The sequence below is a fragment of the Vibrio sp. 10N.222.55.A1 genome, from assembly GCF_041473835.1.
Classification (GTDB): Bacteria; Pseudomonadota; Gammaproteobacteria; order Enterobacterales; family Vibrionaceae; genus Vibrio; species Vibrio crassostreae_C.
This window is the reverse complement of record NZ_JBFRSX010000048.1, coordinates 1-51,516: the sequence shown is the minus strand read 5'-3', so window position 1 is coordinate 51,516 and position 51,516 is coordinate 1. Positions and strand designations below refer to the sequence as shown.

Genomic DNA, 51,516 nt, shown 5'->3' with positions numbered 1-51,516 from the left:
ACGTGGATTCCATATACGGTTTGGGGCAAAGACGTGTTTGCCGAGATCGACGCCAGCACGTCTTTGGACATAAGTTTTCTACACACCCTTTCTTTAAGGGTCACACAGAATGGTAGTTTTCCATCCACGAATGCAACTGCTTGGCTTTGTTTAGAGCAATACTGATTTCTTCTAATACAGAGTCAAAACTCTGTTCTGCGATTAATATTTCAGGCAATGGTGTTTCTATATTTACTGATTTTCCCGACTTTATGATTCGATATCCACTGGATTCCAAACCTTCAAAGTGACTTTTGATATCGTCAAAGTTGTCTGCTTGGCCTAGAAACTGCAACTTAATGACTTTGCCGTAGATCTGGTGAATGATTCGTACTTTTTTATTTACTGGATCGGGATAGAAATGAATCCAATCGTGCCCATTAGCTCGAGGTTTTGATTGCTCAGGATTCAATTGAGGAAAATGTTCTGAGACATAAGCTAAGTATTGCTGTGCAAATTCTGTTGTTTTGGGGCAAACAGTAGCAACGTAACCTCTTCTATTTTTTTTAATAGCATCTCTTAATGTCTGTGCCTTATAGAGTCCTCGCTTATCACCTTGGGCAGCAAGGTAAACCATTATTTCTTCATATGAAATGGCAGCGTCGTACGGCTCAGAATTTCGAGCGATATATGCTTTTGGGGCAATAATACATGTTCTAAAATCTTGCCAAAAACCATCTTCTAGACCTCTGTTACCCCTAAGCCTGTATCTATCTCCTTGTTGGGCCTGAGCTGAAGCATCAATCTTGTTTTCAATAAGTATTGCTTGGGAAGATAAGTCATCTGATTGATAGATATAAACTAAGTCTGACTCACCTAGATTAGTATCTATGACAGAGTGCCAAGCACCGAGCGTTTTAACTGAGGTTATTTCTTCTCGAACACGACAAACAAACCATTGAGCAAATGAGTCGGAAACATTGAGCTCCTCTAGCACTAATAGATCAACATCACGCTCATTAATACTCTGAAATGTATTTAGTTCTTTCATTAGCCATAGCTTTCCTATCGTTGTTATCTGGTAAACGTCTACTAACCTAGACATTACATAGATAAGAAAAAGTAGGTCAAATCACCTCACTATGATTTGTGAGGTTGAGCTCGGCTAGCAAGGTAAGAGGCAAAACCGTTTCAGTTCGTAAAACCCGAACCGCACTTTACAAACCACTCCTCAGACACGACTCACCCGAATTGAGAGTAATTAAAGCGACTAAGGACGCGATCCATGAGCGAAGCTCATGAACCAATCGATGTGCTTCAAAGCGACGCCTTGGGAGGCCACTTTGTCATTTTTTTAATAAAATAGAGAAAGTGGCTTTTTTGTTGAAAAAAATCCTTGGTATAAACCATTGATTACACGTCAAATCCTGAAGATGCACCACTAATTCATTGATTTTATTAGTAGTAGCGAATGGAAACTATATTATCTGGCATGTATGATTCGCTCAAATCAACGAAACGTAATCATGAAAAATTTTTTCAGGAACACAACAAAAAACACACTATTGACAGTCTTATCAAGAGAGAGCAATCGTTCAACCAAATCAAGCTCCCCCATTTTTAGGCGTAGTTCGTTCACGCTAAACAAATGGTTTAACTTTAAGTGCATACGCCGCCTACAGAGCCACATCGAACAATTCAAAACGAAGTTTTGGGTTAGCTGGTATCAAGGTGACTTGCTGCTACTCAATGCAATGCTCTCAAACAGGTTCAACAGTTTGATGGGCACAGCGATGCTTACCTAGCAGACCTAGTTCAATCAATATCCAATCCCTTGTTCTAACGTTCAGTTACTGTGATAACGCGTATCTGACGTCAGGCGAGGCTTACCCAAAAATCATAACAATAAGAAATTACACTATGAAAATTTTAAACGAATCAACAACTAGCGAACATGTCGGAATCAAAAATCTTCAGGAGAACAAAATCTCTATTCTCATATCCAATGGTATTAATTACGAATGTACTGACCGAAGAATCGTCGCTCCGATGTATGGAAAAAATAATTTTTTTGAGATCGGGAGATCTTACAAGCAAGCCAATATTCGTGACATTGAAATAGTAATCGATTCTAAGATGCACCCTGAACTTTCTGAAAAGGCACTAGCAGAGAACGTGGAAAATGCTCGTTTGCCAATTTTTGATTTAGCAACTGGAATCCATTTTGACAGGCTCAGTACAGTTCAAACACTGCTCGAAGGCTACAAACTTTTCAGAAGTACAACGCTTGCTGACTCAATCTCGAGGAATCTGATTCAGAAAATTCCACTCCATTTCGAAACTTCCGAATCTTGCCTATCGCACTACCTTGATGCTGGTTCGAATGGTTACCAGAAGCTCCTCAACGCCTTAAACAAAACAAAGGCCAATTATGAGTCGATGCTTAGTGATGCTACGAAAGTGACTGAATTCGACCGATTAGTTGAAGTTGAGTCATTCGACAATGTCAGCTACCTCATCGAAGACACTCAATTTGATACAACAGTATTGCTAGGAAAAACAGGCACAGGGAAAACAAAATTTGCATTGCAGCCACTGATAAGGTCAGCCACTGAAAACAAAAAGGTAGTTTATCTCTCGTACCTAATTCCCCTCGTAAAGCAGCTTTGTGAATCTGTTGGAGCAGTAAATTACAAGAATGACTCATTATTTGAGATCGAAAACGCAACGTCACTGGGTGTTGTCGTTAACAGTGCCTATAAAGATCATCTAGCTTCAGTCATCCTGAACTGCGACATACTCATTATTGATGAATTTGAAAAGGTTATGACTAATGTCTGTGGGCACAACGACACGATGCGTGACGAGGTATTTGACGTACTGACTCTAGCGATCCAGAAGGTTCCCAAGGTCGTTGTTGCCGATGCCGATATTACAGATACCACCCTACGCTGGTTGCGTAAGCATCGTAAAAGCATCCAAATCATCCGCGCGACGCAAAACCCATACAGAAACATCAACGTCACTATCGCAAATAAATTTGCCGCTTTTGGCAACACATCGAGCAAGCTCAAAGGGGAAAATGTCATTCTCTTCGACTCTCTAAGGTCAATGCGCATGACAATGATCGACATGGGATTGACTGATAAGAGTGGGCAAGCTTGTGAAAAAGTTGCACTTAAGAAACAGGTTTTGGTACTAACTGGCAGCAACAAGAACATGGAAGCTCAAGCGAGTTTTCTGACATCACCTTCAGAAGAGTGCACCAAGTACGACATGATCATTGCATCACCGTGCCTAGCTTCTGGCTACTCATGCGAAGCAGAATTTACAGACAATGTTAACGTTGTCAGTGACCTCGTGCTGGGGATCGATGAATTGGTCAATTTCTCAAGGCGTTTCCGTGCAAGTAAAAATATTACGTTCTACTTGACTCTAAATGACCATTTTAATTATGTCCCTACTCTGCTTTGTGACACTGACTCCGACCGCGACATCCTTCGTAATGAGTTTGAAGACAAGAAAAAACTATTCAATGCGAATCAACCTCTTAGCATGATGTGGAACCTAAAGCGGCTTGGTTTCAATGTCCAAGTGCAACAATCAAGCAAAGAGCAGCTTGAAGAAGGTGTTTTCCGATTCAACCTCCTAAAGGCTAAGGATCTCGAAGCGCGAATTAAGGCTATTTTGGCGGCACGCCTGATCACGCGAGCCGAGGCTGAAAGTCTACTCATGAGCAACCAAGTCGGTTTTGATGAACTGGCAATGCTCAAGAAGTTCGAGATTATGCGCGACTATCAGCTAGAGGAGATCACCAAACAGGATATTCTCTTCGATGAGGCATTTCGGAACAAACCGCTATATAAACAAATTTGGAGCCCCAATGGGGCTACCCAAAACAAGTACCTTATTGAGCCAGCTAAGTTCATTAAGTCCCAAATTTTCCAAAATCCAGACTTCCAAGGTGAAAATGATACGTTGGTACTTTCTCGCCCCCAAGTTCATGGCATCGCCACAGAAATTTTCGACAATTGGGAGACATTTAAACACTTACTACCAGATAACGAACAGAAAGAAGATTGTACGCAGACGGCGGCAACCAGACTCTTCAAGGCCTTGATCTTGTCATTAGGGTATATCTGGCCAAAGGGGGGGTATCAAAGCGAGCCTAAAAAGGTAACAATTTCGTTGGACGCGAGGGCTCTAGCCTACAAAAACAGCCTTCTGTAACATGTAGCAGCAACCAGCGGGGGGAAATCGGGCGCACATGGGCCCGATTTTCACCTAGCTAGACCGTTTTGCAACCACTATTCAATATAGTATCAACGATAGCATCAACGCCCTGTGAGGCATCAACGAGGAGCCACTTCCCAACTGGTTGTGAATAACACATACCTTCGTATAGATCACGCAATTCACGATCGGCCTCAAGAGTTAATGTCTTTCTGTCTTCAAGCGTACAATTGTTTCTAGCGTTAATTCTTTCGTTACGCTCATCCATAGGCAAGTCTAGGTAAACGGTAAGATCTGGTCTCAAGAGTTCGCTTTCTATTTCATGAAGCTTGTAGTGTTGTCCATTGGACATCCAGCAATGATAGACCTGAGTTGACAACCAATAACGGTCTACCACGACGTGTTGGCCAGAATCTATCAAACGATGATCTTCACTTGCTACGTTGAGCACAGTAGCCATATAGAACAACTGCCTCGCTTTGGCATTATGTTCGAACACCGTATCAAGTTGTTTTCGTACTTCTTTAAAACCCGCTCCTGGTGTCGTTAATAACTTCGCATTTAACTTTTCTGCTAAGTGCTTTGACACTGTAGATTTGCCACTTCCATCAAGACCTTCGATTACGATAAACATGCTGACTCCTCTAGGCTTGTTAGTTTCATGGCTAAATCTCTCATTGCCTTCCACTCATCTTTTGTGAAACTGTCGCTTTCGATAACATGTGGAATCCCCGAGTCGTCGATATGACCTTCCTTGATACCGAATACCTCTTTATCAGCGGCCAAGTGCGTGCCTTCTAACAACATCAACGGAAATGCCTTTACATCTGAGACTCCCCTACGCTTAAGAAAATCAACGCTCTCAAAAAAACTTTCGAGCGTTTGCGTCGGTAACCCATAAATTAGACTGACCTCAAAAGACATGTTCTTGTCCTGAAGCATGGAGATAGCCGAAGATACTCTCGCAAGATTGTTGCGTCGATTGATTACTATAGATTCTGACTTGATGGCAGTCTGTAATCCAAACTCAAGATGAGTGTTAAGTTTAGAAAACAGATCTAACAGGCGTTCATTAATGTCCTCAAAACGCACTTGAAAGACGAGTTCTGCCTCTAAACCAATCCCAATTGCGTACTCCAATATCTCGTATGATCTACGCCCTTTTCGAAAGATTGGGTCTAACACATTAATTCGCTTAACGTTTTTCTCTTTGAATAAGTCCAGTTCCTTCTTTATTGTTTCCATCGAGAAATCATGTACTTTATTGCCTGCCACATCACGGTGAGCACAAAATGAACACGCATAATAACAACCACGTTGCGTTTCCCAGTGCGCCATTGACTGGTATTCATCAAGCTCAATCGAACCATTTAAATATGGTGAATGACGTGAAGCAAACTCAAACTTGTTGTTTAAAATAAGTTTTCGCATCAATTTGTCCTGCATAAACGCTTCTGGCAAAGAGGCTTCTGCATAGCTGGGCAAGTAGATATCGCCACCAGGATAAAGTGCTTCACAGCTCGACTCATGAACCTGGTATCCCCCAAGAATAATGTTTCCTTTAAAGCCTTTACCCTTAAGTTGCGTTATCAAAGGCTCAATTAGCTCGGTGTTCCATACGTAACAACCTAAAGCTAACCCATCAATCTCTTCCAGCTTATGTTGCCCATTGATTCTGTTTGCTATCTCCCCTGCTGACAGGTTAAGTGCCTTATTTTTATTCATATCAATTGACAGGTGCTCAGCAGTAAACTTCTGACCGTAGTCCTTGTGCTGCCTGCACTCGGATAGAAGCACTCCTGCTGCAAAACTAGTCGCACTTTTACCTTTTTGGGTGTAATCAAACGTAACTAGCACGCATTTTTTATTCTTACTCATAACTAAATCCATAGTCCTATCTATGCGACAACCACAAAGCTATAAAACTTACTTTTTCAAGCTTCGTACTCTCATAATCAATTAATAACAGTATTAAAAATGCTTAAAATGTTGCTCATAGCCTTGTCGTCGACAAAGCTTGAAAGTAAGCCGTTTGTTCCCTTTAGATAGGATTAAGCGAAAGCTACGCCCAATTCTGAATCGAATCAGGGATGGATTAGATTTAATGTTTTTGCCGCCAAGCAAAGTAAATGGCGTACCGTGAGCAATTAAGCTCACTACACTCAGTGTTTTTTTACGAGTCGAGTTTGGCAGATCGCGCCAGATTTTTTTGTCAACAAGACAGATGCAGTCAGGGTTTGAGCTGGTCAGCTCAAGACTACGTGGTTGGTATTTGAATACAATATTTTGCATTTAGACGTACCTTTTTTTGTGTTGGTACGTCTATACGCATAGAAAAATGATTTTTTTCGCTTTTTATTTCAACAAGGGCAACAAGACAATGTAACCTACTGATTTTGCATCATTTAAGATTTTAGTTAGATCATCATTTATCACATCACCATCTATAAATGTGAGCATTACAGCTCCTTCATCAGGTGAAAACTCCCACTTATCATCAGAAGTTATCCAGCCTTCTAAGTCCTCATATCTATAGTGTATTTGAACCTGTAATTCAGTTTTGAACGACACTATTTGCTCACCTTGCATCTCAATTAGCTGCTGATTTCCCCACTCGACGGTGATCAAAAGTGGTTCTTTTACCCCGTCCTTCTCATTTAATGATAAAGCTAAATCACCTAATAGATCCTCTTCGTTCATCAGAGATACTATTGGAGAACTGATAGTGTGTTTAACAAAGCGTTTTGCTTGCTGGTAATAACAAACAACCTGTGGCCACTTTGCGGCAAAATAACAAAACCGATCTAAGTTTTCTCTACGCTTAACCGCATCGCTCCAGACCCGTTCACGCTCTGGATCTCTAACCAGTTCTTTCCAGTCATCGGTATTGCTGTTTCGACCTTGAACCATCTCATCCAATGAAAGTTTATCTAACGCCATATCAAACCTCCTCCTTTCTTGAGGACTTCAATTCTGAGAGCTGATTCTTTAGCTTTTCACACAGAGCAAATTCATCATTAATCTCATACTGAGCTAGTAAGCTTTTTTTAGCAGCAGACTTAAGTAATTTTTGACATAAAACGGGGGGGACATCACTGTTAACTCGATGAAAGTAATCAATAATTTTTGCAACTGATTTGCGGACTTCAAACTTTTCTAGGTGTGATTCAGTTCCATCCGCTACATACTGGGGTTCATTCTTACCTCGTGTTAAGTACTTTCTTTTATACTTATCAAAATCGGAGACTTTCGAGTCAACACTAAGATAAAGACAAAGGTACCTGAACGATGCATCAGCTTTGTACTTGGATAATTTCGCGGGTGACCCCTTTAGCTCTTGGGCAACATTTGCGCCAACATTGATAAAGCCGCTCAGCTCATCTAATAATTTTTTGTTCGCTAGGAACCAATAACCAACCATGTCTGGTGCGACAGAATGACTGTACAAAGGTAAGCAGTTCGAGAGCTTTTCAATATCGTGCTCAATATCATTGTCTGTCAAACCATCATGATCTAAAAGATTGGAATCTAACGATATTTGTTGAATTCCTTTAACACTGATACCAGTTTTGTATTTACACCAGAAATCGATTTGATTGAAAAGTCCCAAATTACAAGGAATACTTCTTTTGTGCAGCTCTTTCTTATCAAGCCTCTCAGAGACAAACATATCTAGAATCTTATCTTTCGCTTTATCCTGACAACCAAAAACACTTGATAGCTTTGGCCCATAAAACTCTTCTAGAGCATTAGATAAAATTACCTCAATCGTTATTCTGTGCTCCTCAAGATACTGTTTTCGACCTTCTACGCTCCAATCGTTAATTTGTGACAAATCTGCATCACGCATACTTAATAAACCCAGACTTTAGTTGTTGTTGTGCTAAATGATTTTTTAGGGAATTCAATTCATCAGCTGTCAGCTCTACTTGTTCTTTACAAACAGCTCTGTTGATTTGATCTGCAACTCCACAAAACCTTAAACCAGCCCAAGAAGAAGGATGCAGGAATAATTTCTCAGCTTGTTTTAGTTCACCTTCATTCCGCGACTCTTTTGTCTTCATAGGCCCCAATAAACCATCAAGAGATTCATTACATCCCTGGGTATTGAGGTATGGTGACAACCCTAACTCTCTCATTTTGTTAAGTTCGGCTTTTGCTCCTTGTGAAACCCACCAGCTTTGAGCTGCAAGTAGAGCTTTTGATGGTGAAGTACCATTATTCACAAGTTGGTCATAGTGAGATTTGATATGTGCTGTAACAATATCAGGTAAAGCCCACAATGAACCAATTGAACTCGCTGTCCCCCACTCTATCATCCGCATATCAAAACCAAATGCTTCGTTTACAGGGATAGAGAAGACACTCAGGGGGATATTGCTGCCGCTTTGACAAGCCCAGAATTCAACACGCTCCATACCCGCAACCTGATTAACCAGTTCTAAGTCATTCATGTCGAAGTGTTCCGTTTTCAGACAAGGCCTATTTGGAAGTTCATGTGCACAATGGCCATAATAAGATATGACTTCACTGGTACGAACCACTTCAACAAAGTCATCTTTTTGAACATCAGTCATGAGACCTGAAGCGTGTTTGTTCGCTACATTGTGAAAACGTGTTTCACCGCCATTGATACATTTAGAACCATTACGCTTATTAAAGTGCGTCACATGGTTACAAAGATATAGGACTGTTGGAAGCCAATTAATCTCATCAACCAATGTATAAAGTTCTTCACCCTCAATTCCAGTAGCAGCCCACGGTATCTGTGATGCAAAAAATGAGGTTAAAAAACCAACACGTTTACAGTCATCAGGTAGAATTTTTCTCCAATCGACAAAATCTAAAGGCCAATGCTCATCTGCATGTGAATCACCCCTGATAAATTCAGCGATATGGTTCACTAGCCCATCAGGCATTTCAACTGTATGTCCCTTCGCGACAACTTCACCGTTGATAAGCTCTACAACTAAAATAAGCGCATCACTAAACCCCGACTCTATATCGATGCGCACAAGAGTCAGACCATCATTCGCTCGCAACGCCTTCTCAAAATGAGATAAGTTTATGGCAAAATCTCGACTTCGATATTCTGAAAAGTCAGGTTCCAATTGATAAATCAGGTTTTCTAATTTCTGGAAGTCTTCAAAACAATAGTTCGCCTGTATTCGTAAGTAATCGATTGGGTCGTTTTTATCTAAAGCACCAGAAACCACTTCAGCAAACTTACTCGCATTAGAAAAGACTGTATTTTGATTGAGTTCTTCTAACACTGACGGTAGTGTCGAGCTTTCATAACACGCTTGAATTATGGGACGTAGTTCTTCTTCTTTTACATGTTCTAGCATAAGCGCTAGTTCGTTTAAATTGTAATAAGAAGCACCTAACTGAAGAAAATCATTCCATAATGTGCCAGCAAGTTTTGTTGATGGTAGTTGCCAATGCTTATTGGCACTTTCACAGAAGCGTAATGCACTACAATTCTCAAGAAATGTTAATGCATCTTTAGTATCGTTCTGTAAAACTTGAATACGCGCTAGCCCTGAGCAAATCCTTTGTACCAAAGATGCCAAGTAGTCAGCTTCGGGATCGCTTTGACAGAAGCGACGATTATTCATTAGTTCAGCTTGCTTTCTCTTTAATGCCAATACATTTTCTTCACTTGGGTTATCGTTTGCCTTCTCAACAAGATATGTAACTTGTAATTCGGGATCGGAAAGATCACCTGTTGGGTTAATTGACATAATCTTTAGAGGATCAATTTCAAACTGCGGTGCAATATCTAAAATGGTTTTGCATAAATCTTTGTATTGTTGAGAGTCAGAGAAATGCATCAATCTTGCGTAACTCAGTCCTAAAGCTTGGTCTGGAGCCATGACATTCATAAACGATGGCAAATCGTAGTTCAGATAGGCTAAGTACAATTTCACAGAAATCGCTTGCGACTCACATGCCTTCTGATTAAGTCCTTGTTCAAAAAGCACATTCGCAAGATTGAAGTATATAACTGATAGTTGACCATCCTTAATTGCCTGAGGAATCTCACTACTCTTCAATAAATCAATTGCTTGAACATGCAGTGATTTAGCTTTTTCTAAGCAATTAATATCTTTATCAGGCCAAAGATATTCATGTGCAGCCCTACGATAAGCTACTGCTAATTGCGAGAGGCTAGAAGCGTACTTCTCAGGGATACGTTGCCTTTCAGGCGTATCTAACGCACGGTTAAAATATTGAATAGCCTTTTTTAAGTTATGGTAAGTCCCACCAGGTAATTCAGTGTGATATGAAAAGTATAAAACTCCTAAGTCATGACACGTTGAAGCTCTCGCCAATGGCTCCTTGTGAACTATTTTCAGGGCTTTAGAGAGTATTTTTTCTGCTTTAACGATAGATTTTGCATCTTTTGTCTTCAAAAGAGACATAGCAGATTCAGTCAGTTCGAACCATTTTCTTTTGACACGACTTCGAAGCAGCAAGTCTTGCAAAGCACTGTACTCTATAGCTTGCTCAGTTTGTATTGAGAAAGAACCCATTCGCTATCCTTATTAATATTCTTTCCATTTTCAGGTAACCCTTTCTTGTACACTTCTGAAATCTTTACCTGTTGAAAATTTAGGCTAAAAGTATGAATCAATTCAAAGTGTACTCTAACTCATAGCACCATAATAACTAACTTGCATAAGATGCCAACAAGGGTAACATCAAGACGGTCAAATAACTTCTGGGAAAGCATATGTATCAGTTACTTAAAGAGCGCCATCGTCAAGAGAGAGACTCTTACCCTCAAGCGCTGTCTCTGAGAGTCCACCGCGCTCTTAGTTGGCTAAAAAAGGCTGAGATGTGTGATGATGACCACGACTCGAAATACATCTTTCTTTGGATTGCCTTCAACGCAGCATATGCTCAGGATTTCGAGTACAAGGCCGATTTCGGTGAACGGGGCCTATACCAAGAGTTTCTTGCCAAGACCGTATCTTTAGATGGTGGAAATAAGCTGTCAGAACTAGTTTGGTCTCAATATTCATCTTCCATTAGATTGATTCTAGATAATGAATATATCCTCCAGTCCTTCTGGAAGTTTCACTCTGGTCTTATCATTGAGGAGCAATGGAAGAAAGAACGGTCTCAGGCTAAATCTATCGCAAACAAAGCTTTGTCAGGGGGTGACACCGCCACTGTATTGAGTGTCGTTTTCTCAAGGCTTTACACATTACGCAACCAGTTGATACACGGTGGGGCCACGTACAACAGCTCTGCTAATCGTGACCAAATTCGCGACTGCACTGCGTTACTTGAAAGTGTTGTTCCAACAATTATTGAGATTATGATGGATGGGGCTGATGAGCTTTGGGGTGATGCGGTTTATCCTTTAGTGTCAATCTAATAGGGTTAGTAAACAACTATATTCTATATTTTGTCGACTGATAATATACACGCTCTTCAAAACTTACCCCTATGGGTTTCCCATCACACATAGTGCCCTAGAGTCTTCCCAGTTAATCATCTAACTGTCTGTTTTTCATGCTTTTAATAGATGAAGATGACTAGTTCAACTTTAAGTAGGTAAGGTCTATCAACTTATTCTTTAGAAGATAGACCAAAGCGACTCAACCTAATCTTCACTGCCTTGGTGCGTGTTTTGCTGTTGAACCTTGTCTAAGATTAACTGCTTCTCTTCGTCACTCATTGTTTGAGAAAAGGTTTTAGCGAGGCTATCGATAAAGGCCATTCGTTTAGCATCATCACTTGCAAATTTTTCTGGTTCTTTAAATTGGATGTGACCTCTGTCTCGTTGGTCAAAATCTATCCCCTCTGCACCTAACTTCATAGCGGCCCTGACTCTTCGAGAACTTACACTCTTATCAACGGTAGCAGATACTACAAAATCTCCCCAAGCCCCAATGACCAACTTCACTCTAGGCTTATCGCTTGTCGATTCATGTCCAAGTACCGCTTTAACATCATAGTCCTTTAAGATCTGATTGAATAAGGCCTTGTTTTCATGTTTGGTTAAATCCAAATTCATTTCAGTAAGCCTTCCCGAACGTTCTGCTTTTGCATCTGCTATCAAATTATTCAGTTCGTAGACTTTTGCCTTCTGTTCCTCATAAATACCAACCCAACTGTTGTCGTTTGGGTAACGTATCATATAACTTTGAGCATTTGCTGCTTGCTCCTGAGCTGAAGCAAGCTCCATTTCAAGCTGGCCTATGTCTACTGTTATTTCTTCTCTATCATTCAATGTATGCAGAAGGTTGTAAACACACTGTTCTAGTGGTTCATACCTTATACTTTTCGCATCACACCCACCTGTTTTGGCTTTGTTGTTGCACTTAATATATGAGCGGATCTTACCTTTTGGTGATATGCTCTCCCCTCCAAATGCCATCTTCTTGCCACATTTCTCACAATATGCCAATCCACTCAAGACGTTCTTAATTTTAGTAACCTTACCTCCTTTTGATTTGCGTATTTTTTGCTGGCAAGCATGAAAGAGTTTTTCTTCAACTATGGGCTCACAGTAATAAACACCATCTCTATATCCAGTTACCGTTTGATCACGAAGATAACGGTTAACCGAAGATTCTGACAAAGGCCTGTTATAGCTTGAAGGTATAAGTACACCTTCTTCATTGTATGTGTATCTTGCTAATTTGATGGGGCCTAACTCATTAATGATTCTTTTGGCTCCAAAGCCTTGTTTTCTTAACTCAAAGATTCTCCTGATTACATCTGCATTTTTCCGTACAACTTTTAAATCTTTACGATCTTTTGTTCTATGCAGCCATATCGGGGTCTTGGCTGTTGTTTTTATACCTTGGTCAGCTAAGATTTTATTTGTTGCAAGAATACGCTCACTTTTGACTCGGCTCTCTTCATTTGCCAAGTGCAAACCCACTTCGAGCATAATTCTTGCGCTTAGGCCACTTGGGCCACTCATATTTGTTTCAAAGACGGTGTTCCATTTGGTGACCGCAACCTTGACTCCCGCCTTCATAATGTTCTCAAAATGACTGCGCACCACATTTGGTTCAGCGCGACTAAAACGATCTATCAGTTCAAAGACAATAATGTCACCAGGTACAATAATCCCTTTTTCTATATCAGCGAATAGCTTCCCTAGTTGACCCTTTCGTATGTTTTCTTGCGTATATCCCGACCTACCTTTATCTTCATATCGACGACCAAAAGTGTAAGGTTCTTTACCCTCTTTAACTCTCAGTTCATTATGGATATCAATCCACTGTTGCGTTGCTTCTACTTGGCGCTCAACTCCCTGCCCTTCAATTGATTGAATCTTTTTAGATACACGGTGATATAAAAAATAGCGTCCCACATTACCTCCACACGTTTCTCGTCCAAATGATAACAGCTGAGTTGTTTATTATACAGTTGTCATTTGCCAACTGTGGATTGCCATACCACATAGGTGGCGATATCGAGGATAGAAGCAAGCTTCTGTTACAAACACCTGAAAGCTTCTTAGCTCGCTTCAACGTTGACGCACGAGTGATGAACGAAGTTACCTCTATTGATCGCACCAATAAAACCGTTACAGTCAAAAATCTTGTTGATGGTAATCACTACAGCGAGAGTTACGACTTCTTATTACTCAGCCCTGGAGCCGGTGCCGTCGTTCCTCCCATCTCAGGAATCGATAACCCCCTCACCCATTCACTACGCAATATTCCAGATATGGATCGCATCATCGAAACAATCCAAGTGAATAAACCTGAGCACGCGACAGTTGTTGGCGGTGGCTTTATCGGCTTGGAAATGATGGAAGCGTTTCATCAGCTTGGGATCAAGACTTCGTTGATTGAGATGGCTGACCAAGTAATGACGCCAGTAGACCGGGAAATGGCCGGCTTTGCCCATGCGGAGATTCGTGACAAAGGCATCGACCTAAAACTCGGCGTCGCGCTTGAGTCTGTGAAATATATACCTAACGAACACATCGCAAGTTTTGATTCAGGCGAGAGCGAGAAGCACCAACACATAGAGGGTGAATTAGAATTAACACTTAATAATGGCGAGTCATTAACTACTGATATCTTAATCATGGCTATCGGTGTGCGTCCTGAGACTAAGTTAGCAAAAGAAGCAGGACTTCAAATTGGCGAACTAGGTGGTATCTACACCAATGAAATGATGCAGACTAGCGATCCTAGCATCTACGCTGTGGGTGATGTGGTCGAAGAAAAAGACTTTGTCACAGGTGCACAAACTCTAGTTCCGCTTGCTGGCCCTGCTAACCGTCAAGGTCGTATGGCTGCCGACAACATGCTCGGACGCAATGAAATCTATCAAGGTACACAGGGCACAGCTATCTGTAAGATTTTTGACCTAGCCGTTGCCTCAACAGGGAAAAACGAAAAACAGTTGAAGCGTGAAGGCGTCGACTATGAAAAAGTCTATGTGCATACCGCAAGCCACGCTAGCTACTATCCTGGCGCTGAGATTGTCTCGTTCAAGATGTTATTCGCCCCTAAGACAGGGAAAATACTAGGTGCGCAAGCCGTCGGTAAAGATGGCGTTGATAAACGCATTGATGTTATGGCAGTAGCTCAACGTGCAGGTATGACCGTTGATCAGCTTCAACACCTTGAATTAACCTATGCACCACCTTACGGGAGTGCCAAAGACGTGATTAACCAAGCCGCATTTGTTGCCAACAATATTATTAAAGGTGACGCGACACCTATTCATTTCGATGAGATTGCAACATTAAGCGACAACCAACTCCTACTCGATGTTCGTAACCCTAGCGAACTAGAAAATGGTGGCTTTATTGAAGGCGCAATCAACATTCCTGTCGACCAACTGCGTGATCGAATGAGTGAGCTCCCAGCAGACAAAGAGATTGTAATCTACTGCCAAGTCGGGTTACGTGGTAACGTGGCTTATCGCCAACTCGTCAACAACGGCTTTAAAGCACGCAACTTAATCGGTGGTTATAGAACACTCATGTATGCAAAAGCTTAAGGATTAATACTTAGTCGCCGGTAATGGTGCGCGGACACTTACGGGCTAGTTGCTAGTTGCTGAGAGAAAGTCGCTCATAAATAGATGCGAGTAGTTAATAGTAAACATTGAAAAACCGAGCTTGGCATTTAAGTAAGTGCCAAGCTCTTTTATTATTCGTAGGAGTCAATAAAAGCTTGCAGTGCTCGCTGATCGACAATTTCTAACCCTTGATCTCCTTTTCTGATGAAACCCTTGTCTAATAGGTCTTTAACCGCTCTTCGATACACTCTGCTCGATGTACCAAATCGTTCTGCTTCTTGATTCACTTTATCGAAACCGCCTAACACAGTGTTAGTCTCGCTTTGAACCAATAAATCATACGCAATATTGTAGGTAATTGAGTGTAAAAGACGGTTAGTGTAAATACCCATAGAGTCTTGATAATCTTCCGCTAATGCAGAGGCGAAAAAGAACATCATCCCCGGATTTTCAAGTAGTGCTTCTGCTAATCTCTGAATGCAAATAACATCAACTTGCATGTGTTCATCAGCCACTACGTTCCACTGACAAGGGGTCTGCGTGAAAAACTCCATCTCACCGAAGATATGGTAATCACAATTCACTTCGCCCAATTGAAAGCGTCGCCCATTAGCCGCCGAAATACTCATAGAGACTCTTCCAGCGGGCACTACATAAAGATACTGAAGCTGCTCACCTTGACGTAGGATTTCATCATTTTGATTGAAGTAACGAGAGTTAACTTGGTGTTGGTAGATGAGATCTCTAAATTCAGAGCTTTTTTTTTCTAAGTAGTTTTTAAAGCGTCCGCTTGAGTATGGTGCAATCTTCATACTTACTCTCTCATTGCATTACTGCTGTTTATATTCAAACGATTGTAACCACTTAAACCACAGGAGAGAACCCAATAAAAAAGCGACGGTCTCCCATCGCTTTCGTCTTGCATTTATTCAGGCTCTTATTGAGTAATTAATGCTTCCAGTGCCGCTAAAGATGCTAGCCGCTCTCCTTGCATCATTACCTCTGCCTCATCGACATATTGCCCAACGCCCTCTTTTACATCTTGTTCATACAAGACAACATTGTTCAAGATAGAAGCTACATTAAGCCCTCTCAAGCGTCCAACGGTAAACAACGCGGATGTTTCCATGTCTGCACCTAAAATGCTTTTGCCATTCCAGTACTGACAAAGCGCCTGTTCATCATCGGTATAAAAGCTATCGTGTGAGCGCACTGTTCCTAAATAGTAAGGTGTTGACTGCTGCTGCAAGAACCCATCTAGCTCTTTGAGCAGGGAGAAGCTTGCATAAGCGGGATACGACGGTTTAACGTAAGCCGCAGATCCCCCCTCATCACGAACCGCGCCCTCTGCAATAATTAGCTCACCAAGCCCGATATGTGACTGCATTGCGCCTGCAGACCCTACTCGGACAATATGAGTCACACCACAAAACTTAAGCTCTTCTACCGCAATGATCATTGAAGGTGCACCAATGCCCGTGCTGCAAACCGATATCGCTTTACCTTGATATTGACCAGTGAAGATTCGATATTCACGGTTTTCAGAGACCAGTTCAGCATGTTCAAGCAAGTTAGCGATTCGATTCGCTCTATCTGGCTCACCACAAACAATAACTAACGGAGCAATTTGCGTTTCATCAACGCAGATATGAGGTTGCTTTGCCATCTTCACTCCTAAGAAGCCGTTGCTTGAGTTAACGATTTATCACTGTTTCGTTTAGCTGTGCGTGCCCACTCACGAGTACCGTTTGCCGCAATAAACATTAAGATTGCGTATTGAACAGACATTGCGTACACACCCTGCGTCGCATAAATACCAACGCTGATAATGTTAATCACAATCCACAGTATCCAGTTTTCAACATACTTACGTGTCATAAGAACTTGAGCAACAATAGATAGAATGGTCATCGTGGCATCCCAGAATGGGAACGCATCCGGTTCAAGCACTGGCTCCGCTAAATCCGCACCAAATAGATTCAGGCTATCTACCGCGATGTTTGCTAGCGCAAAAAAGAATGGGTCGATGTACATAGTTAACAAAGCAATAGAAATCGCACACGCTACGGCCGTTGCTACTAGTTTATTTTGGCTCAACCAACGAACTTTTAGCGTTTCACCTTGCTCATTAGGACGTGTCCATGCGTACCAACCGTAAATGTTGGCGCAAAAGAAAAAGAGTTGTAGAAGTAACAGTCCGTATAACTGAATTTGGAAAAAGATAACCGCGAATAAGGTGACATTCAGCAATCCGAACAGGTAGTTAATGGTTTTTTCTTGGCTTGCAAACCAAATACACAACAAACCAAACACGGTGCCGAATGCTTCAATCCAGCTCATTGCGTAGCCATCCCCTATTGGGATATTGACTAAAGTATTGTTGATATCAAGTAAAGCGAATAGGTCCATAGATGTGTCCTTTATTATTTGTTTTAGTGGCACCTATTTTATTGCGCCTCTCCAAATAAAAAGGAGGACATTTGTCCCCCCTAGAATGCATGCGATCATAAATCAGAATATTAAATCCGGAAAATCAATTTCACGGGAAGATGTCATAGCCCTCCCACAGTCTCGAACTCGAAACTCCAGCACCAGAACAGCCCCCTTCCAAAAACGAAATTTTAGCTTACTGGCTTAACGCCGATATCGCATTGACGGTTACGTTTGAGAAGCGCATGATTTTATTTCGAGCAGAATCGTTGTCTGGCGTGTTAACCGTGTAATCGCCCCAAAACTCGTTCTGTGCAACGTACTCAATTGTATGGCAGGTCACATGAATAAAGTAATTATGTTAGTAATGGGGCTGCTTTTTACCAGTCGATTGTTTGCCAGTATTGTTCCTCATGTTGGTCAACTTGAGCATGATGCGCCTATTCTCCTTCGCTCGGCATTGATTGTAGGGGTTGCGGCTTACGCAGTTTGGAGTGCATTTAAATACTTCAAAAAGATCAAGGCCTCAGATTCAGATCAACTGTAACGGCGAAAGTCCAAAAGCTTTTGAATAAGCCTCTAATTTCGATTACTGATCTGCGAAATAATCGACCAAGATTTTACGCCACTTTCGTGACTCACGAATCTTCAACAGGGCGCGGTTAATCTCTTCTTCGTACACGTTATTTTCAGTGATTATGAAACCGTAGTTGGACTTTTATAACTGATAAAACAACACCGCTATACCAAGCTTAAGTTTGATAGCTAGAAACTGACATAAACTGACTTTGTGCCGACGAACATAACTTTCCGCACTGAGTAATTTGGCTTTCTAGGAAGTAGATATTACGTCTACTTTTCACCCATTGGGCACGAACTTCCAGTTCTTGACCAATCAAAATCGGATGATGAAAACGAGAGGTTAAACTCACCGTCATCGCCTTGATATCATTCTGAAATAGACAATGCAACATCGCGCTGTCATGCAGTGTAGTGACAATGCCACCTTGCATGATGCCATCGTAGCCCTCAGCTTTATCTGTTGGTACAATCTTGGCTCTGGTTTTATATTTAGCTACTGCCTCATGCTTAGTTAAAGTGTCATGCTCGCCAATAGCTTCAAAACAAATGGCGCTGTCGTTGAAAAAACCTTGGCTGCACACTTGGCAACGCCGATGATTGTGTGGAATGAAAACCTTCATACTTACCTTTACCCATAGATTGCTAGAGATTGATATGGCTCGACCAAAAAAACATCGCCAGTTGTGTACCCGTACGGCTTACTCTTGTTTTAAGCCCAATGGTGTTCCTATGGACGAGCTTCATAAAGAAGAATTGCTATTGGAAGAGCTCGAAGCCTTGCGCTTGGCTGATCAAGAAGGCCTGAGCCAGCTTGAAGCCGCTGAACAAATGCAGGTGTCTCGCCAAACGTTCGGCAACATTATCAAGCGTGCACGAGCTAAAGTCGCCAAGTGCATCGTCAATGGTCACGCGTTGGTGATTCAAAGTAGTTAATTAACGTGTTAGCCAGAAGTTATTTAACTCAGTGAGCGAGAACTCTGATGCTTACTTCGATACTTAGCTTGATGGCTCAGTAATCTGATACAGCTTTTTGCTTTGCCCTTCACACACATCCTTGCAATTGCATTCACGCTCAATATCTAACTGCGCCAATCCTCCACAGCTGCCTTTGATTGGCTTGCGCGAAAAAATCACGCCTATCGCCATCAATGTAACGACTCCGACAAACCCCAATAGCGTCAACAAAAAGGTCATTGTCGGAACCCTCGAATAGCACCTAGCTGATTAGGCTGTACCATTAGAATCGAAGCTTGTTTTTTGTGCCCGTTTTCGCCGCACGTTTTATTGCCACACCCACTATTTCTCGGCTCGCGACCATAATCGAGATCGGTCACTTCCCGTAGATTGTCGAAATCCAAAGCCCCGATTTCTGCCTTACCTGTCGATGCCAAGACTCGAATATCGTTATTGAACAAGTGCGCCAGCATCTTCTTACCAATATAACGAACCACCACAGATTTCACATCGTAAGAACGGAGAACCGAAATCCATTGCTTCTTTTTATTGCAAGAGGTGTCGGAGTCAATCAAAGGAACAATCTGTTTTATCTGTCGTTGTTCATCGACAATCGCGATCTGTGGGGAACGAGCAAAGTGGTTGCCAACATGAAGGTCGCGACAAGGTACTGCGTATAACATAGTAACTTCCTGTTATTGATGATCAGGAGTTCAGCATACGCCCCATTACTGGCATATGCCAATAACTATCATGTGAAAAATAAGATTTACTGGATCGATAACTAAGATCACAAGCACCCAAACTTACCGTCATCTTCAGCCTATCTCAGTTACCTTTCAAATAACCATATATACTAGGGGGTAGTATTTTTATTGGGGGTATTTTTTGCGTTGTTAATGCCTGTTATCAAGAGCCAAGCTCAAACCCATTACAAAAAGGCCTCGCACAACCGAGAGCTTAATCGACTATTCAACGTCACACACTAGTCTGAATAATGTCGAATTAGGGACCAATCAAAGATGTTTATAGGAAAAATAGGTTGGATTGAAAATCAAGAATTGCAGTCGGCTTCAATGTAAACAAGCTTATAATTTGAAGTGAACAACGCATCGAGTTGTTATAATATAACATCACACTAAATTACCATCATTTCTCATGAAACAGCCATTTATTCTAATCGATGTCATCAATCGCCTCTCCACACGCTATGTAAGCCGTTTCTCGACATGCTTTCGCTCTCTCAAGGGCTTGACTGTTGGCCTAGCATTATTGTGTTTTGCGCCAAATCTATATGCCCACCCTCACTCTTGGATAGAGATGAAAACTCATATTGAGGGAGAGAATGGCATGATCACCGGTCTCTCTATGGAGTGGTCTTTTGATGCAATGACCTCGATGTACATGTTGGATGGAGAAGACGTCTCTGCCGATACAGAAACTGAAACATTCAAAAAGCTCGCTGCGTCTGTAATCGAAAACATGATGTACGAGCACTACTTCACGTACTTTTATGATGGTGAAGAGCCCATCAAATATCAGATGGTTGAGAACGCAAAGTTTGAGCGTGATAAAGCCAAGATGGTTCTAACATTTGACCTACCACTTTCTAAACCTAAGCCTGTGACACGAAACTCGCTTCGCGTATTGATTTTTGACCCTAGTTACTTTGTCGACATGTCGTGGCTATCCAACAGCGACGTGACATTGTCACCTGAACTAGCAAGACAATGCCATTTAGAATTAATCGAGCCTAACCCGACGCCAGAGCAAATGAGTTATGCAATGTCTTTACCTGTCGATGCAGATCCAGAGAACACGCTAGGCCAACTGTTTACACAATCGGTTGAGCTTCATTGTGCGGCGGTTCCCGCTTCTTAGTCGCAGTGATTCGTTTCAGCCTTTAAGTCAGCGTCTAGCTGATTAAGCATGGCAACTAATTAACAGAAAGATTTCAGATATAGGTTCTTGTTAAATGAAGAAAAATCAATCCAAAATCAATCACTACCTCATTGGTGCTGGCGCGTTCGTGCTTATTGCTATTGGTGCGTATCAACTGTGGTCCATGTGGCCATCGTTAGTTATCTCTAGCATTCAATGGCAAAGAGAAGTCAATTCAGAACTTGCAGACCTGCTCTATGAAGCTAAATCCAACCCTTGGGGCGCAGGCAGTTACCTTATCGGGTTCAGCTTTATCTATGGCATGCTTCATTCTTTGGGGCCTGGGCACGGCAAAGTTATCGTGTCGACTTACTTAGCGACTCACCCAACCAAAGCCAAGGCGAGTTTAGTGCTTACGGTCGTCTCCGCTTTTTTACAAGCATTGGTCGCAATCTTACTAGTAAGCGTGTTGCTGTGGGGCTTTAGTGCTTCCATGCGAGTAGTGAATGACAAAGCGAATATGTTTGTTTCATTAAGCTTTGCCTTAGTCGCGGTCGTCGGCGCGCTTATATGTTGGAAGGCTTTGAAAAACATCTACACCGCTATGCGTAAGCCTAAGCTGAAAGTGAAAGCCATCACTACACTCGCAACAGACACAGCTGCGACAATTTCAGCGCGTTCGCCAATGGCACTTCGTTCATCAATATCAGCCCCTTCTCCGATAATCGACGCTACTAGCACAATGCAAGCCGCAGCTAACACTCATGCAGATCATTCTCATGCCGACTGTGGGTGCGGCCACCAGCATGTAGCCGATGCAGACGCAATCAACAAAGCCTCAACGCTCCGAGAATATGCTGGAATTATAGTGACGATTGGCGTAAGACCGTGCACCGGAGCCATCATGGTACTGCTTTTCGCAAACATGGTTGGCCTATATTGGATGGGTGTTGTCAGTGCTTTTGCCATGGCGATTGGTACTGCTTTCACAACCTCGACGATTGCTATAATGACACTAACAGGCAAGAACTTGGTAAAACGCTATTTGGATTTGGCAGCAGGTAACAAGAATAACAGTGCTTCACTAAAAGCCGCAGGTCATTATTTACAGCTATTCGGTGGTGTTTTACTTGTCTTAATTGGCTTGTTGCTAATGAGTGGACAAGACAGCGGTATGTCGCCTGTTTTCACTATGTAGCGAACGATGTAATAACAAACCTCAGTTTATTGCGACCTTTACCATTTTTACTAAAAAACACTAGCCCTTATCTCTCAAATCTGAATTAACAGCCACATAATTTCTACTAACCTAACTTTGCACAGCCAGTTAGGTTAGTAGTCAGCCATTCAGAACAGCGCGCTCTATGTAGTTCTGTAACAAACCTACATCCAACTTTGATTTTCCTATTCTTAGCTACTCTTTCATAAACTAACTTAGATTGTTCTAACAATATTAGAGCACTATCCCCCTCCTTTTGAAAATAAGGACATAACTTCCGCAATCCAGAAACTACGATCGCACTCTTCCTATTTTGAAAAAAAATAGAGCAGCAGTTTTATCAATTGAGTAACAAGCCGAAATTATACCCAATAAATTTCACATCAAACTCCAAGCCTTTACCTTACAACTACAGATAGAGCTTTCTTCAACCAAATTCTTGGATAACCTATACTCAAAGGTAAACAAATGAAACTATACATTCCGAGCGCCACGCTCAGTGTTTTGTTACTTTCTCCGAGTTTCGCGAGTGCCGAAGATATACCTGATTCACACGAATTGCGTAATTTCTCGATGCGTTCACAAAGCTCTGGGATAGCCCCACCGCAAGAAGTACTCGGCGTTTATGTTGTCAATTCTGGTCCTGGTCTGGATACCGGTTGTACCTATGCTTCTGGCGGACCTCTACTTATCTCTTTACCTGTTCCTATGGTTGTCAGCCCCAACGTTTTACAAAGTGACGGGAGAATTGCCCCAAGTAAACTGGGCGATATGCAGCAAAAAGGCGTTCTCGGTTCTAACGCAAGGATTAGCATGCCGGTCTTCGACATAGACTCCAATGCCAACGTCAGTAATATTGCTCCAGAAATAGATATCGTATCTTTTAACGGAAAGTCTTTAGGTACGCTGCAAGGCGCTGATAACCGTTGGACGGATACTAACCTTCAAGTCGATATCAGTGATGTCAAGTTCGGCCAAAACAATGAGATTCGCGTCGATATTGATACTGGCAATACGGGAGACAACTGGTGTATGTCTGTCGATTGGGTCTCAATCGAGTTTGATGTTGCCATTCCTGTGATTCTTGCTCATGGCATTGCTGCACAATCAGACACTTGGGATGATGATACGGCTCCAGGCGTGCTTTCTACACTTGATGACTATGGCATTCGTTATACTCGTTTCTCTGCTGACAAAAATGGAACCACAGCGACTAACGCTAATATCTTGAACAACAAAATTCAGGGTTTTCTCGATGAGTTGAAATCCGACAAAGTTCACGTCATTGCACACAGTAAAGGCGGGCTAGATACCCAAAACCTCAAAGCACTTAGCCCTTCCTTTGAGATAACCTCCCTTTCTACTTTCTCCACACCTCACCTTGGTAGCGTCGCAGCAGATTTGTCGGTGATAAAAATGGACCACTACGCCGATATCTACAGTAACGTCAGTACCGATCCAAATAATTACGCTGGCAAGTACATGCAACTCCCAAATATTCCGTTTGCGGGTCCTAAAATGCCTGGTATCCGTGATCTAACAACGGATACAGCATCAAACGCGATCCAAATGCGTACTCGCGGCAATATTGCAAATACATTTTCTATTGGGGCAAATGCCGATCTCAACCAAGACGGTGTTATTGAGAAAGATCCTGATATCGTTGGCCTATTCCCGTGGGGATCGCGTTGGGCAGGCGTTACCGCTTGGCAGGCGCTAAGAAGCTTTAGTTCTGCGGCCTACCTCGATACTCAAACTCAATCGGTCACAATGCCAAGTGTGCATGGACCACAAGCTCATCCAATCACCATAGTCAGTTACCAAGCCATTCAAACAGTACCGCAAGAAAATGATGTTGTTGTGACCTTGGCAAGCGCTAACCCAAGTTATACCAATGCATTGGGTAACGTATTGGCTAACCACTCAACAATGAAAACGGGACAAAACGTTGAACGCTTTCTACAACAAATTATTTCAATGCGCTAAGGAGTGGCCACAATGAAATTCATCAAGCAATTAGTGATGGTGTTCAGTCTTTTCTGTACCTTCATCACACCGGCTATCGCCAGTAATGCAATACCCGTTGGGATGAGTACAAGCACGACACTATCTCAACCAGTGACTAGTAACGATAACGAAGTCACAATGCTATTTACCATCGACAAAGCGGAAGCCCTAAAAGCAGAAATCATCGTGCCGTTGGATGATGCAACCGTATATTTAGTCAAGCCTAACGGGCAAGTCGCAACATCATCCAATGATGTGCAAGCGAACATACTTTCAGGTGACACACAAAGTCCGCCGCTACCGGGCAGCTATTTATTTTTGCCTGAAGTAACTAACCCTGAACCTGGCGAATGGAAGATCGTCGTTGATTTTCCAAACCCAAGTTACAACACAGTAATTATTGCTCAGGTTGCGATCCAATCCCCTATTGCGTTTGGCATGGCGATAGCTGCAAACCAATTTGTGGTCGGTGAACCAGTTCCCGTTTCTGCATTACTGACAAACAAAGGGAATCCAATCACAGGTGCCCAAACCAGCGCAGTGATCATTGATGAAGCTGGAATAAAAACACGCCTGACGCTTAAAGATGAGGGTGTCAATTTCGATGCTATTGCTAAAGATGGTGTCTACAGCAATATTTTCGTTCCACCCGCTGAAGGGGATTATCTAATTGAAGGCATAACGTCTTTTGAAGAATATGGAACAACTATCACTCGCCAGACAAGTAAAAAAATCCACGTACTACCCTCTGACATTGAATTTGTCAGCCTCTCACTCGCTCCACTGTTTTCCTCTGAAGGCTGTGTTATTGCCTTAGAGCAGCGCTTGGAACTTGATGTTAAATCCGCGGGGGATTTTGCCATTCATGGTTACCTCACCGATGGAATTGACGAGCTGAACACAAGCAAACGTCTGCAACTCAAACCTGCGAAGCAAATCGTCACTCTACAGTACTCAACTGAAGATATTTTTGGCGCGTTTGATTCAGCGTCTACTTTGACCTCCAACCCGACGATCATCTACGCAATCACTCAAGATGACATACGAATTTCAGCCCCTCGAATTCAGTTTGAAGAATTTATTGATTTAGCATCTTTTGAGCGTTGCCGCGAACCGATTGAAGTCACGGGGAGTTTAGTCACCACACCGACTATGTCGCAAAATGGAACCTACATTGATTCGCTGAGTTTTGAGTTTCCTATCCATGTTACGCGCAGTGGAACTTACACAGGTTCGGTAAATATCGTTGGTGCAGCCGGAGAGTATTTAGAGCTAGTGAGTTTCCAAGAACCGCTTGAGGCTGGCGAAAACACCATCAAGTTTACCGTTCCTGGTGACACGTTTAAGCAAGCCGATGGTCCTTATGAACTGAACGCACTGCTAATCTACAGTGGCGTTGACTCCTATCGACAAGGAGTTCTCGGTCAAACTCCACCATACCAAGCCTCTGATTTCAGTCCGCCAGTGAATGTGACCCTCCCCTCTAACCTATTCGGTTTGGAAAGAGAAAACTGGCAAGCAACCCCGGCAACACAAGTCACGCAACATCGTGTCGGTGGTTACTTGAGAGCGGGGGCTTCAATCCCATACGACTACGAAACACTAGCGAGTTTTGACTTAAGTGAGGTTCGAGGGAAAATCAAACAGGCTACGCTTATTGTTGACTTCGGAGATTCAACCCTTCAATTTCCATTCAACAATGTGACTGCGCATATCGTTAATCAAACTTGGTCTCCAAACACACTGGATTACGACACGTTCTGTGAGTCTTTTACAATATGTGCAGCATGGAGTAATCCACTTACTACATTCAACAACGTAGAAGCAGGTCAAACGCTTAGGTTTACCAACTCTAAACTATTAGAAGCATTAAATGAGAAGAGAGTGTCTGGGTTGAACAAACTAGATATTGCTCTTACCTCTTCTCCCTATGAAAGAAGTTTCTTCATTAACGTTAAGCAGGTGTCATTATTCATCGAGTACTGATCCTAAAACTGAAATAGAATAAGGCCATGCCCAAGGTATCGCTTTGGGTATGGCCTCTCAGAGTGAACGGTGATGAACTTTGCAAGCTTCATATATTTATTCTGTTAGAGCACCCTCAACAGCAGTGATAAAGCACACTAATCACTATAGACTCCATCAACCAACAAAATGAGATCGAAGTTTTATCCAAAAATGCCAGTAGTCCCAACAACCGGGTGACTCCACAGGTCTATCCATCCCATCACCAATTTTTTAGGTGACTTTAAAGATGCCCCTACACTAGTCTGATAGCTAAAGTTAGAATAGACCCGTTAAGTATCATCGATTTACAAAACAGAGCCAAAATATCTAAATAAAAACAGTGAGAAGCGATACAATAATCAAGTTGCAAAATTGCAGCGTGGGACACCTGCCCACTGACAGCCCATTCACAGAGAACCATAAAGTAGCCTCACATGTCTAAAGAACCCGGTTTCACTACAGAATACAAACTCGACAAGACGTTTTTCGCGGAGTGTTATGATCAAACTAGCCTTCCGACTCAATTTCCAAAAGCCTACTTAAAAGGAATACTGTTTCTTATTTTTGGTGTGGTTCTACTGGAATTTGAACTATTACCTAACGGCTATGTTGGCTGGTTCTTTATTGTTTTGAGTGTGATTGAAGCATTCAGTGTGTACTGCAAAAGAACCTGGTGGTTATGGCGACAAAAAATCAGCTCAGGCGCAGGCAGCAAAATTGTCTTTCAAGGTGACGCTAACGGAGTAAGTTACAAAAACCACAAAGCGACCAACACCATCGCGTGGAGTGACATCGACCAACTTGAGCAGACCGATCTTGGTTTTATCCTGCATATCGGTAAACAGCGCCAATATGTGAGTAAATCTTGTTTAAACGATGAAGCTATTGCCTTCATGATTGAACACCACGCCGCATCAAAAGCGAAATAACACCAATAAATGCCTGCTGATTTAGCAGGCATTTTTCTATCACTTTTAATTCTACGTATCGAATTACCGGACAATAACAATGAATACCGTGTACCAAATCAGTGATTGCCACCTTTCCGATGAATCCAGCTATGAGAACCTGCGCAGAGCACTGGAATACGTCAACAAAGACACGGCATGCAAGACCATCTTTCTGACTGGTGATATTTGTTGTAACCCAAAGTCTGGCGACTACGTTCGATTAGAGGCATTCATTAGGCAACACATTAGCGACCAATCCATTTACGTGATTGCGGGTAATCATGATGACTCTCGCTTAATGCGCACAGAGCTAAAAGGCTCGACGATTTATGTCACCGACAAAGCCACCATCGGTGAACGAGAGTTTGTGTTCCTAGACTCAAGCTTCAAGCCGCTAGACAGCCGCCACCCACTTGGTTCAGGGCGTATTGATAACCGCGGCATGGCTCAGCTAAAACAACAATTGAGAAAGGCCAATGATCCTATCGTGGTTGTTCACCACCCTGTCATTCCAGTCGGTGCAGATTGGATGAAAGCGATCCGCCTAGAGAACGATACTGATGTGATGAAAGTGCTTCGAAAATATCGCGTTCGTGACGTGTTCTGCGGTCATGGCCATGATGAAATAACAGCGACACAGCAAGGCATAACTCAATATATGGCCCCGTCGACAGCCTATGGCTTTGACCACTCGATCAAGGAATACAATCGCAGCGAGAAGATAGGATTAAGTCGAATCTCGTTCTGTACTGATTCCATCAACTACCAAGCTGTCTATTTTTGAACCCTATCTTACTGTCTTAAACCTCATAGATTAGCTTTCAAATAAACCAAACTATATAGAGCTATGCCAATAGAAGAGGCTTGCGGCGATTCAATTTATCAATCTGTGATTGAAGCCCACAACCCAACTTCCACAACGGGTCAACGTTCAGTAGAAGAAATTACCTGGTTAGCACTGATGACTGTAAAACAAATGCACGATTTAGTTCGGCGCAATCTCGAAAACGAAGAGCTCGAAAACTAAAAGTTTGAAAGCTGAATACGTAGGATTATCGCCCCACTCTCACAAGTGACCAGAGCCTTGCAAACGTTATTACCCTAAGGTTTGCTAGCAAGGTCTTTGTGATTGATAATAAAAGCAATATAGGCGCAAGTTAGCGCTTTTTTATCACCTAGGTTTATATTGAGGCTATATGGAAATCAAAGTACTAAAAAGCTTTGTGGCTGTCGCGACACATTGCAGTTTTTCAAAAGCTGCAAAAGAGTTAAATACCGTTCAACCTGCCATTAGCCGCCATATCACAAGCCTTGAACACGAACTTGGAGTGAGCCTATTTTTCCGTACATCTCGCGAAGTCGTCATTAGCGCCGCAGGGCAGCACTTACTTAAAGATGCGATTAGACTCATCGAACAAACGGAACAAGCAAAACAGTCCGCGATTCGAGCTTCTTCTGGTTGTATTGGTACTTTAACTATTGGTTATCTTGGAGGCGCAACTCTGAGCTTTTTGCCTCGTTTAGTTCGACAGTATATTGCTGAAAACCCCAATATTGATGTTGATCTTGTTGAGATGACGGCTTCTGAACAGATCGAAGCTCTGGACAAACGAGAGATCGATATTAGCTTCTCTCGCCCACTGCCGAACCTGCTTGTTGATGATTACACCTCGGTGACGATTTATACAGATAAGCTTGTTGCTGTTTTGCCCGTCACCCACGAGTTGGCTAAATACTCCACCATTCAAATGAAACAACTGCAGCAAGACCCTTTCATCTTATTTGAACGTGAACAAGCGGTAGGATTATTTGACTCCATCATTACTCAATGTGACCTATCTGGATTCTCTCCAAATATAAAAAAACAACCCAACAACATGCAAACCGTGTTAACCCAAGTCTCTTCTGGCTTAGGTGTATCTATCGCACCGCATGCAATTCGTGATTTACGCAGTGAGGGATGTGTATTTGTTAATCTTGAATCTGTGGACGTACAAATGCCATTAGTGATGACACACCATTCGCATACTCTATCCCCTACAGCCAGTGTCTTTGTTGCTGTCGTACAGAGTGAAATTGAGGCGATTCAACAAAACATGGCTTAGAAAGTTATCTATACCAGATTCGTATAGAATTTAAATCAAATGGTTATTTTTGTTATTCAATCGCTAACCTTAGACTTAGCTCATCGAAATCATTCATTAAAACGATGAACCAAAGTTAAGGTGTCACCATGTCAAAATTGACTACAGAAGTGTTGAGCACAGGACGTTTATTACTGATGTCGAGCGCAGTCTCGGCAACTGCTGCAAACCTTTATTATAACCAACCCATCTTACCTAAGATCGGCGCAGAGCTAGGGTTAACAAGCGAACAGCTAGGCGCAGTGCCAGCTGCCGGTCAGATTGGTTATGCCGTGGCATTGCTATTCTTATCGCCCTTAGGAGACACGTTACCCCGCAGACGCCTAATAGCGATCTTGTCTGTCATGTTGGTGTTGTCATCTTTTGTCGCGTTTACTGCATCTAGCTTAGTGGCTCTGGTTGTTGCGTGTTTTGCGATTGGTTTGAGTGCCAACATCACTCAGCAGCTGATTCCATTTGCAGCGTCACTAAGTACTCCAGAAACGAAAGGAAAAGTCATTGGCACATTAATGACAGGCCTAACTGTGGGCATCTTGCTTTCGCGTACACTCAGTGGGTTCATCGGTGAGCAGTTTGGGTGGCGCGCGGTATTTATGATGTCAGCAATTATTGCGATGGTCTTTGGTGTGTTGCTGTATGCCTTTTTACCGACGAACACGCCGACAACGAAAATACCTTACCTTAAACTGGTTGCGAGCATGGCCACGTTAATCAAGCAGCATGCGACACTGCGTACTTCCGCTTTAACTGGCGCGCTTTGGTTTGCTTCGTTCAATGCGCTGTGGGCGACGTTAGCTCTGCATGTCAGTGAATCTCCGTTTAACTACAATGCACAACAGGCAGGAATGTTTGGTGTTATTGCTCTTGCTGGAGTCATTGGAGCAAAAGTTTCAGGGTCACTGGTGAGCAAGTTTGGCTCTCGAAACATGATCAGTATGGCGTTAGTTATTATTACTGCTGGTTTTATTATATCGGGGCTTTTCGCTGACACATTGGCTGGATTGATCGTCGGTATCATTCTCATCGACCTTGGGGTATTTAGCGCTCAAGTATCGAACCAAGTACGCGTATTCTCAATTGACCCACAAGCTCAAAGTCGTATCAACGGAATCTATATGCTTGGCTACTATCTCGGTGGTGCGTTTGGTTCATTTGTGGGAATTCAGGTATTTGAACGTGCGGGTTGGATTGGTGTTGTGGGCTTTAGTATTGCAGTCGTGATATTGAGTTTTATCGTTAACCGTTCAAATAAGCAATAAGTCACCTCGTCTTAATTCTTGAACTTACCAATATGCACAACGGATATTCACTCTGTAATTGATAGCAAATTACCACCCAGTGATTTGCTATCGTTCTAGATCTAATAAGGCAGTAGTAACTCTACTCTCTCAAGTTTTGAATATCATGATTCTCAAACAAGCTTTCCCGCCTAGAGCGCTGTTATGCCTTTGCGAGATGATCTTGGTCTATTCTTATCATTTAGACGACTGAGTTCCGAGGCTTTGAGTATGAATAAACTGTTTTTAATCTTATTGGTTTTTCTTTTGTCCGGATGCGGAACAAGTGATAGTGCTTTGATTGAGAGTGGTCACAACACCTCTTACATACAAGGTTTTCATGACGGTAGGCATAGCGGCATGCAAGAAAGCGGCAATAGCTTCGAAAACTACATAAAAGATGGAAAGCGTTTTGAATCAGACAGTGACTACAAGCAAGGCTGGATCGCGGGTGAGTCTGAGGGGAAAAAGCTACAAGCAGAAGCAACAGCGATCGGTAAAGGTGCCGCTGCTAGTTATCCTCAAAAATCGACAACGACGGATTTAGATGAAGTAGCAAAAGACACCTTAAAAGGCGTCGATACATCGGGCTTAGAGAATTTAAAATAAAGGTATAACAAAGCTAAGGTTAGGCTCCTGAATAACTCGCACCTTGCCCTACGCTTACAAATGCACCTGAGCAAAAATTGATCTGCATCAGCATATAGTTTAATAATGATTAACTACTAAACATTCATAATACAAATTGCGCAATACTGAATTGAGAGAGTTCATTTTTACGTTGTTGGTGATTTCATGGATGTACACACCTTAGCTATATATACCTCTTTGTTAGCAGCTACGGTTGCGAGTGCTATGTTGTTAACGCATAAATATATACTCGCAGGCACCACGTTAGGGGTAAATTATATTGCTTATGCTGCTTTGCTGTTAGGAGCCAGTGTTACCCCGCTTTCGTTCGGCGTTATTCAATCTTCAGAATCCATTGTTTTTCTTTCCAATGGTGCATACGCAACGGCTTTTGGTTTGTTACTCGTCGGTATAACCGTGTTACGCGGAGCAAGTCGATCTTTTCTCGTAATATCAATCATCATTAGCTCCCTTGGCATTAGCTTCTTCCTTTATAGCGCCCTAATTGCGCCTTCTGTAACTTCTAGGATCGAGGCTCGAGGCTCGAAGTATTCTCGTTGTGACGATATGTATCTTAGCCCTCTGTGCAAACTATTCAGGGGAAAAGCACGATAACAGAGAAGCAAAGTGTCTGTTGAATCTGACCCTGTTTATCAACATTCTCTATATGGCAATTAGGGGCGTACTTGCTCATACCAAAGGAACGAATTCGAACTATTACCTGATATCAGATATTCATAAATTGTCTTTCGTTATCATGACAATCACAATTGTTAGCCTCGCATTTTCAGTGTTTTGGATCTTAACTGATCGTTTGTTGAAGCAGACCTATCGTTCATCGATCACTGATGAACAAACCGGCCTTTATAACCGTAGAGGCCTAGCAGAACTGATACCCAAGCTTGTTCAACCAGGCCGAGAGAGTGACATTTCTGTACTGATTGCCGACCTAGATCACTTCAAAAAAATTAATGATACCTATGGTCATGACAAGGGAGATGATGTGATTAAGCACTTTGGTCAAATTCTTGAAGATACATGCCGCACAAGCGATTTCTGTTTTCGCTATGGTGGAGAAGAGTTTGTTGTCATGTTACCTAGAGCGAATAAAGTTCAAGCAATGCAGATAGCTGAAAGAATAAGAAACCACGCAAAACACAACTCCAATCAAGAGCTCTCTTCTGGCACGTATACTGTCAGCATTGGAGTGACTCAAGCCCTCATAAACGATGACTGGAATTCATTAATTAAAAGAGCGGATAACGCCCTCTACGACGCAAAATCTCAAGGGCGCGATTGCATTGTTGAGCGTTAAGGCGAGTTGTAAAACAGTGTAAATACTCTTCCATCACAAAACATGTTGGCTAAGATTCAAGAGGTTAAACACACACAACCAGTAAGGTTAGCAAGGATGCGCTTTTTCGGTTTGTTTTAGCGATAGCATTATTGGCGTAACTCCCTTAAAGCAACTCTAGAATTTTCCGCCATTTACCCATTCTGCTTTTGGTGGCACGGGCTCTTGGTTTACCCATATCTCTTTAATTTGACCTCCCTCAACTCGGAATAGATCAAAACGCGCAACCTCGAGACCATTATCAATAACTCGGCTGTAAGCTGCTACGAAGTTACCTTGACCGACAATCTTGAACACTTGGTCATAGCCACCAATATAGCTATCTAAAGGGCTCACATCTGAGGCTTGATAAACGGCTAGCTCTTCGTGCTGGAGATACTTTGATAGCTTGTCTTTCTGCCCTAGTACCATGACATCACATAAAAAATCACGGATAAGGTTCTTATTCTCCTCTGTTTTATCTAAGTCAGTATGATTGATTGGCCCTTGCAGTCGACCTTCCCCTTCCGTCGGTTGAGCTTCGAAGGCAGAAATCACATCCCAATGTTCAATAATTTTATCGTCATTATCGGTATCGAATAGATCCGTAGTCACCCACTTATATTCGCCATTATTAATATCTTGGAATGCTTGAACAAACACGAATTGGCCATCGACGATTGAACGTATGATCTTTATGTCTCTAACAGGGCAGCGTTTTAAGAACGGTTCGAAGAACTCAACAAAACCATCAATACCGTTGCGAACCCCAGTGCTATGTTGAGTATAACGTTGACCGGTGTACTTCGTTACCGCCTCTAATGCATGACCATCTCGGATACCTTCCATATACAGATTAGTCGCATTCGCTAGCTTATTGCTCATAGATAGTTTCTCCAAACTTAATAGTGCCAAAGTACGTTATTTAGCTCGTACACTGAAACTCAGAACTAGATTGTCTCAGGTGTCCTTTTAACTGTCGGATTGTTGAATAGGCTCTTCGCGTCGCTATTCAAAACCAAGTTAAGCTCGATATACGTCTACAGCATATCGAGCCTTTACAACCTAATTGGTCACTGTGGTTACTGTTTGGCGTGATAAGCTTTAGATACTGCGTAGCTATCCTCAAACCAGTTCCAACTCTTCACTTTGCCATCTTCAACCTGAACTCGAACCGCCCAGCTGAATTTACCCGTGTCTACACCAGATTCATTCGCAATGGCACTCATGCTGCCCATGAATACTGCTTGGTCGCCGTTTACAAAACTATAGTCTGTTGACCAGCTTGTGACTTTCAAACCTGCGCCAAATAGAGGAAAGAAAGTGTTGAGCACTTTTTCTTTTGACTCCCAGTTACCGATCCAAGGGATGTCGGCGTCACCTTCGTTGTGCCAGACAAAATCATCGGCCATTAATGACTCGAGTTTTGCCATATCACCTGAGCCTGCCGCCCATAAGAATGCTTGAGCCGTTTCTAGTGTCTTTGCTGAATCGACTGCTTTTGTTTCATCTGCAAGGGCTGGAGTGAATTGAAAGAAAGCCAGAAGACTCGCTAGACCGATAAGTAGATTTTTCTTTAACATTTTCTTTCTCCTGATTGTCAATTTTGAAGCTCAATGCGTGGGAGATTAAAAGTGCCATCAGTGCATGCTTTGAACTTCAGTTCTGTTTGTTGCCTTGTTGAGATAACTATAGCTGTGCTAAATTTTTGGTAAACTCACTAATTGAACACGTTGGATATGCGCAAATGCACAACATAAGATGGGATGACCTGCAATATGTTCTAACAGTGGCGAATGAAGGATCCCTGTCGGCCGCGGCAAGAGCACTTGGTGTAAACCACAGCACCGTTTTACGTCGTATTGACACCTTTGAGTATCGTCACAAATTACGAATTTTCCATAAACTTCCTACCGGATACAAACTAACGGTTGAAGGGCAAAAGCTTCTGGAGTCAGCTCTCGCTATCGAATCCACAGTAAGAGAATTGGAGCACAAGGTTTTTGGACAGGAATTGAAGCTAGAAGGTACGCTAAGAATAACGACGACCGATGCGTTATCTCGCCTCATTCTGGGTACTCATTTGGCTGCTTTTCATCGGCTTTATCCAAAAATTCAGTTAGAACTCAGCCTCACATCTCGTCAATTGGATATTTCACACCTAGATGCAGATATCGCGATTCGCCCGGCAAATGAGTTGCCAGCCCATTTAGTTGGGACCAAGTTAAGTAAAATTGCCTTTGGTGTTTACGGATCGCCAGAATATATAAATGGCCTTAAGAGTAAGCACCCCTTAAAGTCTGCATCTTGGTTAATGATGCATAGAGGCAGTGCTTCGCTACAGGTTTCTGAACTGATTTCGGAAGACAAAATTGTCATGAAAGCCGACTCTTTTGAGCCCCTGATCATCGCGGCTGAAAATCAGATGGGGTTAGCCTACTTACCCTGCTTTTTAGGTAACAGTAAGGGAACTCTGCAAAGAGTAGATATGGAAGTGATGCACCAAAATACAGACCTATGGATGATGACTCATAAAGATTTAGAAGATTCAGCCAAAGTAAAAGCATTTTTTAATTTTATGAAAGGCGCAATCAAATCAGACCATAATCGGTTGGCCGGATTTGATTATTAGAGAACGAGTGCCGGCTCTTCACCATTAGGCTTACGAACAAAATGACACAAAGCCCACAGCACAAACAAAGTCACAGTCAGCTCCCAAGCGCGTAGGAAGGTACTTTCCAACCCCAAATTACTACTGGTCATGTACAACTGAATCGGCAGCATGGTCGCTAATAACGCATCGGCATGAACGTCTCTGGCTGAACCTTTCGCTTTGGCCATTGATGCGGTGATCATAAAGGCAAATAAACCCAACACTATGGTGTAGTAACCGAATGTAGACTGATGCCCTGCCATCAACAAGGTGAACACCGCGGCTACTGCACAGCCGCCTACTTGAGTTTGAAAACGGCGGTCAACCACGTCGATAAAGCTTTTGTGTGTGGTTTGGGTTGCAGCAGCAATCACTGGCACCATGCAGAACGTTGCAGAGATGATGTCGACAATCATCAAGAATGCCAAACCAAGACCAATCAACGCGAGTGAAATTGCTCTGTTCTCAAATGTGACAGGCTGTTCTTTAAATACAGGAGGCTTGCTTCCTTGCTCAACAGGGAACAGAGCCACCATGGTTTTTGCTACTACCATGGTAATCAACATGGATAACAAAATTTCATGAATACGCATCGGCATATCCATGGTGGTGTGCTGAGCAAACACGACAATCAAAATCCAGTTGAAAGTTGGCATCAACATTTGACCTTTCTTTGCCGGTGTAGTAGCTCGACGACGCATAAAATCGAAGAAGAACAGGCTAATGGTCCACACCACAAACGGATGCTGTGAAAATACCTCAGTCACCACCAGCGCTGTACTTGCAGCCAATAAAGTGGGTGACAAAGTACGGATCAGGCCAAGCCAAGAGTAATCTTTATTCTTGGTCATGATGATGGTTGGATACAACGCCAGATAAACGGGAGAGTCTAGGTTTAGTAGCTTTCCCAACACCATACAAATCGTCACAGTAAGTGCGACGCGCAGCGCTTCATTACGTTGAGACTGACCCTGTGCAGTGTTTTCGAATGTCCACATAGTCATCTCCTATTAATAGATGTAGCGAAATGTTGAAACCAAGTGAATCCAAGCCGAGCCAATAACGTGCATTATTGGGTTACCGCTTTCAACAATCACACTCGCTCGTGAACCTGAGATCATCGAAGGATCCAGTTCGTTAACGGTAATGCGGGTACGTACTTTCTGTTGCTCACGGATCCAACGCGTATCATTAGTCACGCTAGACAGCTTGCCATTGGCATTATTGGTGTCGTAAATCGCACGCTCTTGGCTACTCACTTCACCCGTAAAGACTTTGCCCGGTAGCGCATCAAAAGAGACCAAAACTTCGCGGCCATTAGTAAGCTTATCAATGCCTTTCTCATTGAAGTCTGCACTGATCCACGCATGAGCTTCGTCCACCAGCAGCAATGATGAAGTGCCTTGAGTGATATAACTGCCCGATTGCAATTGTAAGTTGGTCACGACACCTTCCGTTTGCGCGACGACTTGAGTGTGGCCTAAATCCAGTTCCGCACTGGCAAGTTTTGCTTCTGCTAATTCAATGGCCGCTGTGCGGTCTTGGGTCGATAACTCAACCTCAATGCGTTTCACTTCCGCGTTCGCAGCTTCAACCGCACTACTCGCAACTTGTGTATTGGTGATTGCATCATCAAGATCTTGTTCAGTCGCAAGCCCTTTGTTACGCAGTTTTTGGTTACGTGCGAGTTTCTGTTTCGCGTTGTGATATTCGAATTCTCGTTGGCTTTGTGTTTGTTTCGCTGCTGCTAATTGCTGCCATTTCGCTGAGTCAGAATCACGCGCTTGATTCAGTTCGGCTTGCGCTTGTGCCACTTTCAATTGGTAGCTACTGGCATCGATAGCAAATAATGGTTGACCTTTTTCAACCAACTCGCCATTACTAACCATGACGTCGGTAATTACGCCGGACACTTCTGGCGCAATGGTCGCCACGTTACGATACAAAGTCGCTTGAGTGGTAAAAGGGGAAACATTATCTGAGGTGACTAAAAAAGCGGAGAACAAAGCTGCCGCTGAAAAAACAGTGTAAATCGCATATCTATAAAAATTTTCATTCATGCTTGAGCCTAGTTTTCATTCGTTATAAAGCGCCGCGCTCACGGCTTATTCGATTCTCTTTTCTACGAAAACTAGGTTATAACCATTCACAATTGGAAAATAGAGCCAATAAAAGAAGTGTGGATTCCACATTTGGAAAGGTTGATGATTTGTACCGATTTCGCTCAATGGTTGAGCTAAAAGGTCAGATAAGGGTGTATTGTAACGTTAGAATTCCGTTCCTCCCCTTTCCTTCGCTACGAGCAATAAGAGATTGAAGAAGTAAACCGTACCCAGTTACATTCCATTAGATTGCTTAATTTGAACTGGCTTCTTATGGTTAAAATGCCTATTGTACAAACCATAAAATTATAAAGACTCGCGGCCTTTGCCACAGAGACTCTCCATTTAAAGCGAAAAGACTTACTATGAATTTTGATATCAATGCACTGAAACATCACCAACTGGTCGAAGATGGTCAATTAGAAGGGTATTACATTCATCAGCCTGTGCAAGGCAGTCAACCAGATGACAAAGCCGTTTTAGAAGAGCGCCAAGCGCTGGAAAGCCAAGGATATAAGGTGGTTCAGGTTAAAGCGAAGGGCGGAACAACTACGTTTGCCGAGGCTATGCAAGAGCTTGCGAAGAAGACAGGCCACCAGCCAAAATAGTAAGTGACTTGGTAAACCAATATGGTCACTTGGTTCTATATCGAGAAAGCACCCTACCGACTATTAAGTCAGCGGGGTGCTTTTTTATTGACGGCCTTTAACTGACTAATCTTGTTAACTTTCCTTACTGAGCTAAGTTACCGAGCTAAGTTACTGACTCAGCTGACTGAACTTCGGCAAGCTCTTCACAAACCTCTGGTGTACATCCATATAAGTTTGCATATAGATTTCATCGATATTGTCACCACTCGGGAAGCTGGATGAGAAATCTACGTGGTTGCGGTCAATCGACAATTTAGCCGCCTCGACAATATGAGCAATGAACATTCGAGGATCTTCTAAGCCGATAGAGATACGCATTGTGGTCGGTTTGATGCCTGCTTCATTGAGCGCTTCATCACTGAGTTCTGAGTGCGTAGTCAGTGCTGGGCACAGCGCCACGGTGTTGGTTTGCCCTAAGCTCACTTGCATGCCGATAGCGGGCTCAAGCATGTCGAAGAACTGTTTAAACCCATCACGATTGATTGGCGCACGATCGCCGTTACCTTCCATATCGATAGTGAAAAGCGCCGCTGGTAGCCCCAAGTACATGTTGTTCTGGCAGTGCTCATAGTTATCGCTGTCTGGCAAAGCTGGACACGACACATTGATGTCTGGGTGGGCATCAAAGATCTTCGCGAGAGTCAGTGTATTAATCGTTTTTTGCACCACTCGCATCTCATACGTTTTCATACCATTGAGCACTTCAAACGCTTTATCTGCATCTAGGAATGCACCCTTAATGTAGTACACATTCCAAAACAGCGTTTCGTTCCATAGGATTTTGGCCTCATCACCGTTGGACTTGGTGAAAGTGACCTCCTCTCCTTTTGGCACAAACATAGTCTCATTGCGACCAATCACAACCCCAGCAGTTGTGGTGCCAGAACCCGCCAGTTCTTTGGTGTAGGAGTGAATCACATAATCTGGTCTTTCCATAACGTCATCACGTTTGAGTACTGGATGTAATAAAGGCGTGCCCACTGTCGAGTCAACAATCACATCCCAACCACGAGAGTGACCAGCTTTACTGATGCTAGCAACATCCAACACGTATCCATGCGGGTTACACGGTGACTCTAGGTAAACGTAGATTTTCTTACCTGCAGCGATGCGATCTGCGTATTTATCAGCAACCTCATCAAGGCGCGTCGCAAACTCATCACCGGAGTAACCATCCACCCACTCTACCGCGACATTCAGATTAGAAGGTTTGCCAAACCAATCTTCCAACAGCTGGTAAGAACCACCGTAGATATTGCGTGAAGCCAAGACAATGTCTTCATGCCCGAGCAAGTGGCTCAACAACCCATCAATAGCCGCCATACCGGAGTTAAAGTTCCATGCGAGGTACTCGTTGGCTCTAGAGCCTGCCTCAATATCGACCATGTGATTAGCCAGTGAAATCGATGTTGGATTAAGCAGTCGAGAGTAAATATCGTGCAGTGGTTCTTTACCGTTGAACGCATCTTCAATCCATTCTGTACACGCAAACAAATAGGTCGCGGTGCGCGTAATAACCGGGCTGGCAGAGAAAATAGCAGCAACATTATCGAAGATAGGATACGCACCTTTAGACGCAAAATTACCATTATTGGTGGCAATAGATTGGTAAGTAGCACGCATTGGGTTTTGCAGGTTGTCGAGGATCTTAGCGATCTGGAATGACAAGAAACGTTTGGCGTTAAACCAAGCGATTCGGTCACTCTTGTCGAGTTCTGAAAGTCCATCAACCGTCAATGCCCAAAGATCGTGTGTCTTGGTATTGGCTTGGTACAGTGTCGTCGCCAGTTCAATCAGCGTGACGCCGTAATCACTGTTTGGGTCGATACCAAAATGCTTTGCTTGCTCAATGGCAAGGGCTTCTGCTTGTTCATGTTTGGTTGTTTTACGCAGCGGGCTAAGTTGAGTTGATGTATTCATAATTCCTAAGTCATTCCATGCTTATTGTTCCTCCTTTAATTTTAGTTTTGTACAGATGCCAAAAATTGCTATTTGCGAAGTAAGACATACACTTTGAGCAATAATATTGCCAAACTAAATTCAATATTGATGGATTATGCCAATGGACGAGATCGACAAGAAAATACTGGCTGAACTGCAAAACAACGCTCGGCTGTCTAATCAAGAGTTGGCCGATCGAGTAGCACTGTCGCCCTCTCCTTGCTTACGCCGAGTTCGAGCATTAGAGAAACAAGGGATAATTCGTGGTTACCACGCCAGTGTCGACCAAGAAGCGTGTGGCCTGCCAGTCAATGTGTTTGTGTTGGTGAAACTTGAAAAGCCGACAGAAGAGAACATGCGAGACTTTGAGCAGCACATTGAAGTGATTGACGAGGTGTTAGAGTGTTTTCTGATGACGGGCAATCACGACTACCTATTGCATGTAGTCAGTGAATCGCTAAAAAGCTACGAGCAGTTCATCCGTAAACAACTAACCCGCCTACCCAATATAGCTTCTATCGAATCGAGCTTCGCCTTTGGTCAGGTAAAAACAAAAACGAAGCTGCCAGTGAGATAATTAGAAACGACTTAATTTGTCTATATAGAAGACATTGGATAGTCATCTCCAATCATACAGATAAGTGCGCCGCCAAAAGCTTTGTCGTAACGTACTTTTCCGGTCGTATTCGAACTTTCTATATCCGTGTTGCCGTCCACAATCTGATTAATTTCTTGTGCCACTTTTGTTGGTACCAACCATATACAAGCTGCAACAGAGCAAGTGGATGATGACGATTCGCAACCTGTCTCGGAGCTTCCTCTTATCCAAAGACTATCCTTTTCCTTAAGCAGTAATTGCGTTGCTATGTAATCTGGGTGGTCGATGTACTGATCGCCACCTATCCATGTATCTTCATAAGGTAGGTACGGCCCTTTCCATGTGGATAAGCCCGGATTTGCAATTAAGTGATTGATGTTTAAGTAGCCGAAGTTCGTATCGGTATCGGAAGCAATAGGAGGCAGAGAGCCATTATCACGAGAATATTGCTCAGCGGCATCCAAAACAGTATTCAGTTGGCCGATTAGAAATTTTGCCTCGTCGACACGGGACATACGGTTCCCGAACTGGTTGTAGATAAAAAAAGCGGCAATGAGCATCAGTAAGCCAAACGTTACAAGTTTCCATTTTTTTATCTGACGCAGAAGTTTCAACATCTATTTTATCTCTCATCAAGAAGGTTCTGATAACGCTAAGGTCGTCCCTATGAGAAAGATTATACCAGAGTAAAATCAAGCGTTTTGCATTGAAACTTACTTGTCCATGTCTGCGGAAAATAAGCCTAGCTCTAATGTGCCCAACTTCGATTTAGAGCCTCCCTAAAAACAAACAATCATCACACCCGACTTCACTGACTTAACCCTCAAATCAACCTTGTATTGAATTGCTCCGTAAAACAAACCAAAGCGATGGAAATCGATTCGAAGTGATCGTTTTATCGGACTGTCATCTAATTTTTGTACTTTGATATAACAAATAGCTCAAAAGTTATTGAGCGATCGTTCAATTATATCAAATTTTCCACTATAGTTGATTGGTCAAACAACTCACAACAAGGAAAAGTTATGAATCCAAATACCGAATCTCAATCAACGCCGACTCGATCTATCCCTCAAGAAGCATTTGATTGGTACGACGAATATGCACACGGCCTGATTGATCGCAGAGAGTTTATGGCTCGTCTATCTGGGCTAGCTGTACTTGGCTTAACCATGACGACGCTAACTTCTGCACTGATTCCTAATTATGCGCAGGCAGAGCAAGTCTCTTTCAATGACCCTTCCATCACAGCAACCTACGAGACATTTCCTTCACCTAAAGGATACGGAGAAGGCCGTGGTTATTTAGTGGTACCAAAAGAGTTAGCGGATAATGCGCCAGTTGTCTTAGTTGTTCATGAAAATAGAGGCTTAAACCCATATATAAAGGATGTGGCAAGACGACTCGCAGCCGCGGGGTTTATTGCGTTTGCACCTGATGCACTCTATTCGCTTGGTGGGTATCCAGGTAATGATGATGAAGGTCGAGCAATGCAAAAATCATTATCCAGAGAGAAAATCGAAGAAGACTTTATCGCAGCGGCAAACTTCTTGAAGTCCCATGAAAAAAGTAACGGTAAGCTAGGCGCAGTCGGTTTCTGCTTCGGTGGCTATATCGTGAATATGTTGGCCGCTGTCATGCCAGAGCAACTCGATGCAGGCGTTCCATTTTATGGTACTCCTGCCGCACCAGATTTAAGAAAAAATGTAAAAGGCCCCTTGCTCATCCAATTTGCGGGAATCGATAAACGCGTGAATGCGACTTGGCCAGATTATGAAGCCGAACTCAAAGAGAACGAAGCAGACTACACAGCTTACATCTATGACGGCGTGAACCATGGCTTCCATAACGATTCAACTGGCCGCTATGCTGAAGAAGAAGCAGAGTTAGCTTGGAAACGTACACTTGAGTTCTTTAACCAAAAGCTTTCTTAATAGTTAGCTTTACTGAACCCGTTTTCTTTAGATTCCGAGTGACTGCCCTATTCCCTACAAAACCCAAAAGGCCTCGCACTCGCGAGGCCTTTGTTGGTCGGTAATCAGTTCCTCCCTTTTCCCATTACCAACAATAGGTTTGAGATGTAAACCAAGGGGGTTAGAAGGGGATTGTCGGTCGAGTCTCACGTACAGAAGCCTCGTTGATTCACTGACTTAACCGCTCATCAATGTAACTTCGCTTCAAACAAACCTATTGACCCGATCGCGCAAATAGATAATATAGATAGCTAGACGTCTACATGTCTTTTATTTATTAAATGGAGTTATCATGAACAGCTACAAAAAAATCACAGCATCCCTGTTGGCATTAGCTTTCGTATTCGGTGTAACAGGATGTGGAAAAAAAGACGAGGCTGTCATCAAGATTGGGGCGACAGTTGGCCCACATGCACAAGTTGTACAAGCTGTTGCCAAAGAAGCAGCAAAGCAAGGGATAAACATTGAACTCGTCGAGTTCTCAGACTATATCACCCCTAACGCAGCATTAGATGATGGAAGTATCCAACTGAACAGTTACCAGCATCAGCCATTCCTCGATAACTTTAATGCCAATCACGATAGCCAGTTAGTTTCTATCGGACGTTCAATTTTGATGCGTATGGGCGTTTACTCGAACAAGTACACTTCGCTTGATTCTATTCCCGAAAACGCTCGAATCGCGATTCCAAACGATCCAACGAATGGCGGGCGTGGACTATTACTGCTTGAAGATGCAGGGCTGATCTCATTAAAAGACAACGCTGGTTTCAACGCGTCTTTAAACGATATTGTTAGCAACCCGAAGAACATTCGATTTGTTGAAGTGGATGCCGCGCAGCTACCCCGCTCTCTTGACGATGTAGATGCTGCTGCAATCACCATGAACTATGTAATGTCGGCTGGACTCGACCCTAAGAAACAAGGCATTTACTTAGAGAAAAAAGACGCACCTTTAGCAGTGATGGTTGTTGCGGCGCGAGAAGAAGACAAAAATAATGAAACGTATAAAAAGATTATCTCAATTTACCACTCACAAGAGATCAATGACTTTTTAGACAGCACTTTCAAAGGCACCATCGAAGCCGCAAATTAAGCTAAATCGTTTCAGATTTGGCGTTGCATGATACTCATAAAGCAACGCCAGATTTGAGTTGGCGGGTTGTCGTTGACGCATTCCAGCTTCTTTTCAAATTAGAGAGCAAAGCTTTAGTTACTTGAATGGAGGTTGAAAACCATATCGTCAGAGCAGATTATGTAAGCATAAAATTCAATTAAATCTGGGGGCTTTGCATGAAAAAAGAAGTGATACTTTTTGATATAAACGAAACGGTTTTAAATTTGGAGTCATTACAGCCTAAATTTAAAGCGGTGTTTGGAAAGGAGGATGCATTATCACTTTGGTTTTCAAAGCTTTTACACTCTTCAACGGTTTGCATCGCAACAAACGTAAAATCTACTTTTTCTGAATTAGCGAATGCAGCGCTCAACGCTATTGCACAACGGTACAAGTGTGATTTAACGGCGGAAAGCAAAGGTGCCTTGTTAACTTCTTTTGCCAATCTACCACCGCACACAGATATCAAAGCGTCTTTGCTCAAATTGCGCGAGAACGGGTTTAAAACCGTCGCTTTTTCCAACTCATCCCTCGATCTCATCACTTCTCAAATCAAGAACTCAGGCTTAGAAGATTATTTCGACACCGTCATTTCCGTTGAAGAAACAGGCAGTTTCAAACCCAATTCAGATGTGTATAACTTTGCAGCCGAAACTTTAAAAGAGCCTGTCGAAAACCTTCGTCTTGTCGCTACTCATGATTGGGACACTCATGGTGCGCTATCCGCTGGCTTACAAGCAGCCTATATAGACCGAACAGGAGTTGAGTATCATTCCTTGTATTTGAAACCGGAGATTAGCTCAAGGACGATGAATGGTGTGGTGGAACAAATAATTAAGCACAATTTAGACAAGTAAAATCTCAAGAGACTTTTCTACTCCTGATTCGATACAACCACCCTGTAGTGGTCAACAAATTCCGGACACTGACTTAACCGCTTTGATCAACCTTGTGTTGAACTGCTCTGGTTATAGAGACGCTGTCGGTTACCTAAAAACTGCAGTTACCTAGCAACAAATATAAGCTAGAAACTACTGTAAGAATGAGGAACGCGTTTGTCTTCATCCCAGCCTGATAGCTCAATATTGATCAATGATTTGCGCTGCTCATTACACAGTGAAGCGATATTGATGATAGGCAGTTGACTACGAAACTGCGCTGTAAGGATGACCTTTTTACTTTCGTTAAGGCTGCTTCTGCATTGCCGCAAAATCGCTTCAGTATCTAGTTGGTGTGCGTTCTCGATAATTTGGATATCAGCATTCTCTTGATAGCAATCTATCAACCAAGATACAGCAGGCTCTTCTATGCTGGTGAGCACGATGACATCTTTTGTTGTGACCAATTCTTTGAGTTCAGATAGTTTGAGTTCAGTTTCCATAGTTACCCTCATTCAGCAGCAAATACATTAAAGTCGATTGCCCAGTTTAGCCTGTGCTAAGTGGTAGCCTCTGTCGATCATCTCTTGTGAGCGATCAAACTCTAGGGTGCCACAAGCATTGCGTGGGATCTCAAGCGTGATATCGGCGGGGTAAGCGGCCAACTTTTGGCGAGCAATGGTCGATTGCATCGCATCAAATGCTTGGTTGGCAATATCGTAAAAAGCAAAGTTGAAGCTCATTTTGCTTTTTACACTGCTACCGAGGTTATCGATAAAATGCACAACCTTCTCATGCAGGTTGCTCTCTTTTGTTGGCAGGGAAACCGGTATCACTTCCTGTTTAACCATTTCAGGTTCACCACCTAAATTCACAGCCAGTGTAAAGTCTGTATTATCACCAAAGGTAGGCGCAATCGGTACGGGATTAAGAACGCCGCCATCAATCAGCACTTCTCCATTGATAACGTGAGGGGTCAAGAACAGTGGCAAAGAGATAGAGGCGCGAATGGCATCAAACAGAGAACCTGATTGCAGCCAAACCTCTTTTTCATCGGCGACGTTAGCGGCAACTGCGGTATAAGGGATGGGCAGATCTTCAATTGAAATCTCGCCGATCAGTCCACGCAGAGTGTCGATGATCTTGTCCCCTTTGAACATACCACTCGACTGCCATGAAAAGTCCAACAACATCGCCATATCACCTTGATCGATACTGGTGACCCACTCTTCAAATTCATCCAACTTGCCCGCAGCGTAGACACCACCGATAAGTGCGCCAATTGAACAGCCAGAAATGGATTTTATCTGATAGCCATGCTCAATTAACCAGCGGATGACTCCAACGTGAACCAAGCCTCTTGCGCCACCACTGCCAAGTACCAATGAGATCGTTTTTGCCATCATATTAATCCTTTAGTTTTAAATTCTAGGTGGGCTAACTCGCCGATTTACCAATTCGCCGATCTCAACTCACTGAATCACTCTCAGTCCATACGGGTAATGAAGGTTTGCTCGTCATCGACAAAAGCCACGTAGTCGCCGTGATAGATAAAAACCCGACCACGCCCTTCAACGATACACGCAAGCTGTGGGTTCAAATCTTCTTCAATATCTCTACTTTGAAAAGTGCCGGTATCGGTGATCACACCGCGGAGTTTAGGCAAAAATCCATAACTGCGTTTGGCTTGATCAATCAGGCTCAACTCGCTGGCGGTAGAAAAGCAAGCTGGGATTGGGCCTGCATCTTCGATAAACATAGTTTTCAGTTCTTCAAAGGCTGTAATTACCAGCCAGTCGATGCCATTTACGTGATGGATAAACATTGTTTATAAATACCTAGTTTCTCGATAACTCTAATGCGGAGATTCTATCACTATCAAGTGCAGAACGTGGGAGAAATTAAGGGACTACAAATAACCAGACACATACTATCTACAGGGTCTAATACTAGTCGTCCGACTCTACGACTAATGTCTAACCGACTGAGTCTATTTGTTTTTTTTGGTTTGGTATAAGGTACTAACAACTAAATGTGAATGAGTTTTTAATTATAAGTTGACGCATTGTTTGCACTTCATACCGTGAGTCAACAACGTTTGTTGGAATAACACACCTAAGAGTGTGAACGAAAGGAATCAAAATGAGCACTACTTTAGAGTCCGCACATATACAAACAGAGAAGCCTCAAGCCAATGAGGATGAACTCACCTATGAACAACAACATAAACCAAGATCGGAATTTGATTCCCGAGAACAGTATCTAGAACACGAATTGCAAATCATGTCGCCTAAGCGCTGGCGTCCAAATTTGCCGTTTAAAGATTATCGATTTGAGATAGAAGACACCATCCCAGCGATGGCGGCGACCATTGGTAAAGTGGTTATGGTGGGCGCTATTGCAGCCACCTTTGCTGGGGCTCTCGGATTAAATGAAGACTTCATTCTAGAAAACGTTCGTTATGAACTCCTCATCGCCTCTGTTTTCATTATTATTTTCTCTGGCTTCCTGTTGCCGACCGCGAACCTCGCAGGTACACACGGTCCACTCATCCCGTTAATTCCAATTGTGGTTGCAGCAGGCGGACACCCTATGGCGTTTGGGTTATTGATTGGCGCTTTTGGCCTCATCTTAGCCATCAGTAAAGGTGGCAGCATGTTGGCCAACCTCACCAGTAAAGGCGTATGTGGCGGATTATTGCTCTACCTTGGCTTTGTTGGAACCGCTTCTCAAGTGAAAAAGCTGTTCGCTTGGGCTGAGGGAATCGGCATGAGCCATATCGCTTTTGTCGTGATCTTTTGCACCATTATTTTGTACGCGCTATTGGAACACTTCCGTAAACGTTGGTTAGCCGTCCCTCTTAGCTGCTTGCTAGGCGGTACGATTGCATTTGCCATGGGTGCCCCATTTGCTTTCCACACTGAGCCAGGCTTGCCCAACATGAACCCTATGTATTGGTGGGGAGAAGATACAGGTTGGATGCTAGGCCTACCGACGATTGAACACTTCATGGTGGTATTGCCGTTTGCGATTCTAGCCGTAGCGATGTGGTCACCGGATTTCTTAGGGCATCAAGTATTTCAAAAAATCAGCTATCCAGAACGTACCGAAAAAGTACACATGAACATCGACGACACCATGACCACGGCATCAATTCGTCAAACGTTCGGTTCTCTGCTTGGCGGTACTAACTTTACATCTTCATGGGGTACTTACATCGTACCAGCGGCGATAGCTAAACGCCCTATTCCTGCTGGCGCGCTGCTCACAGCTCTGTTCTGTATCATCGCCGCAGTTTGGGGTTACCCGATGGATTTAGCTATCTGGCAACCTGTACTGTGTGTGGCGCTGATTGTTGGGGTATTTGTGCCATTGCTAGAAGCTGGAATGGAAATGACGCGTGAAGGAAAAACCACACAGTCGGCAGCGATTGTTGTATTTTCTTCAGCGCTCGTTAACCCTGCATTTGGCTGGGCTCTCACCATGCTGTTAGATAACTTAGGCTTAGTCGGTTGTAAAGAACGTAGTAGTGAACTGAGTAAAATGAGCCGCTGGGTATTGCCTGGCATTATGTTTATTGTGCTAAGTGGTGTAATGGCGCTGGTTGGCCTTCTACCGGGCATACCAGCGATTATCCCGAGTTTTCGTTAATATCGATTTTTGGTCTAAACTCCTCAATGAACAACAGGATGATTTAATAAGGAAATAATCATGGGCAGTAAGATTCAAATAAAGCTAGAGAGACCACGGGTAGAGTTACTACTTGAGCGTTATAAAGAGCTGATTGGGGAAGATTATCTTGGCTATCGTAATCATGTTAATAGAACAATCACTTATGCAATGCACTTTCTAGATTATGATGAACAATTTGAAAAGTTAGTCGAAACCGCATTTGTCTATCATGATATTGGCCTGTGGACTGACCATGAACTCGCTTACCTTGAGCCATCAGAAGCAGTGGCATTAAATGACAATGAAAAGGAAAATTGGGGATTAGACCCTGATGCTCTAAAAGGCGCTATTCACTGGCATCACAAAATCACACCGTATAAAGGTCCACATGAAAAAGTTATAGAAGCTTGTCGAAAAGCGGACTGGATTGATGCATCAAAAGGAATGGTTAAAAAAGGGCTCCCTAAGTCCATGATTGCAGAAGTAGAACAAGCTTTCCCAAATCATGGATTTCATGACACTTTATTAAGATTAGCGAAAGACTACGGTGGTTCTACTTTAATTGGTGGCATTAAAGTAACTCGTGGCATCGTAAAGCTGTAATTTCGTAGTAATGGATAGGTTAGACTTCGTTATTTTTTTCTGAATCATGAGTACATTTAACCTCGCCATTTTTGTCCAATTCTGTGTTCACACCCCTACTTTTAATTCCCCCACAAACAACTAAGGCCTCGCACACGCGAGGCCTTGTTTTATCTAAGTTTCAACGAACGATCACCGAAGCAATTTACGATGGTAAAACCACATCAACTCGAGAGCCATTCATCCAATACTTTGATGAATTTAGGATTAATGAGATAACCGATAGAAGCATGGGGATTGCTTTTTCCGTTGCGAATATTGAGGTTATAAACTGGGTGAATATCTTTCATTCCACCGGGTATCAGATCCAGCTTGAGCATATCTTTAAAGTCATTTCTAATTTTGCTGTCATGAGAGATAAAATCATCTTCTGCCGATATGTTTATCCACTGCTGAATGTTTAACGGATACTTCTTCTCATCTTTTAAGCGACTCCCCTTTAGCCTATCTTTTACGTTTTCATCTCCTAACGGTGACCCAAGCGTAAGCAATAAGTTGACCTTCTTGCCTGCACCATAGTCGTGTCTATACTCTCCGTAATGAGACAGCTTCCATAACACGTCATAACTGATCATTGACCCAAGACTGTGCGATACAATCATCACATCATCTTGATTATCAAGCGCTTGCTTCAATTCAACCATTAGCCTATACCTGACATCGCTGCCAAAGTAGGTATCTTCATTCCAATAGTGCGCCATGTCCGGCGCGACCTTCGTTATGAGTGTCTCAGCCACACCCAGCTTTCCAAATAGCGATGAAAAAGTATCTGCTAACGCCTCTTTTAGAAAACCAATTTTGGATACCTTGTTATACGTTGTTTTATTGAACTGGCTTGTCTTGTATTTTTTGAGTTCAGACAGCGCTTGTTGTCGACTTGCAGGGTCTTCCGTTGGTTTCTCTAACAAGGTGTTTGATAGTTCACCGTAATAGACAAACCGTTTATCGACATCTTTAAAAGCTTGTAATGAACTTGAGTCTCCACAATCTCGCTGCAAGCCATGTTCTATAGCCTCATACCAGAGTGCTTGAAGGTGAGCTTTATCGGGCTTTTGAGCGCGACCATGAATGAATATTATTTTCTTAGCCATAGCAGGACGTCCTAAACACATAGTTAAAGTGATTATCAGTAGAAAGCACCACTAGATTCGGTCAGCCCTTACTAATAACAGGGGTGCTAATTACGTATCTAGAGGTGGTTGGTAGACCATTTATATAACTATGAGGCACAAGTTTAGGGACCATAAAAGAATGAACGATGCGAACATTACTCACAAATTGAAATGAATGTATCTAGCAAAGCCTCCAACGAACAAAAAAGCCCCGCAATCGCGAGGCCTTAGTTTTATCTATCACCGATTACATCCATCTTTTAACAACTACAGCGCCCTACTTCACTGACTCCACCGCTTTCATCGACATTGTGGAATAGTTCTAGTAGACCAAAGCCTCCCCCTCTAACTCCCCCTCGAATGGAGTGACTCGATCTCTTGAGATATATGAATGAGGGGGAGAACATTCTTTGTCGCTGAACATATAGCAGCACTTGTCACGATCGGTATTCAGTTCCTCCCCTTTATCGTTGCCAACAAGAGATTGGAGATGTAAACCAAGGGGAGGTTAGGAGGGGATTATCAGCCTATTCTCACGTACATCTGCCCTAGTCGTTTCAGGATCTGTACTGCACGTTAAAAGCCCTCACTCACTTGGTTTTGCCATAGCCTGCTGTCTAGGCTCCAGCCGTGAATGAAGATCAGCGCCGTCTCCCAGCTCCCACTTTTGCCATACGCAATTTGCTCACCATCGTGAGATATCGCAATACCGTACTTAACCGTTGAATCATGAGCCATGGCACTCATACTACCAAGCGCCATAAATACCAAGAGTGTGATGTTTAGCATTAAACGTTTCATAGTGTCTCTCTCCTTACTTTGGAGGGAACACAGAAAGCATCCCTCTCAATCAATATAGCTACTATAAAGTGTGAAGTTGTAGACAGGTCAATAGAGATTTAAATAAAGAGGGCTTCTTTGATGGCAGCTTAACCAACTCGTTTCAGCTACATAATGGGTTAACTATCATGAAAGAGAAGCTCCCAATTAACTATGTCCTTTCTACTTTGACAGGTATAAGATTAGGAAAAAGACACCTTGATCTGTTTACAGGGATATGATTATTGATTTATGAGTAAATAAATGAAATGCAATTAGTCTTTGGACGTAAAAAGTTTTATCAAAAAAAACGCTACTAACATATAACTACTATTTAAATTATCTTTGCACGCCTAAGTTACTTATCCATTCGAGATTCAATAATAGTTTCAAGGCATCTAGTCAGACTTTCACATTTATTTATAAATTTATCGTCTATACATGAGTAATTTTCATTAAACTTCAGTATTGATATTAAATATGAACGATAACCCACCAACTTATTTAGAACCTGAGAACGACAATATTTAATCAAAAAAGCCTCATTTGGCTTATATCTGAATTTTATTTTTGACGGATTAACCCCAAATACAGATTTATATAGCGATATGTCATCCTGATCTTTATTACATTCATGAATCATTTTTGATATTATCTTTGTTTTCTTATTAGATATTCTTATACTACCGCTCAAATAAGGATAATCTGAACCCGATATTAAAT

General features: G+C 42.7%; 48 protein-coding genes and 3 pseudogenes. 24 read left to right on the top strand and 27 right to left on the bottom strand.

From position 1 onward, the window contains the following. Positions 1-100: 100 nt before the first annotated feature. The gene (locus AB4493_RS15360; protein ID WP_372127539.1) at positions 101-1,030 is read right to left on the bottom strand and encodes a PD-(D/E)XK nuclease superfamily protein; all 930 of its coding nucleotides are present in this window, start codon (positions 1,028-1,030) and stop codon (positions 101-103) included. Between the two features lie 869 nt (positions 1,031-1,899). Here AB4493_RS15360 and AB4493_RS15355 point away from each other — a divergent pair. After that, a complete protein-coding gene (locus AB4493_RS15355) occupies positions 1,900-4,209 on the top strand; it encodes a hypothetical protein (protein WP_372155357.1) in 2,310 nt (769 codons plus the stop codon). 58 nt (positions 4,210-4,267) lie between these two features. Here AB4493_RS15355 and tmk read toward each other — a convergent pair whose 3' ends face one another. From tmk to AB4493_RS15325, 6 genes are all read right to left on the bottom strand, one after another. Next, entirely contained in the window at positions 4,268-4,846 is a 579-nt protein-coding gene (gene tmk, locus AB4493_RS15350; protein WP_372155355.1) for a dTMP kinase, read from the bottom strand. After that, positions 4,834-6,090 (bottom strand): radical SAM protein, encoded by a 1,257-nt coding sequence (locus AB4493_RS15345; protein ID WP_372155352.1) that lies wholly within the window; start codon positions 6,088-6,090, stop codon positions 4,834-4,836. Before AB4493_RS15345 ends, tmk begins: the two co-directional genes overlap by 13 nt. 93 nt (positions 6,091-6,183) lie before the next feature. After that, on the bottom strand, positions 6,184-6,504 hold the full coding sequence (locus AB4493_RS15340) for a hypothetical protein (protein ID WP_372155350.1): 321 nt from the start codon (positions 6,502-6,504) through the stop codon (positions 6,184-6,186). A gap of 63 nt (positions 6,505-6,567) precedes the next feature. Beyond that, on the bottom strand, positions 6,568-7,152 hold the full coding sequence (locus AB4493_RS15335) for a hypothetical protein (RefSeq protein ID WP_372155348.1): 585 nt from the start codon (positions 7,150-7,152) through the stop codon (positions 6,568-6,570). A 1-nt stretch (position 7,153) separates the two neighbouring features. Next, positions 7,154-8,062 (bottom strand): hypothetical protein, encoded by a 909-nt coding sequence (locus AB4493_RS15330; protein WP_372155346.1) that lies wholly within the window; start codon positions 8,060-8,062, stop codon positions 7,154-7,156. Further along, on the bottom strand, positions 8,055-10,748 hold the full coding sequence (locus tag AB4493_RS15325) for a CHAT domain-containing protein (RefSeq protein WP_372155344.1): 2,694 nt from the start codon (positions 10,746-10,748) through the stop codon (positions 8,055-8,057). The genes AB4493_RS15330 and AB4493_RS15325 overlap by 8 nt, the downstream gene beginning before the upstream one ends. A gap of 200 nt (positions 10,749-10,948) precedes the next feature. Between AB4493_RS15325 and AB4493_RS15320 the strand changes: the two genes are divergently transcribed. After that, positions 10,949-11,599, top strand: a complete 651-nt coding sequence (locus AB4493_RS15320) for a hypothetical protein (protein WP_372155342.1) — start codon at positions 10,949-10,951, stop codon at positions 11,597-11,599. Positions 11,600-11,827: 228 nt separating this feature from the next. On the opposite strand, the gene AB4493_RS15315 is transcribed toward AB4493_RS15320, so the two are convergent. Continuing rightward, entirely contained in the window at positions 11,828-13,552 is a 1,725-nt protein-coding gene (locus tag AB4493_RS15315; protein WP_372155340.1) for a recombinase family protein, read from the bottom strand. 56 nt (positions 13,553-13,608) lie between these two features. Between AB4493_RS15315 and AB4493_RS15310 the strand changes: the two are divergent. Then, a pseudogene (locus AB4493_RS15310) lies at positions 13,609-15,201 on the top strand (FAD-dependent oxidoreductase); the annotation flags it as partial. Positions 15,202-15,353: 152 nt separating this feature from the next. Here the strand turns inward: AB4493_RS15310 and AB4493_RS15305 are convergent. The 3 genes from AB4493_RS15305 to pnuC all read right to left on the bottom strand — a co-directional run bounded on the left by AB4493_RS15305 (position 15,354) and on the right by pnuC (position 17,631). Beyond that, a complete protein-coding gene (locus AB4493_RS15305) occupies positions 15,354-16,034 on the bottom strand; it encodes a Crp/Fnr family transcriptional regulator (RefSeq protein ID WP_372155338.1) in 681 nt (226 codons plus the stop codon). Between the two features lie 125 nt (positions 16,035-16,159). Next, positions 16,160-16,888, bottom strand: coding sequence for a nucleoside phosphorylase (locus AB4493_RS15300; protein WP_372155336.1), 729 nt, complete (start codon positions 16,886-16,888; stop codon positions 16,160-16,162). A gap of 8 nt (positions 16,889-16,896) precedes the next feature. Then, complete coding sequence (gene pnuC / locus AB4493_RS15295; RefSeq protein WP_372155334.1) at positions 16,897-17,631, bottom strand: nicotinamide riboside transporter PnuC; 735 nt, start codon at positions 17,629-17,631, stop codon at positions 16,897-16,899. 364 nt (positions 17,632-17,995) lie between these two features. On the opposite strand from pnuC, the gene AB4493_RS15290 reads away from it, so the two are divergent. Then, on the top strand, positions 17,996-18,199 hold the full coding sequence (locus tag AB4493_RS15290) for a hypothetical protein (protein ID WP_017059106.1): 204 nt from the start codon (positions 17,996-17,998) through the stop codon (positions 18,197-18,199). Between the two features lie 42 nt (positions 18,200-18,241). Here AB4493_RS15290 and AB4493_RS15285 read toward each other — a convergent pair. Both AB4493_RS15285 and AB4493_RS15280 read right to left on the bottom strand, forming a co-directional pair. Continuing rightward, positions 18,242-18,370 (bottom strand): annotated as a pseudogene (locus AB4493_RS15285) (ABC transporter substrate-binding protein); the annotation flags it as partial. Between the two features lie 34 nt (positions 18,371-18,404). Then, positions 18,405-18,854, bottom strand: a complete 450-nt coding sequence (locus AB4493_RS15280; protein ID WP_017065470.1) for a PaaI family thioesterase — start codon at positions 18,852-18,854, stop codon at positions 18,405-18,407. A gap of 34 nt (positions 18,855-18,888) precedes the next feature. On the opposite strand from AB4493_RS15280, the gene AB4493_RS15275 reads away from it, so the two are divergent. Beyond that, the gene (locus tag AB4493_RS15275) at positions 18,889-19,167 is read left to right on the top strand and encodes a DUF134 domain-containing protein (RefSeq protein ID WP_029235478.1); all 279 of its coding nucleotides are present in this window, start codon (positions 18,889-18,891) and stop codon (positions 19,165-19,167) included. Between the two features lie 63 nt (positions 19,168-19,230). Here the strand turns inward: AB4493_RS15275 and nqrM are convergent, their stop codons facing one another. Together nqrM and AB4493_RS15265 are read right to left on the bottom strand one after the other, a co-directional pair. Beyond that, on the bottom strand, positions 19,231-19,428 hold the full coding sequence (gene nqrM / locus AB4493_RS15270; RefSeq protein ID WP_017059103.1) for a (Na+)-NQR maturation NqrM: 198 nt from the start codon (positions 19,426-19,428) through the stop codon (positions 19,231-19,233). Then, positions 19,425-19,871, bottom strand: a complete 447-nt coding sequence (locus AB4493_RS15265) for a NifB/NifX family molybdenum-iron cluster-binding protein (RefSeq protein ID WP_017059102.1) — start codon at positions 19,869-19,871, stop codon at positions 19,425-19,427. Before AB4493_RS15265 ends, nqrM begins: the two co-directional genes overlap by 4 nt. A gap of 475 nt (positions 19,872-20,346) precedes the next feature. Between AB4493_RS15265 and AB4493_RS15260 the strand changes: the two genes are divergently transcribed. From AB4493_RS15260 to AB4493_RS15210, 11 genes are all read left to right on the top strand, one after another. Continuing rightward, the gene (locus tag AB4493_RS15260) at positions 20,347-21,069 is read left to right on the top strand and encodes a DUF1007 family protein (RefSeq protein ID WP_372155332.1); all 723 of its coding nucleotides are present in this window, start codon (positions 20,347-20,349) and stop codon (positions 21,067-21,069) included. 94 nt (positions 21,070-21,163) lie between these two features. After that, positions 21,164-22,267: a nickel/cobalt transporter gene (locus tag AB4493_RS15255; protein ID WP_102398115.1), complete on the top strand. Its 1,104-nt coding sequence runs from the start codon at positions 21,164-21,166 to the stop codon at positions 22,265-22,267. A gap of 489 nt (positions 22,268-22,756) precedes the next feature. After that, the gene (locus AB4493_RS15250; RefSeq protein WP_372155330.1) at positions 22,757-24,274 is read left to right on the top strand and encodes an esterase/lipase family protein; all 1,518 of its coding nucleotides are present in this window, start codon (positions 22,757-22,759) and stop codon (positions 24,272-24,274) included. Positions 24,275-24,286: 12 nt separating this feature from the next. Further along, complete coding sequence (locus AB4493_RS15245) at positions 24,287-26,281, top strand: choice-of-anchor X domain-containing protein (RefSeq protein WP_372155328.1); 1,995 nt, start codon at positions 24,287-24,289, stop codon at positions 26,279-26,281. 455 nt (positions 26,282-26,736) lie between these two features. After that, entirely contained in the window at positions 26,737-27,231 is a 495-nt protein-coding gene (locus AB4493_RS15240) for a YcxB family protein (protein ID WP_017059097.1), read from the top strand. Between the two features lie 79 nt (positions 27,232-27,310). Beyond that, the gene (locus AB4493_RS15235; RefSeq protein WP_372155326.1) at positions 27,311-28,036 is read left to right on the top strand and encodes a metallophosphoesterase; all 726 of its coding nucleotides are present in this window, start codon (positions 27,311-27,313) and stop codon (positions 28,034-28,036) included. A gap of 63 nt (positions 28,037-28,099) precedes the next feature. Further along, on the top strand, positions 28,100-28,279 hold the full coding sequence (locus AB4493_RS15230; RefSeq protein ID WP_017059095.1) for a hypothetical protein: 180 nt from the start codon (positions 28,100-28,102) through the stop codon (positions 28,277-28,279). A gap of 169 nt (positions 28,280-28,448) precedes the next feature. After that, positions 28,449-29,357, top strand: coding sequence for a LysR family transcriptional regulator (locus AB4493_RS15225; RefSeq protein ID WP_102333226.1), 909 nt, complete (start codon positions 28,449-28,451; stop codon positions 29,355-29,357). A gap of 128 nt (positions 29,358-29,485) precedes the next feature. Continuing rightward, positions 29,486-30,655 carry an MFS transporter gene (locus AB4493_RS15220; RefSeq protein WP_102333225.1) on the top strand — a complete coding sequence of 390 codons (1,170 nt, stop codon included), beginning with the start codon at positions 29,486-29,488 and terminating at the stop codon, positions 30,653-30,655. A gap of 249 nt (positions 30,656-30,904) precedes the next feature. After that, positions 30,905-31,282, top strand: a complete 378-nt coding sequence (locus AB4493_RS15215) for a hypothetical protein (RefSeq protein ID WP_240798951.1) — start codon at positions 30,905-30,907, stop codon at positions 31,280-31,282. A gap of 655 nt (positions 31,283-31,937) precedes the next feature. Further along, positions 31,938-32,618: a GGDEF domain-containing protein gene (locus tag AB4493_RS15210; RefSeq protein ID WP_133151389.1), complete on the top strand. Its 681-nt coding sequence runs from the start codon at positions 31,938-31,940 to the stop codon at positions 32,616-32,618. 156 nt (positions 32,619-32,774) lie between these two features. Here the strand turns inward: AB4493_RS15210 and AB4493_RS15205 are convergent, their stop codons facing one another. Then, the gene (locus AB4493_RS15205) at positions 32,775-33,521 is read right to left on the bottom strand and encodes a nuclear transport factor 2 family protein (protein ID WP_017059089.1); all 747 of its coding nucleotides are present in this window, start codon (positions 33,519-33,521) and stop codon (positions 32,775-32,777) included. Between the two features lie 197 nt (positions 33,522-33,718). After that, the gene (locus AB4493_RS15200; RefSeq protein ID WP_017059088.1) at positions 33,719-34,219 is read right to left on the bottom strand and encodes a nuclear transport factor 2 family protein; all 501 of its coding nucleotides are present in this window, start codon (positions 34,217-34,219) and stop codon (positions 33,719-33,721) included. Between the two features lie 164 nt (positions 34,220-34,383). On the opposite strand from AB4493_RS15200, the gene AB4493_RS15195 reads away from it, so the two are divergent. Beyond that, complete coding sequence (locus tag AB4493_RS15195) at positions 34,384-35,268, top strand: LysR family transcriptional regulator (RefSeq protein ID WP_017059087.1); 885 nt, start codon at positions 34,384-34,386, stop codon at positions 35,266-35,268. Here AB4493_RS15195 and AB4493_RS15190 read toward each other — a convergent pair. Then, positions 35,265-36,287, bottom strand: coding sequence for a DUF2955 domain-containing protein (locus tag AB4493_RS15190; protein WP_136974843.1), 1,023 nt, complete (start codon positions 36,285-36,287; stop codon positions 35,265-35,267). The genes AB4493_RS15195 and AB4493_RS15190 overlap by 4 nt on opposite strands. Before the next feature lie 12 nt (positions 36,288-36,299). Further along, positions 36,300-37,349, bottom strand: a complete 1,050-nt coding sequence (locus AB4493_RS15185) for an HlyD family secretion protein (RefSeq protein WP_372155323.1) — start codon at positions 37,347-37,349, stop codon at positions 36,300-36,302. 407 nt (positions 37,350-37,756) lie between these two features. On the opposite strand from AB4493_RS15185, the gene AB4493_RS15180 reads away from it, so the two are divergent. Beyond that, entirely contained in the window at positions 37,757-37,999 is a 243-nt protein-coding gene (locus tag AB4493_RS15180; RefSeq protein ID WP_017059085.1) for a hypothetical protein, read from the top strand. A 150-nt stretch (positions 38,000-38,149) separates the two neighbouring features. Here AB4493_RS15180 and AB4493_RS15175 read toward each other — a convergent pair whose 3' ends face one another. Then, positions 38,150-39,961 (bottom strand): PLP-dependent transferase, encoded by a 1,812-nt coding sequence (locus tag AB4493_RS15175; RefSeq protein WP_372155321.1) that lies wholly within the window; start codon positions 39,959-39,961, stop codon positions 38,150-38,152. Positions 39,962-40,103: 142 nt separating this feature from the next. On the opposite strand from AB4493_RS15175, the gene AB4493_RS15170 reads away from it, so the two are divergent. Continuing rightward, positions 40,104-40,559: an Lrp/AsnC family transcriptional regulator gene (locus tag AB4493_RS15170; RefSeq protein WP_017059083.1), complete on the top strand. Its 456-nt coding sequence runs from the start codon at positions 40,104-40,106 to the stop codon at positions 40,557-40,559. A 20-nt stretch (positions 40,560-40,579) separates the two neighbouring features. Here AB4493_RS15170 and AB4493_RS15165 read toward each other — a convergent pair whose 3' ends face one another. Beyond that, entirely contained in the window at positions 40,580-41,197 is a 618-nt protein-coding gene (locus AB4493_RS15165) for a type II secretion system protein (RefSeq protein WP_372155319.1), read from the bottom strand. 408 nt (positions 41,198-41,605) lie between these two features. Between AB4493_RS15165 and AB4493_RS15160 the strand changes: the two genes are divergently transcribed. From AB4493_RS15160 to AB4493_RS15150, 3 genes are all read left to right on the top strand, one after another. Continuing rightward, complete coding sequence (locus tag AB4493_RS15160) at positions 41,606-42,514, top strand: dienelactone hydrolase family protein (RefSeq protein WP_372155317.1); 909 nt, start codon at positions 41,606-41,608, stop codon at positions 42,512-42,514. Between the two features lie 331 nt (positions 42,515-42,845). Next, a complete protein-coding gene (locus AB4493_RS15155) occupies positions 42,846-43,649 on the top strand; it encodes a MetQ/NlpA family ABC transporter substrate-binding protein (RefSeq protein WP_017059075.1) in 804 nt (267 codons plus the stop codon). Positions 43,650-43,846: 197 nt separating this feature from the next. Beyond that, positions 43,847-44,527 (top strand): haloacid dehalogenase type II, encoded by a 681-nt coding sequence (locus AB4493_RS15150; RefSeq protein WP_017065459.1) that lies wholly within the window; start codon positions 43,847-43,849, stop codon positions 44,525-44,527. A 167-nt stretch (positions 44,528-44,694) separates the two neighbouring features. Here the strand turns inward: AB4493_RS15150 and AB4493_RS15145 are convergent, their stop codons facing one another. The 3 genes from AB4493_RS15145 to AB4493_RS15135 form a co-directional block, all read right to left on the bottom strand. After that, positions 44,695-45,063: a hypothetical protein gene (locus AB4493_RS15145; protein ID WP_032546992.1), complete on the bottom strand. Its 369-nt coding sequence runs from the start codon at positions 45,061-45,063 to the stop codon at positions 44,695-44,697. A 15-nt stretch (positions 45,064-45,078) separates the two neighbouring features. Further along, positions 45,079-45,951: a patatin-like phospholipase family protein gene (locus AB4493_RS15140; RefSeq protein ID WP_017070388.1), complete on the bottom strand. Its 873-nt coding sequence runs from the start codon at positions 45,949-45,951 to the stop codon at positions 45,079-45,081. An 83-nt stretch (positions 45,952-46,034) separates the two neighbouring features. Then, positions 46,035-46,373 (bottom strand): hypothetical protein, encoded by a 339-nt coding sequence (locus tag AB4493_RS15135; protein WP_017059071.1) that lies wholly within the window; start codon positions 46,371-46,373, stop codon positions 46,035-46,037. 317 nt (positions 46,374-46,690) lie between these two features. On the opposite strand from AB4493_RS15135, the gene AB4493_RS15130 reads away from it, so the two are divergent. Together AB4493_RS15130 and AB4493_RS15125 are read left to right on the top strand one after the other, a co-directional pair. Continuing rightward, positions 46,691-48,199 (top strand): DUF3360 domain-containing protein, encoded by a 1,509-nt coding sequence (locus tag AB4493_RS15130; protein ID WP_017087374.1) that lies wholly within the window; start codon positions 46,691-46,693, stop codon positions 48,197-48,199. 60 nt (positions 48,200-48,259) lie between these two features. Beyond that, positions 48,260-48,823, top strand: coding sequence for a phosphohydrolase (locus AB4493_RS15125; protein WP_136979756.1), 564 nt, complete (start codon positions 48,260-48,262; stop codon positions 48,821-48,823). Between the two features lie 203 nt (positions 48,824-49,026). On the opposite strand, the gene AB4493_RS15120 is transcribed toward AB4493_RS15125, so the two are convergent. From AB4493_RS15120 to AB4493_RS15110, 3 genes and pseudogenes are all read right to left on the bottom strand, one after another. Then, the gene (locus AB4493_RS15120) at positions 49,027-49,953 is read right to left on the bottom strand and encodes a hypothetical protein (RefSeq protein WP_372155315.1); all 927 of its coding nucleotides are present in this window, start codon (positions 49,951-49,953) and stop codon (positions 49,027-49,029) included. A gap of 597 nt (positions 49,954-50,550) precedes the next feature. Beyond that, positions 50,551-50,775, bottom strand: coding sequence for an alpha/beta fold hydrolase (locus tag AB4493_RS15115; RefSeq protein WP_372155313.1), 225 nt, complete (start codon positions 50,773-50,775; stop codon positions 50,551-50,553). A gap of 376 nt (positions 50,776-51,151) precedes the next feature. Next, positions 51,152-51,516: pseudogene (locus AB4493_RS15110) on the bottom strand (RNA-directed DNA polymerase); the annotation flags it as partial.

Coding starts and splice junctions, on each gene's coding strand:
- AB4493_RS15360 (WP_372127539.1), bottom strand. CDS start 1,030: ATGAAAGAACTAAATACATTTCAGAGTATTAATGAGCGTGATGTTGAT.
- AB4493_RS15355 (WP_372155357.1), top strand. CDS start 1,900: ATGAAAATTTTAAACGAATCAACAACTAGCGAACATGTCGGAATCAAA.
- tmk (WP_372155355.1), bottom strand. CDS start 4,846: ATGTTTATCGTAATCGAAGGTCTTGATGGAAGTGGCAAATCTACAGTG.
- AB4493_RS15345 (WP_372155352.1), bottom strand. CDS start 6,090: ATGAGTAAGAATAAAAAATGCGTGCTAGTTACGTTTGATTACACCCAA.
- AB4493_RS15340 (WP_372155350.1), bottom strand. CDS start 6,504: ATGCAAAATATTGTATTCAAATACCAACCACGTAGTCTTGAGCTGACC.
- AB4493_RS15335 (WP_372155348.1), bottom strand. CDS start 7,152: ATGGCGTTAGATAAACTTTCATTGGATGAGATGGTTCAAGGTCGAAAC.
- AB4493_RS15330 (WP_372155346.1), bottom strand. CDS start 8,062: ATGCGTGATGCAGATTTGTCACAAATTAACGATTGGAGCGTAGAAGGT.
- AB4493_RS15325 (WP_372155344.1), bottom strand. CDS start 10,748: ATGGGTTCTTTCTCAATACAAACTGAGCAAGCTATAGAGTACAGTGCT.
- AB4493_RS15320 (WP_372155342.1), top strand. CDS start 10,949: ATGTATCAGTTACTTAAAGAGCGCCATCGTCAAGAGAGAGACTCTTAC.
- AB4493_RS15305 (WP_372155338.1), bottom strand. CDS start 16,034: ATGAAGATTGCACCATACTCAAGCGGACGCTTTAAAAACTACTTAGAA.
- AB4493_RS15300 (WP_372155336.1), bottom strand. CDS start 16,888: ATGGCAAAGCAACCTCATATCTGCGTTGATGAAACGCAAATTGCTCCG.
- pnuC (WP_372155334.1), bottom strand. CDS start 17,631: ATGGACCTATTCGCTTTACTTGATATCAACAATACTTTAGTCAATATC.
- AB4493_RS15290 (WP_017059106.1), top strand. CDS start 17,996: ATGAATAAAGTAATTATGTTAGTAATGGGGCTGCTTTTTACCAGTCGA.
- AB4493_RS15280 (WP_017065470.1), bottom strand. CDS start 18,854: ATGAAGGTTTTCATTCCACACAATCATCGGCGTTGCCAAGTGTGCAGC.
- AB4493_RS15275 (WP_029235478.1), top strand. CDS start 18,889: ATGGCTCGACCAAAAAAACATCGCCAGTTGTGTACCCGTACGGCTTAC.
- nqrM (WP_017059103.1), bottom strand. CDS start 19,428: ATGACCTTTTTGTTGACGCTATTGGGGTTTGTCGGAGTCGTTACATTG.
- AB4493_RS15265 (WP_017059102.1), bottom strand. CDS start 19,871: ATGTTATACGCAGTACCTTGTCGCGACCTTCATGTTGGCAACCACTTT.
- AB4493_RS15260 (WP_372155332.1), top strand. CDS start 20,347: ATGAAACAGCCATTTATTCTAATCGATGTCATCAATCGCCTCTCCACA.
- AB4493_RS15255 (WP_102398115.1), top strand. CDS start 21,164: ATGAAGAAAAATCAATCCAAAATCAATCACTACCTCATTGGTGCTGGC.
- AB4493_RS15250 (WP_372155330.1), top strand. CDS start 22,757: ATGAAACTATACATTCCGAGCGCCACGCTCAGTGTTTTGTTACTTTCT.
- AB4493_RS15245 (WP_372155328.1), top strand. CDS start 24,287: ATGAAATTCATCAAGCAATTAGTGATGGTGTTCAGTCTTTTCTGTACC.
- AB4493_RS15240 (WP_017059097.1), top strand. CDS start 26,737: ATGTCTAAAGAACCCGGTTTCACTACAGAATACAAACTCGACAAGACG.
- AB4493_RS15235 (WP_372155326.1), top strand. CDS start 27,311: ATGAATACCGTGTACCAAATCAGTGATTGCCACCTTTCCGATGAATCC.
- AB4493_RS15230 (WP_017059095.1), top strand. CDS start 28,100: ATGCCAATAGAAGAGGCTTGCGGCGATTCAATTTATCAATCTGTGATT.
- AB4493_RS15225 (WP_102333226.1), top strand. CDS start 28,449: ATGGAAATCAAAGTACTAAAAAGCTTTGTGGCTGTCGCGACACATTGC.
- AB4493_RS15220 (WP_102333225.1), top strand. CDS start 29,486: ATGTCAAAATTGACTACAGAAGTGTTGAGCACAGGACGTTTATTACTG.
- AB4493_RS15215 (WP_240798951.1), top strand. CDS start 30,905: ATGAATAAACTGTTTTTAATCTTATTGGTTTTTCTTTTGTCCGGATGC.
- AB4493_RS15205 (WP_017059089.1), bottom strand. CDS start 33,521: ATGAGCAATAAGCTAGCGAATGCGACTAATCTGTATATGGAAGGTATC.
- AB4493_RS15200 (WP_017059088.1), bottom strand. CDS start 34,219: ATGTTAAAGAAAAATCTACTTATCGGTCTAGCGAGTCTTCTGGCTTTC.
- AB4493_RS15195 (WP_017059087.1), top strand. CDS start 34,384: ATGCACAACATAAGATGGGATGACCTGCAATATGTTCTAACAGTGGCG.
- AB4493_RS15190 (WP_136974843.1), bottom strand. CDS start 36,287: ATGTGGACATTCGAAAACACTGCACAGGGTCAGTCTCAACGTAATGAA.
- AB4493_RS15185 (WP_372155323.1), bottom strand. CDS start 37,349: ATGAATGAAAATTTTTATAGATATGCGATTTACACTGTTTTTTCAGCG.
- AB4493_RS15180 (WP_017059085.1), top strand. CDS start 37,757: ATGAATTTTGATATCAATGCACTGAAACATCACCAACTGGTCGAAGAT.
- AB4493_RS15175 (WP_372155321.1), bottom strand. CDS start 39,961: ATGAATACATCAACTCAACTTAGCCCGCTGCGTAAAACAACCAAACAT.
- AB4493_RS15170 (WP_017059083.1), top strand. CDS start 40,104: ATGGACGAGATCGACAAGAAAATACTGGCTGAACTGCAAAACAACGCT.
- AB4493_RS15165 (WP_372155319.1), bottom strand. CDS start 41,197: ATGTTGAAACTTCTGCGTCAGATAAAAAAATGGAAACTTGTAACGTTT.
- AB4493_RS15160 (WP_372155317.1), top strand. CDS start 41,606: ATGAATCCAAATACCGAATCTCAATCAACGCCGACTCGATCTATCCCT.
- AB4493_RS15155 (WP_017059075.1), top strand. CDS start 42,846: ATGAACAGCTACAAAAAAATCACAGCATCCCTGTTGGCATTAGCTTTC.
- AB4493_RS15150 (WP_017065459.1), top strand. CDS start 43,847: ATGAAAAAAGAAGTGATACTTTTTGATATAAACGAAACGGTTTTAAAT.
- AB4493_RS15145 (WP_032546992.1), bottom strand. CDS start 45,063: ATGAGGGTAACTATGGAAACTGAACTCAAACTATCTGAACTCAAAGAA.
- AB4493_RS15140 (WP_017070388.1), bottom strand. CDS start 45,951: ATGGCAAAAACGATCTCATTGGTACTTGGCAGTGGTGGCGCAAGAGGC.
- AB4493_RS15135 (WP_017059071.1), bottom strand. CDS start 46,373: ATGTTTATCCATCACGTAAATGGCATCGACTGGCTGGTAATTACAGCC.
- AB4493_RS15130 (WP_017087374.1), top strand. CDS start 46,691: ATGAGCACTACTTTAGAGTCCGCACATATACAAACAGAGAAGCCTCAA.
- AB4493_RS15125 (WP_136979756.1), top strand. CDS start 48,260: ATGGGCAGTAAGATTCAAATAAAGCTAGAGAGACCACGGGTAGAGTTA.
- AB4493_RS15120 (WP_372155315.1), bottom strand. CDS start 49,953: ATGGCTAAGAAAATAATATTCATTCATGGTCGCGCTCAAAAGCCCGAT.
- AB4493_RS15115 (WP_372155313.1), bottom strand. CDS start 50,775: ATGAAACGTTTAATGCTAAACATCACACTCTTGGTATTTATGGCGCTT.